Source organism: Klebsiella indica (genome assembly GCF_005860775.1).
GTDB lineage: Bacteria > Pseudomonadota > Gammaproteobacteria > Enterobacterales > Enterobacteriaceae > Klebsiella > Klebsiella indica.
This window is the reverse complement of sequence record NZ_VCHQ01000031.1, coordinates 57,672-115,342: the sequence shown is the minus strand read 5'-3', so window position 1 is coordinate 115,342 and position 57,671 is coordinate 57,672. Positions and strand designations below refer to the sequence as shown.

Genomic DNA, 57,671 nt, shown 5'->3' with positions numbered 1-57,671 from the left:
TGCCGCGTTTCTGCTCATAGCTTTCCGGCAGCTGACCGAAACTCCAGATGTGCAGCCCACTCTGCTCGATGCCGTCATCAGCCACCGCCGAGAGCGTCTCCTGGACTTTCCCTTTCAGCGTATCCTTCAGATCGTGCAGAGAACGCCCTTCCTGCAACTTCTTGTTTTTGTCATCCACCACGCGGAAGGTGATCTTCAGATGATCGGGCACCTGATCCCAGTGCCAGTCTTCGCGATCTACCGTCACGCCGGTCATCCGCCGTAACTCACGCTCCAGCGCATCCAGCAACGGTAGCTCCAGCGGCGTTACGCGACCCAAAAACGCTTCAGCATAGTTTGGCGCCGGAACAAAGTTCCGTCGTACCGGTTTCGGCAGCGATTTAATCAGCGCAATCACCAGCTCACGGCGCAGACCTGGAATTTGCCATTCAAACCCGGACTCTTCCACCTGGTTTAACAACGGAAGCGGGATATGGACGGTGACGCCGTCGGCGTCGGCGCCCGGTTCAAACTGATAGCTCAGCCGCAGCTTAAGATTTCCCTGGTGCCAGAAGTTCGGGTAATCCAGCTTGCTGATTTTTTCCGCGCCCTCTTTGATGAGCATACTCTTTTCAAAGTTGAGCAGATCCGGCGTTTCGCGGCTGACTTTTTTCCACCAGTTGTCGAAGTGACGCGCGGAGATCACGTCATGACTGATGCGCTGGTCGTAGAACTCAAACAGCGTCTCATCATCGACCAGAATGTCGCGACGGCGCGATTTATGCTCCATCTCTTCCACTTCCGCACGCAGCTTCAGGTTGTCGCGGAAGAAGGCGTGGCGCGTCTGCCAGTCGCCCTCTACCAGCGCATGACGAATAAACAACTCGCGACACAGCGCCGGGTCGATCTGGCTGTAATTCACCTTACGCGCGGCCACTATCGGCAGACCGTACACGGTCACTTTCTCCGTCGCCATCACCGCGCCCTGCGCCCGTTCCCAGTGCGGTTCGCTGTAAGAACGCTTAATCAGATGCTGGGCAACCGGTTCCACCCACTCGGGATCGATGCGCGCCGCAATGCGCCCCCACAGGCGGCTGGTTTCCACCAGTTCTGCGACCATCGCCCACTTCGGCGGCTTCTTAAACAAACCGGAACCCGGGAAGATGGAGAAACGGGCATTGCGCGCGCCGGTATACTCCTGCTTGTCGGCATCTTTCATCCCGATATGCGACAGCAGCCCGGTCAGCAGCGCGATATGCACTTCACGGTATTGCGCCGGTTCGCTGTTTATCGGAATACCCAGCTCTTTCACCACCTGGCGCAATTGGGTGTAGATATCCTGCCATTCGCGCACGCGCAGATAGTTCAGGTAATCGGTGCGGCACAGGCGGCGGAACTGGTTCGACGACAGCGCTTTCTGCTGCTCGCCGAGGTAATTCCACAGATTCACAAAGGCGAGGAAGTCAGACTCTTTATCGTGGAAACGACGGTGCTTCTCATCGGACGCCTGCTGTTTATCCATCGGGCGCTCACGCGGGTCCTGAATAGACAGCGCGGAGGTGATGATCATCGCCTCACGCACGCAGCCGTGTTTCTGCGCTTCCAGCACCATCCGCGCCAGACGCGGGTCTACCGGCAGCTGCGACAACTGGCGTCCTGAAGGCGTCAGTTTATAAGCTGTTTGCTGCTCATCGGTCGTAATCGCCCCAAGCTCTTCCAGCAGACGCACGCCGTCCTGAATGTTGCGTTTATCCGGCGCTTCAACAAACGGGAATGCGGCGATATCGCCCAGCCCCAGCGCCGTCATTTGCAAAATAACCGAAGCCAGGTTGGTACGCAGAATCTCCGGGTCGGTAAATTCCGGGCGCGACAGGAAGTCATCTTCCGAATACAGACGGATGCAGATCCCTTCCGACACACGTCCACAGCGGCCTTTACGCTGGTTAGCGGAAGCCTGTGAAACCGGTTCAATCGGCAGTCGCTGCACTTTGGTGCGGTAGCTGTAGCGACTGATGCGCGCAGTGCCGGGATCGATAACGTATTTGATGCCCGGCACGGTGAGCGAGGTTTCTGCCACGTTGGTCGCCAGCACGATACGACGCCCGCTATGGGCCTGGAACACGCGGTTCTGTTCGCTGTTGGACAACCGCGCATACAGCGGCAGCACTTCCGTATGGCGCAAGTTCAGTTTATTGAGCGCATCGGCGGTATCGCGGATTTCACGCTCGCCGCTCATAAAGATCAGGATATCGCCGGGACTTTCACGCCCCAGTTCATCCACCGCGTCAAAAATCGCCTGAAGCTGATCGCGCTCGGTATCGTCCGCTTCTTCGACAATCGGACGATAGCGCACCTCAACCGGGTACGTTCTGCCGGAAACTTCAATGATCGGCGCATGGTTAAAATGACGCGAGAAGCGCTCCGGGTCGATGGTCGCGGAGGTGATGATGATTTTCAGATCCGGGCGACGCGGCAACAGCTCTTTCAGGTAGCCAAGCAGAAAGTCGATATTCAGGCTGCGCTCGTGCGCTTCATCAATGATGATGGTGTCGTACTGCATCAGCAGCCTGTCCTGCTGGATTTCCGCCAGCAGGATACCGTCCGTCATCAGCTTGACCATCGTGTTGTCGCTGACGCGATCGCTGAAACGGACTTTATAACCGATGCAGCCGCCCGGTTCCGTTTGCAACTCTTCGGCAATACGGTTGGCAACGGTTCGCGCCGCCAGACGACGCGGCTGCGTATGGCCGATCAGCCCTTTAATACCGCGCCCCAGCTCCATACAAATTTTCGGCAGCTGCGTGGTTTTACCCGAGCCGGTCTCCCCCGCCACAATCACCACCTGGTGGTCGCGCACGGCTTCGAGAATTTCTTGTTTTTTCTGGCTAACCGGCAGGTTTTGCGGATAGGTGATATCCGGCCGGGCGGCTTCGCGCAGCAGGACTCTCCCTGCCGCATGGTTAATTTCTTGCGCCATCTCCTGAAGAATCGCCTGTTGGGCTTCAGGATTTTTAACCTTCTTCACCCCATGCAGGCGACGAGCAAAGCGTGACTTATCGCGCAACATCAGGCCATCAAGCTGCTTCTGGATCTGTAAGAAGGTGAATTTTTGTTGTTCGGTCATAGCGTTATCGGGCAGTATGCCGCCGGAAAAAATCTCTTTTAAAATAGTGCGCCAGCGTACCATATCCGCGCATTTTGTGCCTTATTCAAAAATATTGAATAGTGAGTTCGATTTATTGCGCTTTCTCTGTGGCATGATTGTGAATACAGTGTCAACAAGCACCAGGGCATCGGCCCGTCTATCACATTAAAAAGGAAACACCCATGAGCAAAGTATTAGTTCTGAAATCCAGTATTCTGGCAGGGTACTCTCAGTCTGGTCAGTTGTCTGACTATTTTGTTGAACAATGGCGTGAAAAGCATGCACAGGACGTTATCACCGTACGTGACCTGGCTGCAAACCCGATTCCGGTACTGGATGGTGAACTGGTGGGTGCTCTGCGTCCGAGCGATGCGCCGCTGACTCCGCGTCAGCAGGAAGCGCTGGCACTTTCTGACGAACTGATCGCTGAACTGCAGGCGAACGATGTGATTGTTATCGCCGCGCCGATGTACAACTTCAACATCCCGACTCAGTTGAAAAACTATTTCGACCTGGTGGCGCGCGCTGGCGTGACCTTCCGCTACACTGAAGCCGGCCCGGAAGGTCTGGTGAAAGGCAAACGCGCGGTGGTGGTCACCAGCCGCGGCGGTATCCATAAAGATACCCCAACCGATCTGGTCACGCCGTATCTGTCCACCTTCCTCGGCTTTATCGGTATCACCGACGTGAACTTCGTATTTGCGGAAGGCATCGCCTACGGCCCGGAAGTGGCGGCTAAAGCCCAGTCTGATGCGAAAGCGGCTATCGATAGCGTGGTTGCAGCATAAGATTTTCACTCCCACCGCCCGGTGGGAGTTACCTCCCCCAGTTCATCACGCCTTTACGTGTCACCTCGTAAAATCAACACTCGCTCCCACACGATAAAATTGCAACTTATACCATAGCGGCACTCCCCAAACCCGCACACATGCCGGTCACGGATGGCAAAATTTACCGTTATTGAAAAACCATGGACAGGTACCATGTACACATACTGGTGTACATGGTACCTTAGCAAGGAGAGTTCTCGTGTGCCATGCCATTGAATTTATCGAAACGTCACTATTTACCCGCCAGATAAAACAGCTTGCCACCGATGATGAGCTGCGGGCACTACAGAGAACGCTCATCGGCGCCCCGGATACTGGCGATATCATCCAGAATACTGGTGGGCTACGAAAAATGAGAATGGCGACAGGTTTACACGGAAAACGCGGCGGCATACGGGTGATTTATTTCCGGGCAACCCGCGAGATTATCTATCTGGTTCTGGCCTACCCGAAAAGCACCAAGGATAGCCTGACCGCAGTTGAAAAAGCCGAACTCAAAAAGTTGACCAGGCGACTAAAAAATGAGGTTTAAAATGGGTTATTTTGACGAGCTTAAAGCGTCTCTTGAAGAGGCCGTCGATATCAAAAACGGAAATAAAACACCTGCCCGGGTCGCTCGCTATGAGGTCGCTGATGTAAAGGCGATCAGAGCGCAGCTTAACATTTCCCAGGCTGAAATGGCGAAAGCGCTGGGAACCAGCGTGGATACCATTAAAAGCTGGGAGTCCAGGCGACGCAATCCGACAGGTCTGGCGGCAAAAGTATTGGCGGTTATTCAGGACAACCCAGCGTTCTTTCACGAACTGGCCGGGCACTAATCGCTGAAGCCGACGCAGAGACCGCAACCGTTCCCCGCGTTTGACAGTATGAACAGTTACAGCGTCGAACGGTATGGAAGCCATCGCTGAGCTCAACGATGAATGCCACAGCGACGCCGGGCTGACAATTTTTCTGTCATAACCTCCCGCAACCGGATTTGAAAACAGCGTTCGGACGTAAGTTCTGTTGGGTCGCCATCGCGAAGCAGCGGCAGTAGCAGGCGGAACAGGCTGATAAATGTTTCATACATTGCATTCTGCTTCGTAAGATGCCAGCCCTCTTCAATGCGGGCGCACAGTACCGGCAGAATATTTTTTGCATTCCGGATTGTCTGTTTTGCCCGGTGACGGCTAACGCCTTACCGGGCCTACTGGACAGACGTCGCGCCACCCGCCAGACTTGTCGCCACTACCGCGGCCAGACCTGCGGAAATTCATCGGCGATCAGCGGCTCGCCGTCGCGTAAAGTCAGCCCCGGAAAGGGCGGCGATGTCACCCCGCCGCGGTCGGCAAAAGTGGCGTCGTCCCCTACCCAGCGCGCGGAAAAGACCCGTCGCGAACGAGCGGTTGAATTGCCGTTTGCACCGTGCAGCGTGCGGAAATGAAACGCCACCGCATCGCCTGGCTCCAGCGCCCAACTGACGATATCGTAATCTTCCTGATGGGCATCGATATCCGGCAGTTCTTTAAAGCGCGTGTGGGAATAGAGCTTTGAACCGTTAAACCGCGTCGGGCTGAACGCCTCATCCCACAGATGCGAACCGCGAATGCAGCGCAGCGAAATCTCCTCCGCCACCGGATCGAGCGGGATCCAGAAACTCACGTTCTGCCGCCCCTCCACGCAGTAATAGGGCTGATCGTGGTGCCATGGCGTCACCGTGCTGCCGCCGGGTTGTTTAACCAGCGTGTGTTCGTGGAAAAACCTCGCCGTCCGGGAACGCATCAGCGCCGCGGCGATTTCCGCCGCCGGAGAGTGAAACACAAAATCAGTAAACTCAGGGATCCGCGCCCAGTTGCAATAGTCCTGAAAAAACGGCGCCGAACCGTCCTTCGGGATTACCGTTCGCGCATGACCATATTCGCTGGGGTTCGCCATCAGTTCGGCGACGCCGTTCGACAGGCTCTCGACCCACGGCGTAAATACGCCTTTCAGTAACACCACGCCATCCGATTGCCAGAGGTCGATAGTCTGTTGATCAATACACGCAGAGTGCTGGTTTTGCATAGTCGCCATCCTGTGTTGATAAATCAGGTGAGAGAATCGTGAGGGTCGGCACGCATCCACGCGCACAGGTTTTTCAGCATAGCCATGCAGCTTTCAGCCTGTGCGATACTGAGATACTCGTCCGCCTTGTGGCCCTGTTCCATACTGCCCGGCCCGCAAATGAGCGTCGCGACGCCCGCCTCATCAAACAGGCCGCCTTCGGTACCGTAGGCCACCGTCGTGAAAGCGTCGTTACCGCACCATTGCGCCAGCCAGCGGGCAAAGTCTGACTGCGGATCGCTCAGCAGTCCCGGATAGTGGCTCAGCGGCTGGAAACGAATATCGCTGTTCAGGGCCACCTTACGCATCGCGGGAAGTAGCTGTTCGCTGGCATAAGCGTGCAACGCGTCGGTCACCCTCTGCGGATGCGTACCGGGTAAATAACGAATTTCAAAATCGAACCAGCAGGAGTGCGGAACGATATTCAGCGCGGAGCCGCCGTGGATGGTTCCCACCTGCAGCGTGCCTGATGGCGGCGAAAAGCGGCTATCCTGCTGCTGTGCCAGACTTTCACCCAGCGCATCCAGCCGGGTAATCAACTTCGCCGCATAGCTAATCGCATTGACCCCTTCCGGCGCGTAAGCCGAGTGACAGGCATGCCCTTCTACGCAGCAGCGCATGGCAAGCTTGCCTTTGTGCCCATAGACCGGGCGCATGTCTGTCGGCTCGCCGATAATGCACAGCGCCGGTTTTTCCGTCGACGCGCGTAAAAAATCCACCAGACTGCGCACGCCCAGACAACCCACTTCTTCATCATAGGAAAACGCCAGGTGCAGCGGCATTCGCAGCGGCGCGGCGAGAAATGCGTCCAGTGACGCCAGTACGCAGGCGATAAACCCTTTCATATCAGCACTGCCCCGGCCATAGTAACGCCCGTCACGCTCGGTGAGCGCAAACGGCGGCACCGTCCATGCCTGGCCGTCCACCGGCACCACGTCAGTATGACCAGAAAGCATCACGCCGCCGGGACCAGACGGGCCGATGCGGGCATACAGATTCGCCTTGCGCCCTTCGTCATCATAAAACAGCTGAGACGTCACGCCGCGCTCGCGCAAAAAATCGGCGATGAAGGTAATCAGCGCCAGATTCGATTCGCGGCTAGTGGTATCAAACGCCAGCAAGCGTCCGAGGATCTCACGCAGGCGACTACTCATCGCCCGGTACGCCATAAGATGGCGCTTCGCGTGGGTCCAGAGCGCGGGTAATATAAGCTTCCATTTGCGGTTCATACGCCACCCACAGCGCCGCCAGTTCCGCCACCGGATTCTCTTCAGCCCAGTCCACGCGTAAATCCACAACCGGCCAGGCGTAATCTTCCACAATCTTCAGCGCTGCGGAGTGTTCCGGCCCGGCTTCGCCCCCCGCATCAATTCCCGCCTGCAAAGCGGCAATCAACCGACTGGCCAGTTCGCCCGTTGCGCTTTCAAATGCTGTCGTCATGGCACGAACGACCTGCTGATTCGCCAGCATATTGCCCGCCGCCACGCAGTTCTCGCCCTGCGCGACCTGCCATGTTCCCAGCGTATGCTCGCCGCTGAAAACGGCGCTTTCGCCGCTGGCGTCGATCACCGTTACCTGGCGATAGTCGCTGAACCGATCTTCGCCGAGCGTCTTTTTCAGGGCCTGCTCCGAAGAGAGCCCCGCTTCCAGCCCGGCGAGGATCTGCGGGCCAAGCGCGGGCAGCGTGATGTTCTGGCTGGATACCGCGCCCACGCCCGCCTGCAGCCACGGGCAGCGGGCGCCGACGGCAATGCTGGATGAGCTAATCGCAATACCCAGTTGTCCTGATTCCGGGCACAGCGCAGAGATAGAAATCGTCATTATGCCTCCTTTTCATTCCAGTCATCGGGGATCACCGCCGTAACATCGATCTCCATCAGCCACTGCGGCTGGGCGAGGGCTGATACCACCACGCCGGTCGATATCGGAAACACGCCTTTAAGCCATTTGCCCACTTCCTGATACACCGGCTCGCGATAGCGCGGATCAATCAGGTAGGTGGTGGTTTTAACGATATGCGTCAGATCGCTTCCGGCCTCTTCCAGCAACTGTTTGACGTTTTTCATCGCCTGTTCCGCCTGGGCGCGAGGGTCGCCGAGTCCGACCAGATTACCGGCAAAATCGGTGCCCACCTGACCGCGAACATAGACGGTATTTCCTGCGCGTACCGCCTGGCACAGATCGTTGTTGAGTGTCTGATTCGGGTAAGTCTCTTTGGTATTGAACATCCGGATACGGGTATGTGTTGGCATATTTTGCCTCCTCAAATCAGGCGTTAGACGAAGGTTGGTAATGTTGATACTGGCGCTGAATAGCGATTTGGTCGGCGATATATTTCGCATCGTGCCAGACGCCCCAGATAAAGGTTGAACCACGACGGGAAAGCCACGGCAGCCCGAGGAAATAGACGCCGGGTTCGCTGGAGACGCCGCGATGGTGCTGCGGACGCTGTTGCTCATTAAAGGCGTTCACTTTCAGCCAGCGATAATCGGTGGTGTAGCCGGTTGCCCAGATGATGCAGCTGATACCCGCTTTTGCCAGGGCGAGTTCGGATAGCGGCCGGGTCAGGCAATCGGGATCGGGCAGGAAGAACCGTGCTTCCGGCTCTTCCGGCAACGACAATCCGTTGCGGGCAATATAGTCATCCGCGGCGTCAAGCAGCGCCAGATAGGAGGCGTCGCCCTGGCGAATGTTGTCCGCCAGATCGTCGCGGAAGACGGCTTTGCCATCCTTAAAGCTCTGTGTTTGCCCGACCAGCGTAATTCCCTGGTGCGCCAGTTGGCGAAAGTCAACGGTATTGCCGCCATGTGCGCCGCTGACCGCAATCGTCACATGCTCCTTGCCGGGCTGATTCGCCGCCGCATCCCACAGCCCTAATACCCCCAACCACCAACAAAAATCGCGCTGACGGTAGCGGCGCGGCGGCCGGTCATGCGCGCCGACGGAGAGCCACACGTCGCGCCCCGCCCGCCGGAGTTCATCGGCGATTTGTACCCCGGAAGAGCCCGCGCCGACCACCAGCACACCGCCTTCCGGGATCTGCTGCGGGTTGAAATAGTGTGCGGAATGAATTTGATGTACCGCGCTATCCTGCGGAGCGATAGCCGGGATCACCGGGCGCTGGAACGGTCCGGTGGCGGCGACAATACGCTGCGCTTCGATTGTTCCCTGCGAGGTTTCCACTCGAAAGCCCGGACGTCCATTTAAGCGTTCTGCGCTAAAGACTTCGACGCCGGTCTGGATCGGGGCGTTAAACGTGTTGGCGTAAGCAACAAAATAGTCGGCGATCTGCTCTTTGGCGACAAAGCTGTCGGCGTCACAGCCGGGAAACGTCATGCCAGGAAATCGATCGTGCCAGGCCGGGCCATTAGCGACCAGCGAATCCCAGCGGCCGCTGCGCCAGGCCTCAGCGATGCGTTTTTTTTCCAGCACCAAATGGGGAATACCGTGATGCGTCAGATGCTCGCTCATGGCGACGCCTGCCTGTCCCGCCCCCACCACCAGGGTATCGATTTCTGTAATCTGCTCTGTCATGTGTGTGTCCTTCAAGCACGGTTGTCCGACTAAGGCGTCGGAATTGACAGAACTCAGGTTAAGTAAGTGTGATGAAATGGTAAAATATTATAAAACGATCGTCTGAATAGAAATTTATGAGGCTAAATAAGACAACAAAAAATAACGTCAGACTCAGATACACTCAATTATCAGGACTGATGCGGCGTTAATTCAATGCTGCGACAATAATCCATAAATAGCTGCGTCGGGCGCGTGGGTTCATTATTCGCAAGATGCGCCATAATTAATGTTGACGCGGGCATATCATCCGCAATATCCACTTGCACCAGTCTTTCGCCATCATAGGTCATATCACACAGCGGACGGGTGACCAGTACCGAAAAGCCCAATCCCTGACCGACCATGCAACGCACCATTTCAATTGACGGTGAACTATAGGCGACTTCCGGGTGATAACCTTTCTCTTTAAATATGGAGACAAAATAGTTTTTACTGGGTACCGCATCGAGCAAAATCATCGGTTCCCGGCTTAATTCCTGTAACGTGACGCTTTTTTTCTGCGCCAGCGGATGAGACGCGGGTAACAAAGCATAGGGCTTATGCGGGGCATTAAGCAGTTCTTTGTGAATAGAGTGGCCTAATTCCAGATCATAAACCAGCGCCAGATCGAACCGGCCCCGATGCAAACCGTGCATCAGCTCATGCTGTTCGCCATCGTACAGTTGCAGGTTGATTCCGGGATACATTTTTTTAAACCCCGCCACCAGTTTCGGCATATACAGCGGTGCGACGGATTCGAAACAGCCGACGGCAATCGTCCCGGAGACCAGATCCTTATCCGCTCGCGAATTCTGTTCAAACTCATAGGACAACCGCAGCAGTTCTTTCGCTTTATCGTAGAAGCGCCGGCCGCTTGAGGTCAGCGAGACCCCCTGCGCATGGTGGCGGATAAATAGCTGTTGATCGAAGGTGCTTTCAAGGTTTTTGATCGCAATTGAGATCGACGGCTGGGCAATATGCAGCTGACGAGAAGCCTCGGCGATACTCTCCGTTTCCACCACGGTAACGAAATATTTAAGCTGTTTGAGCGTAAATCGGTTCATAGCCTCACCATTGATAAAATATGGCCTTAGCCCCAAAGGGCTTAGTTTTTCGATAAGCAACCTGCAAGCATCGTGCCATGCAATTTTCGCGTTAAAAAATGCATGAACAGTCACTAACGCTATTTATTCGCCCGTTGTTCCTCAGATGAAATGTGCCCACTTGCACCACCACAAGCCACGATGCACCTTATTTGTTCACGCCACGCCCCAATATTGCGCAAATCACCATTCCATCGTTAATTATGTTTAAAAATAACAGCAATTGTTTTTAAGTTGTTTTAGTGGTGTTTCGTATTAATTGCGTTAAATTCCCTACAGTTAATATCGCTGTATAGTTTTTTTAAACTTAAAGGCCAAAAATTTACTAATTGCCTACAGGAGAAAACTGCCAGCATAGTGTTATTGCAATATGACCTTCGGCGCTGCCCCCTTTTAGCACATTATTCGCGTAGCGGGAGCGTCGTAATTTCCGTTAATTATGGCGAGTGAAATAGCCCATGACGTTTAACTGGAACTATATGTTTAGCCTGCTCAGCGATGTCGACTTTTGGCAGGCCACCTGGACCGTCATCAAATTAAGTTTGCTGACCTGGGCTTTCAGTATTGTGCTGGGATTTATTCTGGCGCTGGCTAAACAATCTCCGCGCAAGCTGCTTAATGCCCCTGCCCGCCTCTATATCTGGCTGTTCCGCAGCATGCCGCTACTGGTGCTGTTGATTTTTGTCTACAACATGCCGCAGGCGTTGCCGTCATTCGCCCCGGTGCTGAACGACCCGTTCTGGGCCGGGCTGCTGGCGATGGTGCTGAGCGAAGCCGCCTATATTGCGGAAATTCATCGCGGCGGACTGCTGTCAATTCCAAAGGGACAGAGCGAAGCCGCCCGGGCGCTCGGACTGCGCTATGCCGGCATCCAGTGGCGAGTGGTGATCCCGCAGGCGCTGCGCGTCGCGCTGCCTGCTCTGGCTAATGAGTATATCGCCATCGTCAAGCTCAGTTCGCTGGTATCGGTTATCTCCCTGACGGAGATCTTAATGGTCGGCCAGCGTCTCTATTCGCAGAACTTCCTGGTGATGGAGACCATGGCGGCGGTGGCGTTTTACTACATCCTGATCGTTACCGTCTTCGATTTCCTGCTTAAGCGCCTGGAAAGCTGGCTTGATGTTACCCAGCGTAAAACCACGCGCCCGGTGGATGCGGAAATGCTGCAACTGGCGACGGCCCGACGTCCGGCAATGGCGCGCAGCGTTAGCATCCCGCAGGCACCGGCGCTACAGGCCTCCAGGCTGCACAAAGCCTATAACAATGTCGAAGTGCTGGGCGCGGTCAGTCTGCAAATTCAGGCGGGCGAAGTGGTCTCCGTTATCGGCCCTTCCGGTTCCGGAAAAACAACGTTAATTCGCCTGCTGAATGGCCTTGAGCAGATAGATAACGGTGAGATCAACATTAACGGTCAACCGTTTATTCATCTGGATCGCCACGGGCAGCAGAAACCGCGCTTTATGGAGAACGCCGAACATCGCCAGAACATCGGTATGGTATTCCAGAGCTTCAACCTGTTCCCGCATCTGACGGTGTTCGGCAACCTGTTGCTGGCGCCTCGCTATCACCATCTGGCCAGCGAAGCGGAGCTCAAACAGCACGCCTGCGAGCTGCTGCATAAAGTCGGTATGCTGGAGCATGCGTGGAAGTATCCGCATCAGCTTTCCGGCGGCCAGCAGCAGCGGGTAGCAATTGCCCGCGCCTTAATGATGCGTCCGCAAATTATGCTGTTTGATGAACCCACTTCGGCGCTGGACCCGGAAAAAGTTAACGAGGTTCTGCAGGTTATCGAATCGCTCGCCCATGAAGGCATCACCATGGTTATCGTCACCCATGAGATGAATTTCGCCTTCAAAGTTTCCGACCGGATTGTATTTATGGAAAAAGGACGCGTGGTCTGCGACGACACGCCCCAGGCATTGCGCGACGGTCAGCATCCGCGCGTGGATGCTTTCCTGAAAGATGTCTCTTTGGCTTAACGCCTCTGTTACCGAAAGGAGAAAATAATGATCGCCCAGTGGCAAATCGAACAGTTTCATCAGCAAGGTTTTCTGGTTGTCGAAGATGTGTTTTCCGCGGAAGACATCGCGCTGTTACAGGCCGATTTCGACGCCTGGGTCGAAGAGAGTCGGCAACATAGCGAAGCCTGGGGCGAGACCCTGGACGGTCGCCCGCGTTTCGATATTGAAAGCGACCATGCGGCAGATCATCCCTCTCTGCGTCGGGTCAGTTCGCCCACAGAGATTTCTGCCGCCTACCGCCACGCCGCTCTGGAATCAAAAATGGCGGCGATTGCCGGTCAGCTTATCGGCGGCAGCGGCACCCGGTTCCACCACAGCAAGATTAACTCCAAGCTGCCGCACACCGCCACGCAGGTGAAATGGCATCAGGATTTCCTGTTTACCCCGCACAGCAACGACGACATCATCACCGCCCTGCTGATGGTCAGCGACGTGACGCCGGAAAACGGTCCGCTCAATGTGGTGCCCGGTAGTCATCACGGGCCGCTGTGGTCCCACTGGCAAAATGATCGTTTTACCGGCTCCGTGGACGAGACGGTTGAAGCGGCCCACTGTCAGCAGCCTCAGGCCTGTTTCGGTCCATCGGGCTCGGTGTGTTTTATGCACACCCGCCTGCTCCACGCCTCCAGTCCCAATGCAACCGACCTGCCGCGTACGCTGTTTATCAGCGTTTATGCGGCAGAAGATGCTCTGCCGTATGGCGAAAATCCGTTGCCCAGCATTCATACCGGACTGTTGGTTGCGGGTACAGAGAGCGGCCTGGTGCGCAGTACCGTTAATCATTTACGCCTGCCGCAAAAACCACGCGGCGCATCCTTTTTCGTCCAGCAGGCCGGTATCGATCGCGCCAGCATGTAATTTGCCCACTCTTTGGAGGTTGTATGAAACGTTTTAATGCTTTGCGTCCTGCCGCCCTGTTCCTGTGCGCCGCCGGCGCCCTGACGTCTTTTAGCGCGCTGGCCTTCCAGCAGCCGGGGAAAATCACCGCCGGTTCAGATATGACCTTTTTCCCGTATGAATATATGGAAAATAACAAGCCTGCCGGGTTCGATATCGAATTTCTGGCCGGGCTGGCGAAAACCATGGGTCGCGAGGCGGTGAATATTGATACCCGTTTTCCGAATTTAATTCCGGGATTACAAGGCGGACGTTTCGATATCACCAACTCGTCGATGTATATCACCGCCGCACGTCTGAAAGTTATCGACATGGTGCCCTATCTGAAGAGCGGCGAAGCGATCCTCGCCCTGAAAGGCAGCGCCTATCAGCCGAAAACGCCGGAAGAATTTTGCGGCCACAAAATTGGTTCAATGGGCGCCACCTCATGGCTGGCGCAGTTACAAAAGCTGTCGGCGGATTATTGCGTGAAAAAGGGCCTGAAGCCGATTGCGCTCAGCGAATATACCACCGATCCGCAAACGACCCAGGCGCTGCTGTCGCGAGCGGTGGAAGCGCAAATTACCGATGCGGCGGTGGCGCGCGGCGTCATTGATAAACTCGGCGATCGGGTGGTTATCTCCTCTAAGACGCTGATTTATCCGGTGCTTAATGGCTTTGGCGTGAAAAAAGGCAATAGTGAAGTGAAAACGGCGCTGGAGGAAGGGCTGAAAAAATTCAGCGCTACGCCGGAATACGCCGCGCTGCTGAAGAAATATAACTTCCAGGCGCCGACGGCAGAGGATCTGAAAACTCTGATGCCAACAGCGGAGTAATCATATGGCCTGGTCTCATGAAGAACAGATGCGTATCGACCTGGCGGCGACCTTTCGCATTATCGCTCACCTCGGGATGCACGAGGCGGTAGCCAACCACTTTAGCGCGGCGGTGTCGGCGGACGGTAAAAAGTTCCTGCTGAACCCAAAGTGGAAGCATTTTTCACGCATCCGCGCCAGCGATCTGCTGCTGCTGGATGCCGATGATGAAACCTGCGCCCAACGTGCGGATGTCGACGCCACCGCGTGGGCGATTCACGGGCAAATCCATCAGCGGCTGCCGGAAGTACGGGTAGTGTTGCATCTGCATCCGGTTTATACCACCAGCATCGCATGCCTGGCGACGCCGCATATCCCGCCTGTCGATCAGAATACGGCGCGCTATTTCAACCGTATCGCCGTCGATACCTTATATGGTGGCATGGCCGATACCACGGCGGAAGGGGCGCGACTGGCCGCGCTGCTGGCCGATAAGCGCCGCCTGCTGATGGGCAATCACGGCGTGCTGGTCACCGCGTCATCTATTGGCGAAGCTTTCGACGATATCTGGACGCTGGAGCGCGCCTGTCAGATTCTGGTGACCGCATGGTCAACGGGACAGCCGCTGAAGATATTGTCTGACGCGGTGGCGGAGAAGACCGCCCGTGACTGGGAAGGCATTGCGGATTTCTCCCGCCAGCACTTCGAGGAGATGAAGCAGATAATGATCGACGCCGATCCGTCATTGCTGGATTAGCATCAGGCAATACCCGCAGTTAAGCCAGTAACTGCGGTTTTTATGCGGGTTCGTCGTTTACCTGAGCACCCAAAATGATGAAGAACCAAGAGAGGCGACATGATTTGACTGAAACACATCAGCCAATGAGCAAAGAACCTCAGGCTTTCACCACAAGATCACTCTTTCCGTAGCCATTTGCCGTTGATGCCCTGCACATATTCCCCTGGCTGCGCCCTGGCGACCAGCTTCTGCCCGGCCATTTTCGCTACCTGATCCACCGACAGACTGTTGTCATCCGCCAGTTGCTGATAGCTGTCGCGGCGGGCGGCGTTGATCTGCTTAACCAGCGTCAGGGTTTCTTGATCCTGACGCAGCGGCGCAAGATAGCCGTCGAATGTTTCACCCACCCGCCCCTGTTGCCGCGCTTCGCTCAGGGTCAGCGCCAGCGCCTGAGTGCTGAACAGCGCACACGCCAGTATTGCGATTATCAGTCCTGTTCTCATCATCGCCTCAGAATAGATCGCTCCGCGATTTGAGCAGATTCTCAACGTCCTTATCCACCTTAATATGAATTTCATGCTCAATTTTAACATTCATGTTAATGGTGATTGGCTCCTTCGATGCCGCGATTTCAATGCGCGGCGTACAGCCCGCCAGCAGCATGATTGCCAGAAAAGCGGTGAGTAGTTTGATCATTACTGGTGTTCCTTACAGGTGTGACTGTCCTGACAGCGCGGTACGGGCAGCCTGGCGTTCTGTTCAAGCCACGCCTGCAGATTGTCGCCAAAACGCAGGCTGCGCCACAGGTCAAACATATTCTCTTCATGGGAATAGTTTAAGCGCACCGTATTGCTTTTGCCCTCTGCCCGGCTGGTGCCGCTAATCGTCGCCGTCAGCGTCAACATACCGAGATTATCAAGATTAATGCGCGTCCACGAGTTGGCCACTTCCATATAACGCAGCCAGTTAATCGCCGCCCCGGCGGAAACATTGTCAGCCACCAGCGCATCGGCGGTGTCTTTATCCAGGCGGATGGTCATCGGGCCGGGATTATGGAACCAGCCATCTTTAATAATCCATTTATCATTATCCAGCCACAGCGGCAGCGCACCGTTAAACGGCCCGGAGATGGCGAGCTGCTTCACTTTAAGCGCGCTGATTAACTCGCTGCTGGAGATATTTTGCAGACGCAGCAGCGCCGGATCGTGCTGCGGCATCCGCAATTGCTGCATCGTCAGCTTGCCGCCGAGAATATCAACGCTGACATTGCTTAATTGCAGGGGAGCGTCCTCGCGCCAGGGATAGGCGCCCTGAAGGTCCGCGGTCAGATTGCGGGCGGTAAACTGGTTGATGATATCGCCAATACGCAACGATACCGGACGGCGGGTGCCAAGTTGCCAGGTACCGTCGCTAAAGCGGAACGGCAGCACAAAATCGACGCCATTAATCTGGCTATCCGGCATCCAGGCGCTACCGCCTTTGAGCACCCCGTGGCCACCTGCTTCAAACCCCTGATCGGCGGCGGCGGAAAACGCCACCTGAGCATAAAGGGTGCCTTCCCGCAGGTTCATTTTCCACTCCGGCGGCACCAGCGGCTGGAAGACGGTTAATGACTGTCTCGGCCACCACGCCTCGCCGCGCAGGCGTTCGCCGTCCCAGCGTCCGGCGACGCGCACGGGACCAATGTTTTGCGCCTGCAGAGAACCGCGAAACTGAAACCCGGTGGGATCGCGACCATTGATTTGAAATTTAAGCGTCGAGGGCGGTAGCTCGCTGCCGCCGCTGAAGGTGGTTTTTCCGGCATCCAGCGATAGCACGCCAGTCAGTTTTGGATGCCGCGCATCACGCAGCCACTGAATCGGCTCATCCAGCGTCAGACGCGGGGAACTCACCAGCATGGTGCCATATTGTAGCTTATCAAAGCCGGTCGACAGACTATTGAGTACGATAGCGCTGTCGGCCCATTCACCTGCCCCTTTGACATCCCAGCGCGCCTGCATTGGCGTAAAATACCCTTCCCCCCAGTAACGCCACTGCCAGCGGCCACGATCGAGCATAAAATTGTCCGCCTGACCGTCAAGATGCAGCGTAAAGCCGCCCATTTTCTGTTCATGGGCGCGCAGGATGGCCTGCAAACGGCCATCCACGCCCTCGCGGGTAACGTTGACGCCCGCCAGCGGCCAGCGGATTTCATCAATATTGAGCGAATCAATGACGCTTCCCCGTGAGCGCAGCAGCGCGCCAGGGTGGAAAGCAAGCTCTGGCGCCGTCAGCGGGCCGCTCAGATGCGCGGGCAGCCTGGCATAAAAAATCAGATCGCCGAATTTAGCGTCCCCGGTTATCTGTAGCGGCATGTCGCTACCGTCCATACTGAGTTTACCGGGGCCAATATTGAGCACCACATTGCCTTTACCCGCTTTCCCCTGCGTGAGCACGTTAAGCCGCCCGCTCACCTGCATCTGCTCGGTTCCCTGCTGCCAGTTGCCAACAGAAAACGCGACACGCCCGCTCAGAGTGTTACCCGCATAGTCGGTATGCCAGCGCCCATCGCTGATAGCGATACGATCCGGGGTAATTTCCCACGGCAGGTCGAGCATGGGCTCCACCTCACCGCGCCGCGTCACCAGCAACTGCCCACGATTCGCCTGCCACATCAGTTCGGCATCCACCAGACCAGGGTTTTGCGGAAACGCGAACGTACTGAATAACTGACCATCGACCGGAAAACCGTTCGGTATCAGCGGCATATGGAACTCACCCACCAGCTTTACCGGCGCCTGATCGTCCACCAGCCGCGCGGAGAAATCGCTGACGGTGAGTGTCTGACCGCGCAGTCGCGCCTGGAGAGAAAGCGCTTTTCCGCTATAACCGATATCCTGTTGATGTGGTGTGAGCGACATCACCAGCCGCCCCTGCCATTTCTCCCACGGCGACAAGCGCAAATTTTCAATCGTCAGCCAGCTGTAGGGCAGCATCGATTGCCATTCGGCGAGGGTTTTCGGCGCGTCGGACGTCACTTCGCTTTCCGGCAGTTTATTCAGACAAGCGCTATTAATATCCAGTTCAGCGATATGTAAACGCCAGCGGCTGGGACGGGAAAGTTCGGCATTAGCAACGTGAGCAATTTCGCAGTCGCCAACCAGATAACGCAAATCAGGAATACGCAGCGAGGAGCGCGTCAGGCGCGGGCTTTCGTCAAAAGCGATCCGGGTTCCCGCGGGCAACCAGATGCCCGCCAGGGTGGGCACCCAATGGGTGAGCGTCAACAGCAAAGCCAGTGGCAGCAATACAAGTGCGAGTAACAGCGCGATGGCGGCTTTATATTTACCCTTCATGGGCAGCTAATATCCTGATTAGAAATAAGTAAAAGCCGAGAGGCCGTCATTGTGGCACGTTCGACCTGTGAGTTAAAGTTTCCATCCCATTTAAGCGTAGTCTCCCCCATATGATTCTCCAGCAGCTTATTGAGCCGGGGTTTAGTGTTCTCCTGCGACACTCGTTAATCCTGCGGTCATAAACGGATTGTGCTGTGGCGTTGATTATTTCACTGATGGCGTACGCTCAGGATCATTATTCACTGGTCTTACTGATGGTTTTCCTGCTGACCTTGAGCAAATCCTGTGCCGCCATTTCGCTGCTGATTCCTGGCACCTCCGGTCTGCTGTTGCTCGGCACGCTGGCCTCCGCCAGCGTAGGGCATTTCGTATTAATGTGGCTTAGCGCCAGCCTCGGCGCAATCGGTGGATTCTGGCTCTCATGGTTGCTGAGGCGCCGCTATCGGCACCATGTGTATCGTATCCGCTGGCTCAGCGCCGGGCGTCTCGCGCGCGCGCAGTTCTTTCTATGTCGCCACGGTGCCTGGGCGGTTTTTTTTAGCCGTTTTCTCTCCCCGCTGCGGGCAACTGTCCCGCTGGTGACCGGCGCCAGCGGAACGCCACTGCGACACTTTCAGATCGCTAACGTCAGTTCCGGATTGCTCTGGCCGCTAATCCTGCTGGCGCCGGGAGCATTGAGCCTCGGCTTTTACTGAACATCTTGTCTTTTAACGCGATTTCTTAACCCCTCGTTATGCTCTAGAATTATCACTATAAGCGGATGATTAAACTTATTTTTAATATTTGTACGTATATTTTAATTATGCTACCGTGACGGTATTATCACTGGAGAAAAATATTATGAAAATTGCGGTATACAGTACGAAGCAATACGATAAGAAATACCTGCAGCAGGTTAATGAAGCATACGGCTTTGAACTCGATTTTTTTGACTTTCTGCTAACCGAAAAGACCGCTAAGACCGCCAACGGCTGCGAAGCCGTGTGCATCTTCGTTAACGATGACGGTAGCCGCCCGGTACTTGAAGAACTGAAGGCGCACGGCGTGAAGTTCATTGCGCTGCGTTGCGCTGGCTTCAACAACGTCGATCTTGATGCCGCTAAAGAACTCGGCTTCCGCGTGGTACGTGTACCGGCCTATTCACCGGAAGCGGTCGCGGAACACGCCATCGGCATGATGATGTCGCTGAATCGCCGCATCCACCGCGCCTACCAGCGTACCCGTGACGCCAACTTCTCCCTTGAAGGGTTAACCGGTTTCACCATGCACGGTAAAACCGCGGGCGTTATCGGTACCGGTAAAATCGGCGTTGCCACGCTGCGTATTCTTAAAGGTTTTGGCATGCGGCTGCTGGCTTTTGACCCGTACCCAAGCGCCGCGGCGCTGGATTTGGGGGTCGAGTACGTCGATCTTGACACGCTCTACAAAGCGTCCGATGTTATCTCCCTGCACTGCCCGCTGACCGATGAAAACTATCATCTGCTGAATAAAGCCGCCTTCGAGCGAATGAAAGACGGGGTGATGATCATCAACACCAGCCGTGGCGCGCTGATCGATTCGCAGGCGGCGATTGATGCCCTGAAGCACCAGAAAATTGGCGCACTGGGAATGGATGTGTATGAGAACGAACGCGATCTGTTCTTTGAAGATAAGTCCAACGACGTGATTCAGGACGATGTGTTCCGCCGCCTCTCCGCCTGCCACAACGTGCTGTTTACCGGCCACCAGGCGTTCCTGACTGCTGAGGCGTTGATCAGTATTTCACAAACGACGCTTGATAACCTGCGCCAGGTGGAGGCCGGTGAAACCTGCCCTAACGCGCTGGTTTAATTTTCCTTTTCTTTTTGTGCTCCCGCTTCACAGGGGGCACATTCAGATATTCCCCACAGAAATGGTCTGCAGTACAGTTACAATCCCTTTATCTTATTGATGCTATAAATATTTCTGGAGAATAAATGAACAAGTTTGCTGCACTGCTGGCGACGGGAGTGTTACTGTCGGGCTGCGTTTATAACAATAAAGTGTCAACCCACGCAGAACAGCTTCAGCACCATCGTTTTGTGCTGACCAGCATCAACGGTCAGCCGCTGAAAGCCGCCGATAAGCCTCTGGAGCTGAGCTTTGGCGAAAAGATGCCAATAACAGGCAAAATGTACGTTTCAGGCAATATGTGCAACCGCTTTAGCGGCACGGGTAAAGTCTCTGACGGCGAGCTGAAGGTGGAAGAGCTGGCGATGACCCGCATGCTCTGCACGGACCCGCAGTTGAATACGCTGGATGCGACGCTGAGCAAAATGCTGCGCGAAGGCGCACAGGTCGACCTGACGGAAACGCAGCTGACGCTGGCGACCGCTGACCAGACGCTGGTGTATAAACTCGCCGACCTGGTGAATTAATAGCTTCCGCAGTTGCCGCCTGCCAGCGCTTGTTCGCTGCAACGCTTGCCATTAGGCAATGCGCACATGCCAATAAGCGAACCATCAAGCTGGCGGGCCACCGATACTGCCCCCCCGATCATCGCGCAGTTTGCCTGACCAGTGCTGCTCATCGCGGCACGCATCCCTGGCGACACGTGCGCCGCCGTCGCCTGCTGTACAGGCTCGCTGCTACAGGCCGACAGTAATAACGCGGCACATCCCACTAAAAACGCTGCTCGCATCTTCCCCCCTCAGAGACATCTGAAAATGAACAAACCCAAGAATAATAGGCAGCTCAGCGCGCCGCGTCGAGAGGCGAATCGGGTATTTATGCGCCTCATTAACATTTTCTGGCAATTTTTTTGCGCAGGATTGATCTGACGAACTGTGGCGAAGGTTTAGGTTTGCCTTATTCGCGCCCCCCGGCCAGCGGCGAAGGGAAAGAGTCACGACGCCCTGATATATTTCCACGACCGATCGCGTTTATCCCGTTTCCCGATGAATAGATTGAAGCATCTGACACCCTCTGGTTAGCTGATTTCGCCACTAACCGGGCAAAAATTGATCTCATCATTGATGGAGCGCAGATGAAGGACACAAATGCGAAAATGGTTAGCGGGTCAGTTTGCTAAAATAACCCTTATATAATTACAGGACTTGCGGCGTTTTGCCGGGTCGCTTCTTTATTTTGCGCAATGTAAGGGTGTCTTCTTATGATCACTATCGACGGTAATGGCGCGGTCGCGTCAGTTGCGTTTCGCACCAGTGAAGTTATCGCCATCTACCCGATTACGCCCAGTTCGACGATGGCGGAACAGGCGGACGCCTGGGCTGGCGATGGGCTGAAAAATGTCTGGGGCGATGTCCCCCGCGTCGTCGAAATGCAGTCCGAAGCCGGAGCAATCGGCGCGGTTCACGGCGCGCTGCAAACCGGCGCCCTGTCGACTTCCTTTACGTCATCCCAGGGGTTATTGCTGATGATCCCGACGCTGTACAAACTGGCGGGCCAGCTGATGCCGTTTGTGCTGCACGTCGCTGCCCGAACCGTAGCCACCCACGCGCTCTCTATCTTCGGCGATCACTCCGACGTGATGGCCGTACGTCAGACCGGCTGCGCGATGCTCTGCGCCAGCAGCGTGCAGGAAGCGCAGGATTTTGCGCTGATTTCGCATATCGCCACGCTACAAAGCCGGGTGCCATTCATTCATTTCTTTGATGGCTTCCGCACCTCGCACGAAATCAACAAAATCGCTCCGCTGGCAGACGATACCATTCGTAGCCTGCTGCCGCAGGATAAGATCGATGAACATCGCCAGCGCGCCCTGAACCCGGAACATCCGGTGATCCGCGGCACCTCGGCCAACCCGGATACCTATTTCCAGTCCCGCGAAGCGACGAATCCGTGGTACAACGCGGTCTATGAGTGTGTCGAAACCGCAATGGACGATTTTGCCGCCGCCACCGGACGCCAGTACAAACCCTTTGAGTTTTACGGTCATCCGCAGGCGGAACGCGTTATCGTGATTATGGGCTCCGCGATCGGCACCTGCGAGGAAGTGGTGGATGAACTGCTGCACCGCGGGGAAAAAGTCGGCGTGCTGAAAGTTCGCCTCTATCGCCCCTTCTCTGCGGCCCATCTGCTGCAGGCCCTGCCGGAAACCGCCCGCGCGGTGGCGGTGCTGGACCGCACCAAGGAACCTGGCGCTCAGGCCGAACCGCTCTATCTCGACGTGATGACCGCGCTGGCGGAAGCCTTCAACCGCGGCGAACGCGAAACCCTGCCGCGCACTATTGGTGGCCGCTACGGTCTCTCTTCAAAAGAGTTCGGTCCGGCGTGCGTACTGGCGATTTTCAACGAACTGAGCGCCGCTAAACCCAAACCGCGCTTTACCGTCGGTATCTACGACGACGTTACCAACCTTTCCCTGCCGTTGCTGGAAAATACCCTGCCATCAGAAGCGAAGCTGGAAGCCCTGTTCTACGGTCTTGGCAGCGATGGTAGCGTCTCGGCGACCAAAAACAATATCAAGATTATCGGCAACTCGACACCGTGGTTCTCACAGGGCTATTTCGTCTATGATTCAAAAAAGGCCGGCGGGCTGACGGTTTCACACCTGCGCGTCAGCGAAAAACCCATTCGCTCTTCTTATCTGATTTCCCAGGCTGATTTCGTCGGCTGTCATCAGTTGCAGTTTATCGACAAATATCAGATGGTCGAACGACTGAAGCCAGGCGGTATTTTCCTGCTCAACACGCCTTACAGCACCAATGAAGTCTGGTCGCGTCTGCCGCGGGACGTGCAGGCGATACTAAACCAGAAAAAAGCGCGGTTCTATATCGTCAATGCGGCGAAGATCGCCCGCGACTGCAGTCTTGGCGCGCGCATCAACACCGTCATGCAAATGGCATTCTTCCATCTGACGCAAATTTTGCCGGGTGATAGCGCCCTCGCGGCGCTGCAGGGGGCGATTGCCAAAAGTTACAGCAATAAAGGTCAGGAACTGGTGGAGCGTAACTGGCAGGCGCTGGCGCTGGCCCGCGAGTCTCTGGCGGAAGTGCCGCTCCAGCCGATCAATGCCAGCAGCCCAGACCGTCCGCCGGTGGTGTCCGACGCGGCGCCGGATTTCGTCAAAACCGTGACCGCGGCAATGCTGGCGGGGCTTGGCGATACGCTGCCGGTTTCCGCGCTGCCGCCGGACGGCACCTGGCCGATGGGGACCACGCGTTGGGAAAAACGCAATATCGCCGAAGCGATCCCGATCTGGAAGGAAGAACTTTGCACCCAGTGCAACCACTGCGTCGCCGCCTGCCCGCATTCGGCAATTCGCGCGAAAGTGGTCTCGCCGGAGGCAATGGAACATGCGCCGACCAGCCTGCACTCACTGGATGTCAAATCCCGCGATATGCGCGGGCAAAAATACGTTTTGCAGGTCGCGCCGGAAGATTGCACCGGCTGTAACCTGTGCGTTGAAGTTTGCCCGGCGAAAGACAGGCAAAACCCGGAAATCAAGGCCATTAATATGATGTCGCGCCTTGAACACGTTGAAGAAGAGAAAGTGAATTATGACTACTTCCTCCATCTGCCGGAAATGGATCGCAGCAAGCTGGAACGTATCGATATCCGCACCTCGCAGCTGATCACTCCGCTCTTTGAATATTCAGGGGCCTGTTCCGGCTGTGGCGAAACGCCGTATATCAAGCTGCTGACTCAGCTTTATGGCGACCGGATGCTGATTGCCAACGCCACAGGCTGTTCATCGATTTACGGCGGCAACCTGCCCTCCACGCCATACGCCACCGATGCCAATGGCCGTGGCCCGGCATGGGCAAACTCGTTGTTCGAGGATAACGCCGAATTCGGCCTTGGTTTCCGTCTCACCGTCGATCAACACCGTCAGCGCGTCATGCGTCTGCTGTCGCAGTTCGCTAATAAACTTCCGGCTGAGCTGAATGACGCATTGCATGCCGAAGCAACGCCTGAAATGCGCCGCGAGCAGGTGGCCGAGTTGCGCAAGGTACTGGCAAATGAAGAAGGTGCGAAGGAGCTGTTAACCGACGCCGACGCGCTGGTGGAAAAATCCATCTGGCTGATTGGCGGCGACGGCTGGGCCTATGATATTGGCTTTGGCGGTCTCGACCATGTGCTGAGCCTCAACGAAAACGTCAATATCCTGGTGCTCGATACCCAGTGCTACTCCAACACCGGCGGCCAGGCGTCAAAAGCCACGCCGCTGGGCGCGGTGACTAAGTTTGGCGAACACGGCAAGCGCAAAGCGCGCAAAGATCTGGGCGTCAGCATGATGATGTACGGTCACGTTTACGTGGCACAAATTTCGCTGGGCGCGCAGCTGAATCAGACGGTGAAAGCGATTCAGGAAGCGGAAGCTTATCCGGGACCATCGCTGATTATCGCCTACAGTCCTTGCGAAGAGCATGGTTACGACCTGGCCCTGAGCCACGATCAGATGCGTCAGTTAACCGCTACCGGATTCTGGCCGCTGTACCGCTTCGACCCACGTCGTGCCGATGAAGGTAAGCTCCCGCTGGCGCTGGATTCCCGTCCGCCGTCAGATGCGCTGGCTGAGACGCTACTGCATGAGCAGCGTTTCCGTCGTCTGAACGCCCAGCAGCCGGAAGTGGCCGAGCAACTGTGGAAAGATGCGACGCTGGATCTGCAAAAACGCTATGACTTCCTCGCCCAACTGGCCGGTAAGGCGGAAAAATCAGCGGCTGAAAGTTAATACGCTGGTGTTTCGCTGTCCATAATAAGCGCCCGGCCCGTTCAAAGCGCAAGGTGTTTGATGGGCTAAGGCAGCAAGTGAAATCCCCCTGATGAATCAGGTTCTGGGTCTCCTCCGTGTATGCCGGAGGAGACTTATTTTTCATGCCCTTAAGCACCATATTCAAAACAAAACAATATATCTGTTACCTTAAAATAATCGTCCGATGAATGATATATTGCTTCCAGGAACTGACGTAGCCGTAGAGGACGCCTGCCATGCACCATCATCCCGTAAAATCATCCCGAATCACCTCCATCGCTTATGACGACACATCAGGTACGCTTGAAATCCGTTTTCGCGATAACAAAACGCTACAGTATATCGGCGTGCCACCGCGTATTTACCGCGATTTTCTGCAGGTTGTTTCTAAGGGTCGTTTTTACGATGGCGTGATTAAAGGTAAATATACCGAGCGCCGCCGCGCCTGATGGCAAAAGTGTGAGTATGCTCAATGTACAATAATTGCCTGGATGGCCTACACTTTTAGTGGTTACATTAACAGGAGGTTTTATGAACAGAATGATTCTTGTGCCCATCGATGTTTCCGATACAGAATTAACTGACCGCGTTATCAAGCACGTTGAGTCTGAAGCCAGAATCGATGATGCCGAGGTCCATTTCCTGACCGTCATTCCCTCCCTTCCCTATTACGCTTCGCTGGGAATGGCCTATACCGCAGAGCTACCGGCGATGGATGATCTGAGAGCCGAGTCGGAAGCGCGGCTGAAAGAGATCGTGTCAAAGTTTAATATCCCTGAAGATCGCGTTCACTTTCACGTTTCAGAGGGCTCGCCGAAAGATAAAATCCTCGCGCTGGCGAAATCACTTCCGGCAGACCTGGTCATTATCTCTTCGCATCGTCCGGATATTACGACCTATCTGCTCGGTTCTAATGCCGCCGCCGTGGTACGCCACGCCGAATGCTCAGTGCTGGTTGTGCGCTGATCGCCATTAGCCCACAGGACTGCCCCCTAAAAGTTGCACATCCAACTGAGTCAGGAGCAGTCTTTATGGCACTATCAAAATACGCCCTGACGAGAACGCTGGAAGTTGTCAGCGACTATCAAGCCAACGTGTTACTTTTTCGGGTAAGTCTGGTGAAATCTCAAACCGGGTTTGCGCTGCCCACGGGGGCGAGTTCCGCCCGCAGATCAAGACTGGAGTGAATCGGATCTCGCAGCAGAAAGTTTCAGCGCAATGCCTGGAGGCATGGGGCGCGCGGGAAACGGCCCATGCCATTCGCAGCCAAGAGAGAGCATGTCTCTTCATAATGACGGTGAACCACACCGGCCACTGAATCAAACGGGCGAAAACAAGAAATACGCTATTTTTGCCAAAATCATCGATTAACGGAACCGATCGCTGCGTCAAAAAACCGGGTAAATGGCCTGTAACCATGAACCGACCAGCATCGACCGTCTCTGCCGCCATCCGCGAACTGGAAGCCCGGCTTGATGCCCGCCTGTTTCACCGGACCACTCGTCAGGTGTCGCTGACCTCTGACGGGGAAACATTTTATACACGCTGTCAGGTTGTCGTTCAGGACGTCGAGGAGGCAGAGAACCTGTTCAGGCGAACCCGTGCTCAGGTTACGGGGAAAATTCGAGTTGATGTTCCCGGTCGGGTCGGGAGAGGTATCATTATTCCCGCGCTGCCCGATTTTTTTTCCCGCTACCCGGCCATTCAGGTAGAGCCAGGCGTGACAGACCGTAGCGTCAATCTCGCCGAAGAGGGCACGGACTGCGCCGTACGTGTCGGTGTGCTAAATGATTCGGGTATGGTGGCCAGGAGGGTTGGATATCTCAGCATAATCAACGTGGCGTCACCGGCCTATATCACCCGCTACGGTATGCCGTTATCTCCGCAGGAACTGACCAGGCATATTGCGGTTGGGTATTCTTCTCCCACAACAGGTCGCCGGGAACGTTGGGAGTGGGAGTGCGATGGTGAGATACTCAGCACCGAGGTTGATTCGCTGTTGACGGTAAATAATGCCGAAGCGTACATCGCGGCCTGCGTGGCTGGCATGGGGCTGATCCAGATCCCCGAGTACGACGTACACGAAATGCTGACCGCCGGTACATTGCACACGGTGATGCCGGATTTTCTGCCGCGCCCGCTGCCGGTTAATATTCTGTACTCACACAGAAGGCATCTTTCGCGCCCGCTGCGATTATTTATCGAATGGCTGATGCCGCTGCTGCAGGAAAAAATGCACTTAATCCCGTTTAATAACTAAAGAGCAGGTTTATCGATGCGTTCCTGATTCGCCCACACCAATACTGGTTATTTATACGGAATCAGCGCAATCATTTTCTCCTGCGCTGATTTATAACACGCAGAATTTCGTGGGGCTGGCGGGTAGCGAAGCGCTCATCCTCAACGAATTGACCAGACGAGCGCACCGGGTTGCCTATGGCAGACCTGCCGGTAAAGTCGATGGTGGCGCTGTCCATGCTATTCATGTCATGGCACAGAGCAACTCAGCGTGTCACTCAATCGATAAACAAATCACCAGGGCATTTATCAGGACAACTCTGAAAGATGACCGGAAAACCACGAACGTCTGGTTTATCAACCAAGCCACCAATACAATCATTCATGGTGTCTGTTCTGCCCGAATGGCACCAGCCTGCCCGGCAGCTCTTGCATACGGCTGTCGGGCGGGACGCTAAATTAATGTGTTCTGAATCACATTTCCGGTGTAGTTTAGTGGAATATTCTTACTCACTGGGCCGTCAGATAATGAAAATCCTCATAACGATCCCAATCATACTGATCTTATTGGTTTTTATTACCAACATCTTTTTAAAGAGTCCGTCACCCAATAACGTCAGAAATAAATGTATGTGGTTTGATGGCGTCATACTGACGTGTATAAAACACCGCGTGATGAGTGATGACATGTAGATGTCTCCGTCACATCTGCGACGCCCCCTGCCGAATATTGATCGCATAAGCGTTTATCGGGAAATAGTTGTAAACCGTTTTATCTCTGTACCAATCATGTCTGTAACCTGTATCCGTTATCGCGCCGCTCCCCGGTCGCGGAACGGAAAAAGGCAAAATCTCATCGCATATCGGCAATAGAGGGGAAGACGCCGCAAAACGCGCTGGCATTCACCGCAGGAATCCGTACCATACGCGGCATACTTTTGCCTGCTGGCTCCTGACGGCTGGCGCAAACCCGTCTTTTATAGACAATCAGATGGGGCATGAAAACGCGCAAATGGTGTACGACGTTTATAGTACATGGATAGAAAAGATGAACGGCGACCAGGTTTCTATGCTGAATTCCCGGCCTGGGCTCTAACACATTTTGCCCCCTATATGCCCTTTTTCGATTTTGAGAATGTTAATAATGCAAGAAAATCATAACTTTACAAAGAAAGAGAAATACAATATCGATAAGTTGCAGAAGCGCCTGCGCCGCAATGTAGGCGAAGCGATCGCCGATTTTAATATGATTGAAGAAGGCGACCGCATTATGGTTTGCCTCTCCGGCGGTAAAGACAGCTACACCATGCTGGAGATTTTGCGCAGTTTGCAAAAAAGCGCGCCGGTCTCTTTTTCGCTGGTAGCGGTCAACCTCGATCAAAAGCAGCCGGGCTTCCCGGCGCATATCCTGCCAGCATATCTTGAGCAACTGGGCGTTGAATATAAGATTGTTGAAGAGAACACCTACGGCATTGTTAAAGAAAAAATCCCGGAAGGTAAAACCACCTGTTCACTCTGTTCTCGTCTGCGTCGCGGTATTCTTTATCGCACGGCAACGGAGCTGGGAGCGACGAAAATCGCCCTGGGGCATCACCGCGACGACATTCTGCAGACCCTGTTTCTGAATATGTTCTACGGCGGGAAGATGAAAGGTATGCCGCCGAAGCTAATGAGCGACGATGGTAAACATATCGTTATTCGTCCGCTGGCCTACTGCCGCGAAAAAGATATTGAGCGTTTCTCTCAGGCCAAAGCGTTCCCAATCATTCCATGCAACCTGTGCGGCTCACAGCCTAACCTCCAGCGTCAGGTGATTGCCGATATGCTGCGCGACTGGGATAAACGCTATCCGGGCCGCATCGAAACCATGTTCAGCGCAATGCAGAACGTGGTGCCGTCGCATCTGAGCGACGTCAATCTGTTCGACTTTAAAGGTATTCACCACGGATCCGCAGTAGTCAACGGCGGCGACCTGGCGTTCGATCGCGAAGAGATCCCGCTGCAGCCTGCAGGCTGGCAGCCGGATGAAGATGAAGCGCAACTGAATGAACTACGCCTGAACGTTGTCGAAGTGAAATAACCGCCCCGCGTCTCAGATCGTCACCTGAGACGCGCTTTCTTCGCTTATTTCAGTAAGCGAACCCGGCAGGCTTTACCTTTAATTTTCCCGTTTTGCAGCAGCTTAAACGCCTTATGCGCCACCGGCTGACGCACGGCGACATAGACATGCGCCGGATGGACGTTGATCTTACCGATGTCTGCGCCATCAAGGCCGATATCGCCGGTTAACGCGCCCAGCACATCGCCCGCGCGCATTTTAGCCTTCTTACCGCCATCAATACACAGCGTAGCCATCTCTGCCTGCAGCGGCACAATGTTGCTGCTCGTCGGGCCGTTTATCCAGTTCAGCTTCAGTTGCAACATTTCCGCAAGAATATTCGCCCGCTGCGCCTCTTCCGGCGCGCAAAGGCTGATAGCCAGCCCACTTTCGCCGGCGCGAGCGGTACGGCCAATGCGGTGTACGTGAACTTCCGGGTCCCAGGCCAGCTCATAATTCACCACCAGCTCCAGCGACTTGATATCCAGCCCGCGAGCGGCGACGTCTGTCGCCACCAGCACCCGCGAACTGCCGTTGGCGAAACGCACCAGCGTCTGATCGCGATCGCGTTGTTCAAGATCGCCATGCAGCGATAACGCACTCTGCCCGGCAGCGTTCAGCGCATCGCAGACGGCCTGACAATCTTTTTTGGTGTTACAGAACACCACGCTCGAGGTGGGCTGATGCTGGCTCAGTAACTTTTGCAGCAGCGCGATTTTACCGTATTGCGTGGTTTCGAAGAACTGCTGTTCGATAGCCGGCAGCGCATCAACAGCATCAATTTCAATGGATTGCGGGTTATTCTGCACCCGGCCGCTAATAGCCGCGATAGCCTCCGGCCAGGTCGCGGAAAACAACAGCGTCTGACGTGAAACCGGCGCAAAACGGATCACTTCATCAATGGCGTCGCTAAATCCCATATCCAGCATCCGGTCCGCTTCATCCATCACCAGCGTTTGTAAGGCATCCAGCGATACGGTGCCCTTTTGCAGGTGATCGAGTAAGCGCCCCGGCGTAGCGACAATAATATGCGGCGCATGCTGGAGCGAATCGCGCTGAGCGCCAAAAGGCTGACCGCCGCACAACGTCAAAATTTTAATGTTTGCCAGGAAGCGAGCCAGACGACGAAGTTCTCCGGCCACCTGATCCGCCAGTTCACGGGTCGGACACAGTACCAGCGCCTGGGTTCGAAACAACGATGGGTCAACGTGCTGGAGTAATCCGAGGCCAAATGCCGCCGTTTTACCGCTGCCGGTTTTCGCCTGCACGCGCACATCTTTACCCGCGAGGATAGCCGGTAAGGCCGCCGCCTGGACCGGGGTCATCGACAGATATCCCAGTTCATTCAGGTTAGCTAGCTGGGCGGCGGGCAAAACATTCAGAGTTGAAAAAGCGGTCACAATAATTTCTCGCATTACATTAAAGGGCGGACAATTCGCAGGCGCGTATCCTCGCAGATCTCCGCCGCCGATGCGACAACTTAATCGGTTCATCGTCAGGCGGCGGATCCGGTAGCGGATGCGGGCGCGGCCGGGGATCTGGTACAGGAATCGGCTCATTCGGTTCAGGGGGGACAGGTATTGAGTTTAGCGACTGATAGCACATATTGACTCCGGTGATGGGCGGGTACACCCATTAAGCGTAGAAGCTGACAAAGAGGGCGCAAAAAAAAGCCGACTTAATAAAGTCGGCGTCGTACGAATCAATTGTGCTATGCAGTAATTCAAAAAAGGAAGTAAGACAATATGGAGCGCAACGCCCATCGCTTGACGTTGCATTCACCTGCGTTAAGGATATTGCCCTGAACAGGGGGAGAGTTTATTGATTTCGCTCAAACATTACCGGGTTTTCAGCATCATCATTATGATAAAAGGCGATTCTTTACAACCATTTACTACGATGCAACCACCATGTAACACCCCCAATGAGAACAACTAACATTACGCAGAAAACCAGGAACCCCATATGCCAGCTGTTACCCGGGATCCCGCCGAGGTTAACGCCAAACAGTCCGGTTAAAAAAGTGCTCGGCAGAAAGACCATTGCCATCAGCGACATCGTATACGTTCTGCGTGATAGCGATTCTTGCATAATTTGCGCGATCTCATCGCTCATCACCGCCGTGCGGGAAATACAGCTATCAATTTCATCCAGCCCACGCCCCAGACGCTCGGCAATATCCTGCATCCGCCGCCGATGGTCGTCTGTCATCCACGGCAAACGTTCACTGGCCAGACGGGCATAAACATCGCGCTGCGGCGCCATATAGCGGCGCATAACGATAAGCTGCTTGCGCAACAGCGCCAGAAAGCCGCGGGGCGGTATCTGCTGGTCCAGTAAATCATCTTCCAGATCGATAATCCGGTCATGAAGTTGCTCAATAAACTCGCTGGCGTGATCGGTCAGCGCATCACAGACTTCCACCAGCCATCTACCGCCGTCTACCGGACCATTCCCCTCACGCAAGTCACCAAGTACATCGTCCAGCGCCAGAACTTTACGCTGCCGGGTTGTGACGATTAAACGCTCGTCCATATACAGGCGCATCGCCACCAGTTGGTCCGGGCGCTCATCAGTGCTGCCGTTGATACAGCGCAGCGTAATTAGTGCCCCATCGCCAATCCGCGTCACGCGGGGGCGCGTGCTTTCTCCGGCCAGCGCACCGCGCACATTATTGGGCAGCAGCGACGTCGACGCCAGCCATTGCGCGCTGTCAACATGGGTATAGTTAAGATGCAGCCAGCAAGGATGTTCCTTATCAATAATGTCGCTGTCCGCCAGCGGCTTCACGCCGCCCTGCCCGTCCAGCACCCAGGCAAAAATGGCATCCGGCACCTGGAGTTGCGAGCCCTTAATTGCGTCCACTGAACCTCCGTTAACTTATGCTGATTTCCGTAGTCTAGCCCTACACAACGGTTACGCAAGAGTTAGTCGCGACATGCCACTGAATTCACTGATGAAAAAGCACAGAGAATGGGGAAAAAACCTATTGGCGGGCTAACGTCCACAGGAAACCGAATCACTGCGGCCCTGCGGGTGACAACCCGACGAGCGTGATCAGCGCTTCGACGATAGCATGAATCGTAGATAGCAACGCTTTACAGCTTCACCCGCAACAAATCACTCAACCGGGTGGTGTAGGCTGGCGACAGCCTGTGCCGCTTCATCTCCCAGCGACGCGCGATTCCTTGCCCAGCAAACCAAAGCTGACCTTTCTCTCGTTGATTGACGGAATCCAGCACCGTCATAAGTGCTTCACTATTAGCATGTGGTTGATAGTCATCAAACAATCCGAACTGCGCCACGCCCTGGCTAAAGAAGTCCCCCAGCATCACCCCGCACTTTTGATACCGGTATCCCTCCCGCCAGATTGTATCCAGGCATTTTATCGCCGCCTTGATAATATCCCGACTATCCCGGGTCGGGATCGGGATGTGGGTACCGGCGTTTTGGCCGTAGCAGGCTTCATTACCCGCAAACGGACTGGTTTTCACAAAGGCGGAAACATAGCGACAATATTGATGCTCGGCGCGCAGCTTCTCGGCGGCGCGCGCCGCGTGGCTGCATATGGCTTCCCGCATCAGTTCGTATTCAGTCACCTTATGACTAAATGAACGCGAGCAGATAATTTGCTGTTTACTCGGGATAAATTCTTCCAGTGCAAGGCAGGGTTCGCCGCACAGTTCTCGTACAGTACGCTCCAGCACGACGCTGAAATGCTTTCTGATCAGTGCAGTTGGCGTTCCGGCAAGCTCAAGCGCGGTGTTAATCCCCATCGCATTGAGTTTTTTCGCGGTGCGGCGGCCAACGCCCCAGATGTCACCGACGTCAACCCGCGCCAGCAGTTTCCGCTGCCTGACCGGCAAAGAGAGATCGACAACACCCGAGAATGTTGACCATCTTTTTGCCGCATAATTGGCCAGTTTGGCCAGCGTCTTCGTCGGCCCGATCCCCACGCCCACCGTCAGGCCGGTGCACTGGAGCAATGTACTTCGCACATGGCGACCGAATGCTTCAAGCTCCTCAGAACGGTGCATTCCGCTAAGATTCACAAAGGCTTCATCAATGGAATATTGATAAACCGCAGGAGCCAGCTCTTCAAGCAGCGTCATCACCCGTTGGGACATATCACCGTACAGCGCATAATTGCTGCTGAATACCGCCACCTGATGGCGTTCAAACTGCGATTTCACCTTGAAATATGGCGCGCCCATCGGGATCTCCAGCAATTTAGCCTCATCATTTCTGGCGATCACGCAGCCGTCATTGTTGCTTAACACCACCACCGGACGCCCGCGTAAATCCGGGCGAAAAACCATCTCGCAGCTGGCATAGAATGAATTGACATCCACCAGGGCAAACATTAACGAAACCTGTTGATACTGAAAGTGACAACACCAAAAATCTCCAGATCTTCGCCGTCATTGTGTAGCACAATCGGCGGAAAATCGGGATTCATCGGCAGCAGTTGCATGATGGGATGAGTGCACAAACGCTTAACCGTATATTCACCGGCCAGTGAAGCAATGATGATATCGCCATGCTTCGCTTTCAGACTGCGATCTACCACCAGCAGCGAGCCTTCATAAATACCGGCGTCAACCATCGACATGCCTGTCGCCATGACAAAATAGGTTGCCGCAGGATGACGGACACACAGCTCGTTGAGGTCAATCCCCTTCTCAATGTAATCCTGCGCCGGACTGGGAAATCCACACTGAACAAGGTCGCTAAACAGCGGAATCGACATGACCTGGCGCAATTCAACCGGTTTGTAGAACATCATAATAAACTCACTTGCAATGATACTGTGTTTTTATACAGTATCGATATTTACCAGGAATTTATCAACCCACCTGTCGCCCCCTGGCGTGAAGGCATTGAAGTTGTGGGGAATTTAGTCTGTCGTGAGCGCCGCTGGCGGCCCAATGGCTCCAGACAGAAGGTTCGTGCTCCCGGCACTTACCGATGGTCGGCCATTGTACGCTGGAAATTTCCGCTCATTGAGAGGAGGATAGAATCCGTTAGTCCGCTCTGTGATCACAACCTGTGGGTGCCCACCAGGCATACCGCGAAGACCCCATAGCAATAACGGAGATTGCCTACGGCGGAAAAGCCAATAAGAACTCGCTGTCGCACGGCTGTAATACAAACGTTGTAAGATAGGGTTCGGAGGCCATCAGTGCAAAAGCAAAAACGAGGTGAAGAGATGGAAACAGTAAAAGCCAGCAATCTGGAACAGGCAAAGCAGCTTCTGCAGTCCGGCGAGGCCATAAAAATCGAACTGGATTTCGAACTTGATTCGGATACGTTTTTTAAGTTTGCCGTCGAATACTGTGTCAATGGGGCGAAGCTCACGCGCGTTGGCGATCGCTTCGTTATTTCACGTAAAAAAAAGTAATCGGCGAATCATCCCCAACCATTCACAGCATCACGCACGTTTGCGTTTTTTAGCTTCTGTGATGGCGACGGTCAGAATAAAATGGACGCAAGAAATTAACCTGTAAAATTGACATGTCGCGCATTTTCGTTAACGGTAGAGGAATAATGTAGCCTCGGTATCTCACCGAGGGTTAAATCGTGAAAAAATTATTAATATGTTGCTTGTTCGGCGCAACAGCAGGAATTATTGCCAGAAAAATGCAAAAAATCGCCGATAACCAGGCATTAGACCTCTTAATCAGCGCCGTTGGTGTTGAAAACTTCTTTAGCGTCGCGCCTGCCTATGATGGTGTTCTGGTCGCTCCGCATATTCAGTATAAGATTGAAGAGTTTATTAACGCGTTGAGATCCGGGCAAGAAATCGCTGTTATTGAAAGTTTGCCTTATGCTTCATTTGACGGCGAAAAGATTCTCAACTTTGCGATGAATACGATGCCTCAATCTCTGGCGTAGTCAGACTGCTGCCCTAAAGAACCCGCGAAATCACGGGTTCTTTCATGACGGCTTATCTGAACGGCGCGTCCAGGGGCACTTCAGCGTCAGGCTCGTGAGTGATGCGGTTGCGAAGATCGCGACGAATCATCTCAATTGCCCAGAACCAAAAGATATGTCCCACCAGTTCCGAAATATACTCATCCGCCGGAATATTCAATAATGAAGGCGTCAGGCCCAGTAACGGAAAAGAGATCCAGTGAACGGCGATAGTGGCGACAATACCTGCCCATACCCCCTGCCATAATTTAACCTTCGGGAAAACTTCGGCAACAACGCAATAGCCGACGGCAAATACCAGAGAGAATATAATATGCGTGACCATCACCGGATTGATAATGTGCTCGGAAAAAGTATACACCGTATGGGTGGGGTCTATTCCCAGGTAGTCGCGCAGGAAAAGATAAGGGGGATTAAATTCATCCCTGCCGCCGGAGAAAGTACGCGGCGGCAAAGGAACTTCTGCCCCCCATTTCACAAACGCCGACATAATCCCTGCAATCACCCCGACAAATAGCGCTACGCCATAACGACGCCGACCGGGTTTTGTTTGTACAAAAAAATCTTTAATCGCCATAAAATTCACCACCAATACATTACATTTATTTTCCGTATGTAATATTTAATGCATTGATGATTATCGATGTTGATCAAGATCACAGTTTTATGGAACTAGCGTGACTTTTGCTCTCTATTTTATTGATGAAAATCACTTGATTTCCTGCGACATTGACAGATAACCGTACCTGGTCTTTTGTTTCTGCATATCAACAGCATTGATATGCGCAGATATCACACCTTCGTCGTCAAACAGGCGTGATATTCCCGGATCAATCCATTGCGCTTGTCATCAGTTCTTTTGCCGAATGCAGCCGGATATAAGCCACCCACGCCGCCAGCAACGTGAATGCCCCGGCAAACAGGAAGCAGGCCGCATAGCCAAAATGTTGAGCAACAACGCCGCCGATAACGCCAGCCAGAATGGCGATTGCCGCGTCAGTACATTGAAAGAGGGTGAAGTCGACACCGGCCTGCAAAGGCGATGAAAGCGACATCAGCGTGGCATAAAGACAGACCAGCGCGCAGGCCAGCGAAATGGACTGGACAATGACCAGACACTGGAGAACCGGCAGCAGCAGATGACCCGGCGCCATCATGAGCGTCATCACCACCGCCAGCAGCGCGATCCCCTGGACGCCATAAGCCGTCAACAGCGCTCTGCCGGGTGAGGTGTATTTCATCAGCAATCCGCCGGCCAGCGTTCCTGCTATGCCCGCTGCAATATTGCCGCCGCTGAACAGCGCGCCCAACGCGGACATGCTCAACCCATGATCCAACAACAGCGGCGCCAGAAGAGGCAGCACAAACCGCATGCCTGAATTCAGCATCAATACCAGCAGTAAGCCCAGGCGTGCCTGTTTCCTCCTTAGCGCATAACCTAACGCCGGAACATGCGGGATAGTCGCTGTTCGCGTCGGCTCCGTAATGCGCCACAGCGGGAATGACAGCGCCATAATCAACATCGCCATCATCAGCATGGCGACAGGCCAGCCGGATGCTGCCGACAGCATCAGGAACACCCCGCCGCCGCACATCATTCCCAGATAGCTACCGCCGACCTGCACGCTGTTTCCCCAGCCGTAACCCGCGCGGGTCAGTTGATCGACGCAAAAGCCGTCGCTGGCGATATCAATGGTGGAGGCGACCGTACCTGCCACCATAAACAGAACAAATAACGCGACGATTTGCGTATCGGGGAATCCCCCTTCTCGCCCAAACCAGCCAATCGCTGCGGCAATCATCAGTATCGCCGCTAACGCGACCTGACCACGCAGGATTAACATGCGGGAACGGCGTTCCTGGCTACCGGGCGGAAGCCGCCAGCGCTCGATCCACGGCGCCCAAATAAACTTCAGCGCCCAGGGCAGCATGAACAGGGTTGTCGCACCGGCAAGCGCCAGCGAGCCGCCAGCAGCGCGCACCAGCGCGGGTAAGGACTGCATAGACAGCGCCGATACCAGGCTCTGCGTCACATAGACGCCGGCAATAGCAAAAATCACCCGCCCGGTCGTCAACGTCAGCGGTTTCACATTCGACTGAACATCACTCATGCACCCACTCTCCAGACGCGGAAACCCCGTCGTCGCGCCACACGCGCGCGGCCATTTGCGCCTGCCACAGCGCCTGATAACGTCCATGATGAGAGAGCAATTGCGCATGGGTACCCTGCTCAACCACCTGTCCCTCTTCCATCACCAGAATGTTTCCGGCCCCGGCGATGGTGGATAAACGGTGGGCGATGATAATCACCGTCCGGTTGTGAACCAGGTTATCGATCGCTTTTTGCACCGCCAGCTCGCTTTCAATATCCAGCGCGGCGGTCGGTTCATCGAGAATGACGACCGGCGCGTTTTTCAATAACGCTCTGGCAATGGAAATCCGCTGGCGCTCGCCGCCCGATAGCTGGCCACCCATCTCTCCCATTGGCGTCAGCCAGCCTTGCGGAAGGCGGGAAATAAACTCAAGGCACTGCGCAGCGCGGGCGGCCTCTTCCACCTCCTGTCGCGTCGCCTGTGGGCGCGCGATACGGATATTCGCCAGCAGCGTGTCATCAAACAGCCAGACATCCTGGAAAACAACAGAAATCAGGCTATTGAGCTGTTCCGGCGTCAGGCGGCGAATATCGACGCCGCCAATAGAAATCTGCCCTTGCTGCGGATCGGCATAGCGCATTAACAGTTTGGTGACCGTGGTTTTGCCTGCGCCGGAGGCCCCCACCAGCGCGCTCATACTGGCTGCCGGGAACGTCAAAGAAACATGATTAAGCGCGTGGCCGTCGCCTTCTTCGTAGCGATAGCTGACGTTGTCAAAGCGGATATCATAACGTTCCGGCATCTCGCTTTGCGCTGCGACGGGAAGCGGCGCTACCGCCATAAACTGCTCAATCCGTTGCAGGGCGCTGGCGATCAGTTCCACAACCGAGGTGTAGCTGATAAACATCGCCATCGGTTCTGCGAAGCGCATAATCATCGCGACGGCGGCAATCAGAAAGGCGAGGTTCAGAGTGCCCGTCACCACCCAGACGATCCCGGATAACACCACCACCTGTAGGCCCAACTCCACGACGCTGGCGATCAGCATCGTCGCGCCAGCGCCCTGGCGGTGAGTGCGGGTCTGTAAGTTTTCCAGCGCATTGAAATGCGCCAGCAGCGCCCGGCTTTTATCGGCATCGCTGCCGCAGGTGCGCAATACCATCATCCCCTGAGCAAATTCAACGATATCGCCGCTCAGCCGCTGGTGCGCTTCCCCCAGCGTCTGCATTTGTCGCCGCATCGCCGGGCGGCGCCAGTAATAAAACGGCACCAGCAGAGGGAAGATCAGCAACATCACCAGCCCCAGCCGCCAGTCTATCCACAATGTCGCCAGCGACGCCGTCAGCGGCGTGACAATGGTGAGCAGCAAAATATTGGCTATCGCGATAACATAATTGAGGTTTTCATCCACGCTGCCCAGCAGCAAGGCGTTCATTTCGCCCGCCCTGCCACGCTGGAGCTTCTCCAGCGGCACGCGGCGTAACTGCTCGCCAAGTCGCAGGCGCAACTCATGGGTGGCCTGCGCCAGATGACCACGGTATTCAAAGCCCAGGCCATACCAGCGTAGCGCCAGCGTCACAATCGCGGCGACGCTGAAGGCCACAGCCCAGTTGAGAAGTTGCGGCGCGTCTCCCCGTAACAGCGCATCAATGATCGGATAAAGACAAGCAAAGGCGATCCCCTGCATGAATGCCGCCAGCAACAGCGCCAGCATACTGCGCCGCAGCATCCTGGCCTGGCTGCCAACGCTGGAGATAAGCTGGCGCCAGATGACGCGCCAGGCCAGGTTATCCGCAGGATTATTGTCTTTCATTTTCCACCACCTCTTCCTGTGTTCCACCCGGCACCCAATGCTGCGCCTGCTGATAGTGTTGCCAGAGCCGTTGATACAGGCCGCCCTGCGCCAACAGTTGCGTATGGTTCCCCATTTCCCTGAGCTGTCCGTCGGAAAACAGCAATATCACATCGGCCTGAGTCACCATTGAAAGACGATGCGCGACCATGATGACCGTCCGGCCGCGCATGGCCGCCGCGAGCGCCTTGATAAGCGCCGCTTCGTTTTCCGGGTCAGCAAACGCCGTCGCCTCATCGAGCACCAGGATGGGGCGATCCTGCAAAAGTGCCCGGGCGATAGTGATGCGCTGCCGCTGGCCGCCGGAGAGAAATACCCCGCGTTCCCCGACTCGCGTGTTGTAACCTTCTGGCAGCGCGCTAATAAAATCATGGGCCTGCGCCACTCTGGCCGCCGCTATTACCGCCTCCAGCGGCGTATCCGGCGCGCCCAGACGAATGTTATTGGCTATCGTGTCGGCAAAAAGGAAGTTGTCCTGAAACACAAATGAGAGTTGCTTCATCAGGGTGTCCGTCTGCATATCGCGCAGATCCACGCCGCCAATACGGATATGGCCTTTGTCCGGGTCGGCGTAACGCAGCAGCAAGCGCGCTACGGTGCTTTTTCCGGCGCCGCTTGGCCCGACCAGCGCCACAATTTGCCCGGCAGGCACATGAAAGCTCACCTCCTGCAACGCGGCGCCAGTACGCGCTTGCGGATAATGAAAGCTCACCTGCTCAAAGGTAATGCTCGCCTCTTTCGGCTGCTGGTCAGACAGCGGCAGCGATAACGCCGGCATCGCGAGAACCTGATAAATACGTTGAATGCTTAAACGCGTTTGCGCGACCAGGTTATTGAGCATCATCATTGGCATTACGGCTTCGGCCATTCCGCTGCCCAGCAGTAAAACGGCCACCCACGCGATAAAATCGAGACTGCCATAGTGCAACAGGCCGTATCCCGACCAGATCAGGACAAACAGGGTCGGGAGAGGATTCAGAATCGAGAAGGAAAAACGCGCTGAAAAACCGGCTTTGCGATACCAGGTTTTGAGCACATCGACCCACTCTTCAAGGGCGCGTTGATAGCGCAAAAAACTGGTGCTGCCGCTATCAAACGTTCTCACCACGGGCATGGCCTGCACGAACTCAATAACCGCCGCACTGACCTGCTCGCGCGCCTTATGATAACGCTGAGCCATATCTTCCGAACGCTGGCGGGCGAGCACGAGAACAACCGATCCAAACGCCAGTACCCCCAGCGTCGCGATTGCCAGCCGCCAGTCCAGCCAGAACAAGATAACGATTGTCGCCAGCGGCATGATGATCGCGCGGGCATAGAGCGGCGTGCTGTCGGCCACAAAGATATGTAACGACTTCACGTCATCCAGCATCACTTTCGCCACTGACCCGCTACCCATTTGCTGTAACACACCAGGCGGAAGCTGCAATGCTTTACGGGCTAACCTGCTGCGCAGAATGTTCTCCAGATGAAAAGCCGCGTAATGAGAGGTATTGAACGCCTGCAAGCGCAGAACAAAAGTTAAGACCACGCAGCCGATCACGCCGCCCAGCGGCCAGGCCGGAATAGCGTCAGGCGTCGCGCGAATGTCACGCAGGCTCCACGCCAGAAAAAGGAGCGCCCCCAGGCTGGTTAATGCCGCCAGCCCCGCCAGCGCCATCGCTAAAATAACCTTCCTGCGAACCGGTGTAATCACCTGCCAGAGAGGAAATCGGGACAGCGATTCAGTATTGGATGATTGAGATGACATGGGAGTAACTGAATTTCCTGATGAATTTTTACGGACGCCAAAAACGACAATTCAGGGTGGCGTTCTGAGAATTAATGTGAATAATAACCATTATCAATAACTCATCTACCCCATTCGGTTCTATTTATACCCGCATTGGTCTAAGCCACAGGGAGATAACCAGGTCATGACGGAGTCACCGCAAACGCAATCTGAAATCTCTGTTCACCAGTTGGTGGTCGGGAAACCTGCAAACGATGGCAATATTCCTGCTCAGTGTGAACTGCTGCGCTGTTCGTTGCAGGAAGGTATGGATATTTTGCTCTGGAGGGGCCATTTTGCGCAGCCTGAGACGTTGCAGCTACACGACGATCTGGGCAGGATTAACTTCTCGTGCATCCTGGAAGGCACATCGCGCTTTGCGATTCAGGGACTCAGGCGCCATACCGACTGGGAGCTTGCGCGCAATCGCCATTACATTACCCATACGCCAGACTGCCGCGGCAGCGCCTCCTATTGTGACCGATTCGAGAGCATTACCCTCTCCTTTAGCCCTGAAACCCTCGCGCTGTGGGTGCCGGATATGAGTCCGGTTATTAAAAATAAGATCGACTCCCGCTGCTGTTGCCAGCAGCAGCGTTGTAATGCTGAAACCCACTTAACGGCTCAGGCCTTGCGTCACGCGCTGATGCGCATGCACGGCGGCTTCAGCCATGAACAAAAGCCATCGACGCTATGGTTGCAGGGGCAAAGTCTGGTCATGCTCAGTCTGGTGCTGGATGAACATCGTGAAGACGCCGGTTGCCTCTCCTGCCACGTCAACCCGATGGAACGCCAGAAACTGCTGCGGGCGAAGGATCTGCTGCTGGCCGATCTGACACAAGCGCCGGGCGTCGCGGAGCTGGCCAGAGAGTCCGGTCTGAGCGTTCTCAAAATTAAGCGAGGCTTCCACGTTCTGTTCAACAACAGCGTCTATGGCCTGTTTCAGGCTGAACGCATGCAGGAAGCCAGAAGACGCCTGGCCAACGGCAATACCACCGTCATGACGGTGGCGGCCGATCTGGGCTATGCCAACGCCAGCCATTTCTCTGCCGCTTTTCAGAAACAGTTTGGCGTAACCCCTTCGGCCTTTAAACGCATGATCTAACAAGGTCATGCCTCATATGATTTCCACATCCGGGCAACTGTCGTTATTCCCGCCCCTGACCCGAAACGGGCATAAATAATCCCGTTTCGGGTAGCCGCTCAATTAGAAATAGTTATCATTTTCAATTCACCATTATCGCTATTTTTGGCGTTTCGCCGTTTTACAGGGACTCACAGCAATGAAAATGACACGGCTTTCACCTCTGGTGCTGGGGGGATTATTGCTCCCCGCCATGGCTAATGCCCAGACTTCACAGCAAGACGAAAGCACGCTGGTGGTCACCGCCAGTAAACAATCTTCCCGCTCGGCATCCGCCAACAATGTCTCCTCTACCGTGGTCAGCGCGCCGGAATTAAGCGATGCAGGCGTCACTGCCAGCGGCAAACTCCCCAAAGTCCTGCCTGGTCTGAATATTGAAAATAGCGGTAACATGCTTTTTTCGGCCATCTCGCTACGCGGCGTCTCTTCGGCGCAGGAGTTCTATAACCCGGCGGTCACCCTGTATGTCGATGGCGTTCCCCAGCTTGCCACCAACACTCTCCAGACGCTTGCCGATGTGCAACGCGTGGAGCTACTGCGCGGCCCGCAGGGAACCTTATATGGCAAAAGCGCACAGGGCGGGATCATCAATATCGTCACCCGGCAGCCGGACAGCACGCCGCGCGGCTATATTGAAGGCGGCGTCAGCAGCCGGGATAGCTATCGGGGTAAGTTCAATCTCAGCGGCCCCCTTCAGGATGGCCTGCTGTACGGCGGCGTCACCCTGTTACGCCAGGTTGATGACGGCGACATGATTAACCCCGCGACGGGAAGCGATGATTTAGGCGGCACCCGCGCCAGCGCAGGAAATGTGAAACTGCGTCTCGCCCCGGACGATCGGCCCTGGGAAATGGGCTTTTCCGCCTCACGCGAATGTACTCGCGCCACCCAGGATGCTTATGTGGCATGGAGTGATATTAAAAGTCGTAAATTATTGATCAGCGATGGTTCACCGGATCCGTATATGCGGCGCTGCACTGACAGCCAGACCCTGAGTGGCAAATACACTACCGATGACTGGGTTTTCAACCTGATCGGCGCCTGGCAGCAGCAGCACTATTCGCGCACCTTCCCTTCCGGTTCGCTAATTGTTCATATTCCTCAGCGCTGGAATCAGGATGTGCAGGAGTTACGCGCCGCAACCCTGGGCGATGCGCGTACCGTTGATATGGTATTTGGGCTGTACCGGCAGAACACCCGCGAGAAGTTAAATTCCGCCTATGATATGCCGACAGGACCTTATTTAAGCAGTACCGGTTATACCACCGCTGAAACGCTGGCCGCATACAGTGACCTGACCTGGCATGTAACCGATCGTTTTGATATCGGCGGCGGCGCGCGCTTCTCACACGATAAGGCCAGTACGCAATACCACGGCAACATGGCCGGTAGCCCGTTTGGCGATAGCGGAAAAAGCGACGACGATCGGCTACTCGGGCAGCTATCCGCCGGCTATATGCTGACCGACGACTGGCGGGTCTATACCCGCGTCGCCCAGGGATATAAACCTTCCGGATACAATATTGTGCCGACGCCAGGCCTTGCCGCCAGACCTTTTGTCGCGGAAAAGTCCATCAACTATGAGCTTGGCACCCGCTACGAAACCGCGGATGTCACGCTACAGGCCGCGACGTTTTATACCCGTACCAAAGACATGCAGCTCTACTCTGGCCCGGTCGGGATGCAGACATTAAGCAATGCGGGTAAAGCCGACGCCACCGGCGTGGAGCTGGAAGTGAAATGGCGGTTTGCGCCAGGCTGGTCATGGGATATTAATGGCAACGCGATCCGTTCCGAGTTCACCAATGACAGTGAGTTGTATCGCGGCAAGCGGGTGCCGTTTGTCCCCCGTTATGGTGCGGGAAGCCGTGTGAGCGGCTTAATTGATACCCGCTATGGCGCACTGCTGCCGCGACTGGCAATCAATCTCGTCGGGCCGCATTATTTCGATGGCGCCAACCAGTTGCGGCAAGGCACTTACGCAACACTGGACGGTAGCCTCGGCTGGCAGGCGACTGAGCGGATGAATATTTCCGTCTATGTCGATAATCTGTTCGATCGTCGTTACCGTACCTATGGCTACATGAACGGCAGCAGCGCGGTCGCGCAGGTCAATATGGGCCGTACCGTGGGGATTAATACGCGAATTGATCTTTTCTGAGGACGCAGAACCGGCGGTTCTGGCGAACATGGCGATTTTTCGTTTTCGCCCATTTGATTCCGTGGCCTGTTCCGTTCGCTGTAAGTACGAGGATATTCTTCATATTCATTGCATGTGAACGTCCTGGGAGGCGTTTTGCTCGCCCCCCAGGACGCCGGAATTCCCCTGAGAAGTCTTACATCAGAGGCGCAACCAAACCGGGAAAGCCTTAGAATGTCACGTTAATTTTGCCCCAGAATGTTCTGCCCGGCTCATTAACGGAAGTATTTGCGGAATAACCAAAACTACTGTTACCCGCCAGGTTCAGATGTTCACTGTAGGTCTTATCAAACAGGTTATCGACACCGGCGCTGACCTTAACGTATTTATTCACACGATAGGCGGCGTTAGCGGAAAAGACGGCAAAACCGGGACTGCTGTCAAAATCCTTTCCAACGACGTTCCCTTCATTGATCGCAACGCGATGCTGACTGCTGACCAGCCTTAACAGACCGGTACTACTCCAGTCGCCTTTCTCCCATGTCAGGCCAAAGCGTGCTTCCAGTGGCGGAATTTGCGGCAGCGGTTGATGATCATCGGTATTTTGCGCCCATGAATAAGCGAGGCTGGCATCGGTTTTCCATGTATCGGTAAGCTGATAACTGAAACCCGCCTCGCCCCCCATGATAGTGGCGTTGACATTATCAACCTGACTGACTCGCGCGTTATTGCGATCGTAACGGAAGAGAATGAAATCGTTAACCCGTCCGACATAGGCGGAAATCCAGCTATTAACACGCTGACCTTTGTATTGTGCGCCAATATCAATCTGCGTTGTTTTTTCTGTTTTCACCTTGTCAAAAACGTCGGTGGAGCCATCCGGCCCATAGGTTGGCGAGAATAGCTCCCAGTAATCGGGAAAACGTTCGGTATATCCAAGACCGGCGTAAAACATAATGGGTAAGTCTGCAAGATTATGCTCCAGGCGAACAAATCCTGCGGGCAGAGTATCTGTACGCTCAGATGCGCCCTCATCGGTAAAGTTGTCGACAATCACCCTGTCCAGGCGAGCACCGCTGACTACTTTGCTTTGTGCGGTCGCGTTCCAGGTCAGTTCACCGAACACACCGTAATCATGAAAACGCGCATCTTTGGACCAGACCTCATCAGATTTACGACGATGGGTATTAAATTGAGAATCTGCGCCGCTCCGCAGCTCAAAATCAGACCATAGCCAAGTTCCCATCATGCGGCCACCCACGGTACGTCGATCCAGCTCCATCGCCATCGGCATGCTCATTGACGCGCCGGAATTCATTGAAGAGCCCATGGAGTTCGCCATGCCGCCCATGCCCCCGGACATACTGTTGCCTGGCGAACGCAGGGAGTAATTATCCATAACATGATCGGCATAGTTATAGTAAACATTGGCTTCGAACTTATCAAAAACGTCACCAATGTTGGATTTTTCAAAACGCATCCCAAGACTTTCTCTTTTGAACCGGGAACCGTCCATACTGCGTCCAGCATAGCGAGCTTCTCCGTCGCCTTTTCCTGCCGTCAGCTCCAGCAAGGTATCTTTGTCAGGCGTCCAGCCGAGCGCTATATCAGCATTCCATTTATCCCATTTTGACGGAACACGATCGCCATTACCGTCCTTGTAGTCGTTTGAACGGGACTTATTCCCCATAAGCCTCAGGTACCCCTCCTCGCTGCCAACGCTGATATCCGCATTTTCATCCCAGCGATTATTCGAGCCGGTAAGCAAACTGGCCGTTCCCTGAATACCCGGTTTATCAAAACGGGGCGGCTCCCGGTCAAAGCGAATCGTTCCCGCTGAGTTACCCGGCCCCCAAAGCACCGTTTCCGGCCCTTTAATCAGTGTCAGAAGATCAAAACTTTCCGGAGAAATATATGAACTGGGCGCATCCATTCTGGCCGGACATGCCCCCAACATTTCGCCATTATTCGTCAGGATACGCAGACGAGAGCCAAACATACCGCGAAATACGGGATCGCCATTGGTGCCGCCATTACGAATCTGGGAAAAACCGGGAATGGTTTTCAGATAATCGGAACCATCGCTCGCCGGTACTGGCTGACGCGGGGTTTTGGGAGAGGTGACGATTTCAAGAGGTGAGGAAACGGGGGCGGTCACAACCATGACAGCATCATCCTGCACCGTCGAGTGATTGTGTTGTTCATCGGCAGATGCACTGCTTGTCATAAATGTCAGCAGTACCAGTGAAGCGAGCGTCGTGTGCGCAAAATTATATGATTTCATTTTTTGCCTTACTGTTTTTCGGGCGTAACTCATCCTGCCAGCGCTGAAACGGGCAGACAGAGACGCAAATTTTTGTGATTTATTACATCGCAGACAGAAAAACAGAAGGCGGCGCACGCGCGCATTGTGGCGCCCAGGCGCGGAAGACCGGCGTAAAAACGATTTGTAAAACCGGAGCCCGGCGTGGGCAAAACAACATCAGCCAGAGCAGTACGGTCAGTAAAAACGCGACAAAAGGCAAATGAATCAGGAGCAGACAATATCCACAGGCAATCTCTTCCATCGGAGACATCACCTGACCCGAACTCATGAGATGATCCATTGCGGCGCTTTTATCGCAGGTCGCTGACGGGACCACGCCGTGATGCATTTCTGGCATATTCATTGCCATGCCGCGCTCTACCTCAGGCACGCCGCGCATCCCGGCAACGAGCGTTTGCTGACAGACATTACGGTGTACTAACGCTTTGGAAATCACAGGCGCAACAAACAACATGGCTACTGAAAACAGAGCCAACCACGCTGCAATGGAGAGAAAATGAGTGCGCCCGAGCAAAATGTTACCGGATAATGATTTCGTTAATGCAAGTGTATCTCATTTAGTTTTCAGATGTTACAAAAAAAGCAGGCCAGGCGGCACCATGAAAAACCATGCGCCTGGCGGGGGCTCTCGTACCGAACTATAGAATGACACCATAACGATGTGATAATTATATACTCGTCATACTTCAAGTTGCATGTGTGTTGGCTGTGCTCGCTCACCCCAGTCACATAGCTATCTATGTTCCTGGGGATTTGCTCTCTTGCCGCCTTCCTGCAACTCGAATTATTTAGAGTATAGATATTTATAATATCACATTAACTTACCGTTATTTTTACCGTCACTGGCATTGACTGCCCTGCTTAAATCCATGATATGAAGTCAGCGCAACGTCATATTGTAGTGATAGGCAGATAGCAGTCTGTAAAGTTATTCTACCGTCTTTTTAATCAAACGAAGGCGAGCAACACATTCTGGTTGCTTATCCCGAATTAACGTTTCGTCATTCTTCACGGTGAGAAATAGATATTTTTTCTCCGTGTCGAACGCCAGACTATTAGGATGAGGGGGAATTTGTAGTGTCTGCACTCTCGTATAATTGCGAGTATTAAAGACAGTAAGCGTTCCTTCCCCCTTATCGACGCGTATCCCTCGCCGGTTCGCAACATAAAGTCGTTCTTGCTCATCATCCCATACCAGACCGATAGGTATTTCATCCGTCGCCATCCGGGCGATAATTTCAGCCGTATCCGCATTGAGCACAAAAACTTCATGCCCCTGACTGCGCGAAATGTAGTCCCGTTCAAGATGGTTGTTCCGCCAGTCTCGGCGATCGATTCCCTGATCCACACCAAACAGTCTGTTCTGACGGCGGTCATAAATCATATTCAGTAACTGATCGGCCGCCACCTCATGGCAATGAACGATGCTCAGCGTGTCCGGATCGACAACGAAAAGCTGTCCCTGCATATTCGACACAAACACTCTCCTCCCCTGGCGATCCAGCGTGATGCCTACGACGTTATAGCGAAAGCCCGGCAGCACTTTTTCCAGCCTGCGCTCGCGGGTATCGATAACAAATAAAACGCTGTCGATCCCGAGCCCCAGTCCCGGCAAAAACAGCCGCTCCGTGACCGGATCAAACACCAGTTCGCGAAGCTTCCAGGGATAGCCCTCACTGACGCCAAAGCGCGCCAGTTCGCGCATCAAAAACGCCAGCCGCGCGCCGGAAATGCCCTCCTGCTGGTAACGTTGCTCAAAAACGACCTCTTCCATCAGCGGGATGGTGGCGATAAGCCGGTTCTTGCAGATATCCACCACCGCCACCGAGCCATTAAAACCCTGCGTGAGATAAAGCAAGCCGCGCTTATCGTCCAGCGCCACGCCGAATCCTTTTACCGGCAATGCGATCTCCGCTTCCACGCTGAGCGTCTGCGGATTAATGCGCAGCACCCGCGACTGCGTTTCATCTTCCCAGTCCGGCGCGCTGACAAACAACGCCTGTTGCGCGTCGCTGAAGACCAGCTCAACCACCGTCGTCGCAGGATAGATACGTTGAATATCGCTAAGCTGAATGTGGTCCATTGGGTTCATAAATGTTGTAGTCCTTCCTGTTGGGCGATGTCCATCTTCTCGCGCAGGGATGCCATCGTTACGTCCGGGCCGCCCACCGAGTCGGCCATAAGAGCGCATTCACTAAACGCCCGGTATCGACGCGGCTATCGAGCGTCCAGGCAAAGCAATGCTGGCTTTCACCATGCTGCTGCTGTTGATGCTCAAACCAGATCTGTTCTTCAGCCTCGCTGGCCTTTTCAGTACGCTGCGTGCCGGACTGATAAAAAATCGTACTCATGAGCCCCTCTCAGGCGAACTGCCCACCTCGCCAGATCGTGTTGATATTTGGGGGAGCCGAACCTCCCCCACGCTTTTCGCCTCAGAAATCCAGTTGCACGGCAACGCCGACAAGACGTGGGCGCTGCAACACCGCCGTCGAAACATCGTTGTCGATCACCATAATTCGCTTGTCAGAATCAAACAGGTTTTGCGCAAAGACGCTGACGCGGCCATGGGTGAAGGTATAAGCCACCTGCATATTCGCTATCCATGACGAGGGAATTTCGCCCCGGGTATCGTTGTCATACTGGGAATAATAGGTATCGGTAAAGCGAACGTCTCCGCTCAATTCCAGTCCGGGCATCAGCATATATTTCGCGCCGAGGTTTGCCGTTAATGACGGTGCTCGCGGTAATTCATGTCCGTCTATTCCGCTGCTGGAGAATTTTTTAATCCTGGTTTTTAAAACCCCAACGGAACTGTTCAGTTCAAAATCCAGCGTTGGTTTCCAGATAGCGCCCAGTTCCGCGCCGTACGTTTCGACTTTATCCGCATTTCTGATCACCATCGAACTGCTGTTGGAATTAAGATAATACGGTAACTGCATATCTTTATAATCGTTGTAAAACAGGTTGCTGGTTAATTCCAGATTCCAGTCACTGATCCCGTGACGGCTGTATAATTCATAGCTCCAGACATATTCAGGATCGTAGGTATAGTTAATTAACGGCGCGACAAAGGTCATTCCCGCCCCGCCGGCGTTATATCCTCGCGACACCTTCATGCCTAACGTCTGTTGCGGTAACGGTTTCCAGGCAATATCAAGTTTCGGCAGGAACACGTCCCAGGTTTCATCAAAATCCACCTTCCGGGTCGCACCGCCTTTGCGCTGACGATGCTCGCGCTCGACGCGGCTTGCGGCGGTGATATCCACCTCTGAGGTCACGGCCCAGGTCAGTTCACCAAACGCCGAGTAGGTTTCCGTTTTATCCTTGAACTTGCTGCCGCCAAACAGGTTCACAAACTCATCCTGCGAGGCGTGGAAATAACGCGCACCCACCAGTCCGCGCAGGGTATCGCCTTTGACGCCAAAGCGGGCCAGCGGCTCGGTCTGAAACTCTTTCCCGTCAATATTGGCCCACGGCAGGCTTTCTACGGTGCGGCGGTGGTTGTCAAAATCGGTGTAGATCAGCTTGTTCTCCAGGCTGAGGCTTTCCGAGGCTTCCCAGGCCAGATCCCAGATACCGCTGGTCGAGGTGGTCTCAAACACCGGACGCCGCGGGTCGAAACGAGCGCTGACATGATTTTTCGGACTCAGCGTCTCATTCTGCGGCGCCCGACTGTCAAAGTGGTTAACGGTCAGTTTAGTGGTGAGTTCGCGAAGCCCGGCCGGGTTGAATAATAACTTGCCGCGCAGATTGGTGGCTTCAATTTCCCGCGGATCGCCCACCGGATCGTAGGAGATTAAATTGACGAAGCTGTCGCGCCGCTGCCTATCGGCGCTGAGACGAAACGCCAGTTGATCTTCAATAATCGGCCCGGATAACATCGCGGAAGCCACGGTAGAGCTTTGATTCCCGCCGCCCGCCTTCACTGAGGATTCCCAGTCGAAGGTCGGATCTTTACTGGTCATCACCACGGCGCCTGCAATCGCGTTGCGCCCCTGGATATAGCTTTGCGGTCCGCGCCAGACCTCAACCCGCTCCATATCCCACAAGGATTGCGGCCCAAACGCCAGCTCGTTGTAGGTCAGGGAACGCCCGTCCAGCGAAAGATTCAACCGCGGCCGGGTGCCATTCAGGAAAGCATTCGCCCCGTTTGCCGGGCCTGAGCCGTCGATACCGCGAATCGTCGGCAGATCGTTGCCGATACCGGTATCGACAACGTTGGCGGTCATTTTTAAGAGATCCGAGACCTGGGACGCGCCCGGCATCGCATTAATACGTGCGTCATCAAATACCTCGACGCTGCCGCTGGTATCGTAGAGCGTCCGGGTCACTTTCTCTCCGGTGACCACAATCGTATCCGTTTGAGAATTATCGTCACGCCGAGATACTTCTTCTGCGGCCATGACGTCTCCGGCGGCAAATACATATAAGCCAAATATTGCGTAAGGAACAGGGTATTTCTGCGCCGTACTACGGCGTCGGTATTTTAAAAATATCTGTTGTGCTTTATCACTCTCTGGTTCGCTCATTGTTTTCTCCTTTCCCAAAAGGCGCACTAAATTTGCTTATTGTTAGATTGAGCGACAAAGAACACATTGCTTTATATTGGCAGCCTGACGGCCTTATTATGAGTGACTTACTTTCTCATCAGACGCACCGAACCCGCCTGAAAAAATGCCTCCTAAAAGGAAGGCATTCGCAACAGCAGAATAAGTAAATAAACGCCGCCGATAATCCCGGTCATTAGGCCAACGGGAAGGGTTAATGCCAGCGGCTGAATTTGCGTAAGCATATCGGCACCCAGAAGCAGGCAACTGCCAGCCAGCCCGGCGCTGAAAACCGGCAATCCCGGCGTTCTGGTTAAGCGTAACGCCAGCTGCGGCGCAATCAGGGCAATAAACGCGATTGGCCCTGTCGCGCTGGTGGCCACCGCGGCCAGCGTGACGGCGCAGAACATTGCCGTTCTTCGCGTCCGCTCAACGCGCACCCCAAGCTGGCTGGCAATATCATCGCCCATCGCCATGATATTTATCGCTCTGGCGTGCAGAACAATGGCCGGAAGCAGCACCAGAAGGCTTAACCCCACCGGCGCCACGTGATACCAGTTGCGTCCCTGCGTGGTACCGGCCAGCCAGAGCGTGGCGGCCACGGCATTGTCGATATCACCTTTCACCAGCAGCAACGCATTAAGCGCGCTGAGTACCGCTCCGACGCCGATCCCCATCAGCACCAGTCGCTGGCCCTTCACCACGCCATAATGGCGCGCCAGATAATAGACCAGCAGCGCGGTGGCGAACCCGCCGGCCATGGCAGAAAGCACAATGGCGACCGGGTTTCCGTCAAACAAAATGATCTGGATAATCGCCCCTGTCGCTGCGCCGGTGGTAAAACCGATCACGTCCGGGGAACCCAGCACATTTTTCGATACCGACTGAAAGAGCGCGCCGGAAACGCCTAACGCAAAGCCAACCAGAATGGCGGTCAGGACGCGGGGCAAACGGATCATCCTGACAATATGCTGCGCCGTCGGATCGCCTTCTCCCCGCAGCGCCTGGAAGGCCGACTCCACGGGAAGCATAAAACGCCCGACCAGCAAGGCATACAGGCCCGTCACCCCAAGCAACAGCGCCATGGCGGCGCACACCCATCCGGCCCTCTGTCTCATACGCGCGCCCCCTGCCAGCGTTTAACCAGCAGCACGAAGAACGGTCCGCCGATTAACGCTGCCATAATGCCGACGCCAATCTCGCCGGGATGACCAATCATCCGCCCGAGAATATCCGCGCTGAGTACCAGTATTGCAGAGAACATCATCGCCCACGGCAGCAGCAGACGGTGTCCCGAGCCGACAAAAGCCCGTGCAAAATGGGGCGCGGTGAGACCGACAAAGCCGATCGGCCCGGCCGTTGCCGTGGCCGCCCCCGCCAGAATGACGATGATCGCGGCAGAGATCCCAGCGAGCACATGAGGATTAATGCCAAGCGCGCGTCCAGTGTCCAGCCCCAGTGCCGCCACGTCCAGCATTCGCCCTCCCGCCAGCGCCAGAATAATGCCAACACACGCAAGTATCGAGACCGGCAGCAGCACGTCATACCCCCGTCCCTGCAACGCGCCCGTCACCCAGTGACGAAACCTGTCGAAGGCATCGGCGTCGCTGTTCAGAATAACCAGTTGCGTCAGACTCAGCAGAACGATAGTCAGAGCCGCGCCGGCCAGCACGATACGAATCGGATTGGCATGGTTCAGGCCGCCCATCATAAATACCAGAATACTGATAACCCCGGCGCCAGCCACACCGAATACCATATAACTGCTGACGCTGGTGACATTTAAAAAGGCAATCGACAGCACAATCGCCAGCGTGGCGCCCGCGTTAACGCCTAACAGACCGGGGTCCGCCAGTGGATTGCGGGTCAGCGTCTGCATTATCACCCCGGCTCCGCCAAGCGCCGCGCCAACCACCATCGCCAGCAGCGTGCGCGGCAGGCGTAAATGCCAGACCAGCAGATGCGCGCTGTTTTGCGGATCGAACTGCGTCAACGCCTGCCAGATCACCGCAGGCTGGATCGTCCGCGAACCAAACCAGAGACTGGAGAAACCCAGCATCAACAGAATAAGAAAACCACCGCCCAGCCCTGCACTTCGCATCCCACGTCCCGGACGCTGCGCAAACATCTCAGCGCGCCTCCGGCGTGGCCGCAGCGGACGGCGTTTCAACGACAAAACGATCGGCGATCGCCTTAACCATTTCACTGGCGCTGTAGAAATCGACGCGAAAAGCGTGAGGCCCCAGGCTGTAGACCTGGCGGGCGCGAGAAGAAGGCAAACGCTGTAACAGAGGATCGTTGATAAATTCGTCTATGCGCACATCGCTGGCGCTCAGCAAAAAGGTTGTTTCGGCTTTCAGCTGGGTCAGGTTTTCATATTCAACCCAGATAAAATCGCCCGAGCGGGTGAGATGACTTTGCCATGCGGGGTCGGGCGCTTCGAGGGTGAATCCCAGTGATTGCAACAGCCGCGCGTGAACGCTTTCCGGTGTCGCCACGGGATTGACAGTGCCCGGCCCATTGAAATTGATAATATTGGCTTGCCCTTCCGGCAGGCGAATCCGCGTTCTGGTGCTGGCGATCAGCGCATCGAAACCGGCAATACGTGCGGCGGCCTGTTGCTCCAGCCCCAGCGCGTCACCCAACTGGCGCGCCAGATCCTGCCAGGTCTGATTGCCGTAATTGACCACGATAACCGGCGCAATGGCCTGTAAATCCGCCAGCTGTGCCCGCGCGGAATCCGCGCCATTGATTGATACCACAATTAAATCCGGCGCTGCGGCCCACGCCTGTTCCAGATCGACGCTGCCCGCCGGCCACACCTTCGCGACCTTTTTGGCTTTTGCGACGTCCTGCCACTGGCCGAAGAACTGACCGTTCACCGCTGTGGCGCTGGCGACAACCGGCGCATCAATCGCCAGCAGGGTTCCGGTGACGCTGACGGCGGTCGATAATATGCGTTTGGGCTGCTGAGGAATCGACGTGACCGTGTCATCGGCATTATGAAACGTTCTCGGCCATCCCTGTGCGACGCATTGCCCCGCGAACATGACCAGTCCGAGCGCCCACATGACGCTCTTAAACCAGTGGCGTTGTTTTTCCCTACAAACGTTCATTTTTTGCCTGCTCCCTCTGCCACTCTTCCGATCGGCGCGTTCAGCCCTTTGGTCAGCAATTAACCCATCGTAAACCATCGCATCATAGCCTTTCTTTTGAATAAACATCAATATTAAGAATAATAATTATCATTTTCATTCGTATTTCTGTGCGATATATTCAGGGCGTTTCCGTTGGCTTAATCAGGAAAGATATCCAATGAAATCATTGACTCCAATGCAGGCGGCTTCCTGGGTCGGCAGGCAATCGCCCCAGGCGCTGGGCGGCGTTGCCGCTCACTTATACGCCGAATTTGACGGATTTATTCATGACAGCGCGCGCTTCCGGCAGGCCATAAACGCGCTGTATGCCCGCCACCCCATGCTGCGATTGCGCATCAGCGATGAGGGGCAGCAGTACGTAGTGGCGGAGCATCCTCCGACGGGTCTTGATGATTACCGCCACTGCACCGGCGAAGACATCCAGACCCGGCTGGCGGAGAAACGTCAGCGCATGGAGAACCAGCAGCTGCTGCGCGACCGGGGCGTGCCGTGTGAAATCAGCCTCTCATTGCTGCCGGAAGGGAAAAGCCGGCTGCATATCGATCTGGACATGATCGCCGCTGATGCCGGGTCATTTCGCATCGTTATGGAGGATCTGGCGCGTTTTTATGCCTCGCCGCCCGACGATATTATTCCGCGACATGAGGTGGCATGGTTTCACTATCTGGACCAGCGTCTTCACGATCCGCAGTTGCAGACGCTCAGAACGCGCGACCGTCTCTGGTGGCAGGCGCAATTACCGACGCTTCCCCCTGCTCCGCGTCTTTTTTCAACGGAACATCGCTGTAAAAGCCGCCGATTAGCTCTGTCTCTTGACCGCGAAACCAGCCTCGCCCTTAACGCCTGCGCACGTCGGCATCATCTGACGCTCAGCGCGCTGGGATATCACTCACCACGGGAATATATATGCAGAAAGTTATCGCAGCCATAAGAGAGAAAACGCGTCTGGATATATAGGGGAAAATCCAGCTACCGGGTGGGTAAATCCAGCGCCCTACGGGACCTGTGTCATGGAAGACCGCATCTACGGTTTGAAATGAAGATAGAGATTTGTGAATGACGAAAACGGGTAAACAGGTAAAAGGCCCCGACCCAAAACGCAATATTTAAAATAGCTTTGAGAGAAATGAAAGTCTGAGGTTGCCTTTATAGGATAATATTAATAATGGCTATTTTGATGTTGAAAAGTCATGGACAGCGATATTACAACCATAGTTTGAAAATGGAATCGACATGAGTCAATTCAACTACTTTATCTCTTTTGATTACCGGGACGATAATTGGTAATTGGTAATTGGTAATTGAGTTTTATCAAGGATGAATTAAAATATAAACACCCGACATTCAGCAATGAAGAGCCTGTACATCAATTTGTATAATTGCCTGATTTTGATATGTTCAATCCAACATCAAAAGCAGGTTGCTTTATGAACGAAAAACAGTTGCAGGCTTGGGCTAACGAACCGGCCAAAAATCTCAAAATCCCTGGCGTTCTCAGCCAGTTCGATCGTCTGCTGAAGAAAATCAGCGTTGAGGCAACTCTCACCGTCCGGGCTACGATAAAAATTAGCCCAAATCGGGAGCCAACTCCCGCAACGGCTATTCTACAAAGACCGTTTTTCGGCGGGAATGGTGAGGATTTTATCTGCAAAACGATGGTTAAATAGAGATAAAAGCGCGATAAATCGCGCTCTTAAGTGCTCTGGCTATGGTTATCAAAGGTTATATTGAGCTAGTCAATTGTCAGTGCCGCACAATATACATCGTGCGGCTATAAGCCACATCTTCCGGGTTGGTTATCGGATACCCTTTCAGCCACGGTTTAATCAGGCGCCCGTTGGTGTACTGATAAATTGGCGCGATAGGTGCTTTCGCCATAATGATTTTTTCCGCCGCATTGTACGCATCATTACGCGCTTTTTCCGAGGTTTCCTGCGCCGCCTGGGCAAGGATTTTGTCATAGGCCGGATCGTTGAAACGAGAAATATTGCCGCTGTGCGTCGAGGTCAGCAGCGACAGGAAAGTGGACGGCTCGTTATAGTCCCCTACCCACGATGCACGAATCACATCGAAGTTGCCGGTATTACGGCTGTCAATATAGGTTTTCCACTCCTGATTTTGCAACGCCACTTCGACGCCCAGATTTTTCTTCCACATTGACGCCACCGCGATAGCGATTTTCTGGTGGTTTTCCGAAGTGTTATACAACAGCGTCAGCTTCAGCGGACGGTTCGGACCATATCCCGCCGCCTGCAGCAGCGCTTTCGCCTGAGCGTTCAGCTCCGCCTGACTCATGCTCTCAAATTGCATCGGCTGCGGCGTAAAGCCCGCTGTAACATCCGGCGTAAAGCGCCATGCCGGTTTCTCACCGGTACCCAGAATTTTCTCCGCCATCAAACGACGGTCAATGGTCATACTCAGCGCCAGCCGCACACGTTCATCGGCGGTTGGCCCCTTCCGGGTATTAAACGCGTAATAATAGGTGCCCAGTTGCGGCGGGGTATAGACCTGGCCCGGGATATCCTTCAGCAATTTGTGATACAGGTTTTTCGGGAACGATTCGGTAATATCAATATCGCCAGCCAGATAGCGTTTGGTAGCCGCCGACTCCTGATTGATCGGCACAAAAGTGACCTGCTGAATCACCGTCTTGCCGTTATCCCAGTAGTGCCTATTGGGAACCACCACCAGCTTTTCATTGACTACGCGATCTTTTAATACATACGCGCCGTTACCAATCAGATTTCCCGGACGCGTCCAGTTGTCGCCGCTCTCCACGTTGGCTTTCTGCACCGGGTAAAAAGCAAAACTGGCCGTCAGCTTGCTGAACCAGGGCAGCGGTTTGTCCAGCTGAACGCGCAAAGTCCGCGCATCCACGGCCGTGACGCCGAGACTCTCTGGCGCGGCCTTACCGTCAATAATATTTTGCGCATTGATAATACCGGCCAGCGCAGCAAACCACGCAAACGGTGAGGTCGTTTTAGGGTCCACCAGACGTCGCCAGCTATAGACAAAATCTTCCGCCGTCACCGGCGTCCCGTCGGACCAGCGGGCGTTATCGCGCAGGGTAAAGGTCCAGACACGGTTATCATTGCTCTGCCAGCGCGACGCCACGCCAGGGATAAGGTTGCCGCGCGCATCCTGATTGACTAATCCTTCAAAAAGATCGCGGATCACCTGAATTTCTGGCAGACCGACGGCTTTGGCGGGA

At 54.8% G+C, this 57,671-nt stretch carries 50 protein-coding genes and 4 pseudogenes (2 of these 54 cut by a window edge); 23 read left to right on the top strand and 31 right to left on the bottom strand.

What is annotated here, in order from left to right; genetic code table 11:
- Positions 1-3,103: the 5' portion of an ATP-dependent RNA helicase HrpA gene (gene hrpA, locus FE839_RS21220; RefSeq protein ID WP_138362803.1), read on the bottom strand. 800 nt of this gene lie to the left of the window's left edge; the window shows 3,103 of its 3,903 coding nt (coding positions 1-3,103); it begins with the start codon at positions 3,101-3,103; the stop codon falls past the left edge of the window.
- A gap of 203 nt (positions 3,104-3,306) precedes the next feature.
- Here hrpA and azoR point away from each other — a divergent pair, with 203 nt between their 5' ends.
- From azoR to nadS, 3 genes are all read left to right on the top strand, one after another.
- Positions 3,307-3,912, top strand: coding sequence for an FMN-dependent NADH-azoreductase (gene azoR, locus FE839_RS21215; RefSeq protein ID WP_138362741.1), 606 nt, complete (start codon positions 3,307-3,309; stop codon positions 3,910-3,912).
- A gap of 241 nt (positions 3,913-4,153) precedes the next feature.
- Complete coding sequence (locus tag FE839_RS21210; protein WP_138362740.1) at positions 4,154-4,486, top strand: type II toxin-antitoxin system RelE/ParE family toxin; 333 nt, start codon at positions 4,154-4,156, stop codon at positions 4,484-4,486.
- Between the two features lies 1 nt (position 4,487).
- A complete protein-coding gene (nadS, locus tag FE839_RS21205) occupies positions 4,488-4,772 on the top strand; it encodes a NadS family protein (protein WP_138362802.1) in 285 nt (94 codons plus the stop codon).
- Here nadS and FE839_RS24950 read toward each other — a convergent pair.
- From FE839_RS24950 to FE839_RS21165, 8 genes and pseudogenes are all read right to left on the bottom strand, one after another.
- Positions 4,771-4,881: pseudogene (locus FE839_RS24950) on the bottom strand (GFA family protein); the annotation flags it as partial. The gene nadS and the pseudogene FE839_RS24950 overlap by 2 nt on opposite strands.
- 40 nt (positions 4,882-4,921) lie before the next feature.
- Positions 4,922-5,071, bottom strand: a pseudogene (locus tag FE839_RS24945) (phenylacetic acid degradation operon negative regulatory protein PaaX); the annotation flags it as partial.
- 110 nt (positions 5,072-5,181) lie between these two features.
- The gene (locus FE839_RS21190) at positions 5,182-5,997 is read right to left on the bottom strand and encodes a phytanoyl-CoA dioxygenase family protein (RefSeq protein ID WP_138362739.1); all 816 of its coding nucleotides are present in this window, start codon (positions 5,995-5,997) and stop codon (positions 5,182-5,184) included.
- A 23-nt stretch (positions 5,998-6,020) separates the two neighbouring features.
- Positions 6,021-7,190, bottom strand: coding sequence for an acetylornithine deacetylase (argE, locus tag FE839_RS21185; RefSeq protein WP_138362738.1), 1,170 nt, complete (start codon positions 7,188-7,190; stop codon positions 6,021-6,023).
- The gene (locus tag FE839_RS21180) at positions 7,183-7,857 is read right to left on the bottom strand and encodes a DUF1028 domain-containing protein (RefSeq protein WP_138362737.1); all 675 of its coding nucleotides are present in this window, start codon (positions 7,855-7,857) and stop codon (positions 7,183-7,185) included. The genes argE and FE839_RS21180 overlap by 8 nt, the downstream gene beginning before the upstream one ends.
- On the bottom strand, positions 7,857-8,288 hold the full coding sequence (locus FE839_RS21175) for a RidA family protein (RefSeq protein WP_138362736.1): 432 nt from the start codon (positions 8,286-8,288) through the stop codon (positions 7,857-7,859). Before FE839_RS21175 ends, FE839_RS21180 begins: the two co-directional genes overlap by 1 nt.
- Before the next feature lie 16 nt (positions 8,289-8,304).
- Positions 8,305-9,570 carry a flavin-containing monooxygenase gene (locus tag FE839_RS21170; RefSeq protein WP_138362735.1) on the bottom strand — a complete coding sequence of 422 codons (1,266 nt, stop codon included), beginning with the start codon at positions 9,568-9,570 and terminating at the stop codon, positions 8,305-8,307.
- A 170-nt stretch (positions 9,571-9,740) separates the two neighbouring features.
- On the bottom strand, positions 9,741-10,655 hold the full coding sequence (locus tag FE839_RS21165) for a LysR family transcriptional regulator (RefSeq protein WP_138362734.1): 915 nt from the start codon (positions 10,653-10,655) through the stop codon (positions 9,741-9,743).
- Between the two features lie 497 nt (positions 10,656-11,152).
- On the opposite strand from FE839_RS21165, the gene FE839_RS21160 reads away from it, so the two are divergent.
- From FE839_RS21160 to FE839_RS21145, 4 genes are read left to right on the top strand one after another with little or no spacing between them, the layout of a single operon-like run.
- Entirely contained in the window at positions 11,153-12,673 is a 1,521-nt protein-coding gene (locus FE839_RS21160) for an amino acid ABC transporter permease/ATP-binding protein (RefSeq protein ID WP_138362733.1), read from the top strand.
- Positions 12,674-12,700: 27 nt separating this feature from the next.
- Positions 12,701-13,573, top strand: coding sequence for a phytanoyl-CoA dioxygenase family protein (locus tag FE839_RS21155; RefSeq protein ID WP_138362732.1), 873 nt, complete (start codon positions 12,701-12,703; stop codon positions 13,571-13,573).
- A 23-nt stretch (positions 13,574-13,596) separates the two neighbouring features.
- Positions 13,597-14,427, top strand: coding sequence for a transporter substrate-binding domain-containing protein (locus FE839_RS21150; RefSeq protein ID WP_138362731.1), 831 nt, complete (start codon positions 13,597-13,599; stop codon positions 14,425-14,427).
- A 4-nt stretch (positions 14,428-14,431) separates the two neighbouring features.
- Positions 14,432-15,163 carry a class II aldolase and adducin N-terminal domain-containing protein gene (locus tag FE839_RS21145; RefSeq protein WP_138362730.1) on the top strand — a complete coding sequence of 244 codons (732 nt, stop codon included), beginning with the start codon at positions 14,432-14,434 and terminating at the stop codon, positions 15,161-15,163.
- A 158-nt stretch (positions 15,164-15,321) separates the two neighbouring features.
- Here FE839_RS21145 and FE839_RS21140 read toward each other — a convergent pair whose 3' ends face one another.
- The 3 genes from FE839_RS21140 to FE839_RS21130 are packed head-to-tail and all read right to left on the bottom strand — an operon-like array spanning position 15,322 to position 18,480.
- A complete protein-coding gene (locus FE839_RS21140) occupies positions 15,322-15,648 on the bottom strand; it encodes a YdbL family probable chaperone protein (protein WP_138362801.1) in 327 nt (108 codons plus the stop codon).
- Between the two features lie 7 nt (positions 15,649-15,655).
- On the bottom strand, positions 15,656-15,841 hold the full coding sequence (locus FE839_RS21135) for a YnbE family lipoprotein (RefSeq protein WP_138362729.1): 186 nt from the start codon (positions 15,839-15,841) through the stop codon (positions 15,656-15,658).
- A complete protein-coding gene (locus tag FE839_RS21130; protein WP_138362728.1) occupies positions 15,841-18,480 on the bottom strand; it encodes a YdbH family protein in 2,640 nt (879 codons plus the stop codon). Before FE839_RS21130 ends, FE839_RS21135 begins: the two co-directional genes overlap by 1 nt.
- 194 nt (positions 18,481-18,674) lie before the next feature.
- Between FE839_RS21130 and FE839_RS21125 the strand changes: the two genes are divergently transcribed.
- From FE839_RS21125 to hslJ, 3 genes are all read left to right on the top strand, one after another.
- Positions 18,675-19,175, top strand: a complete 501-nt coding sequence (locus FE839_RS21125; protein WP_138362727.1) for a DedA family protein — start codon at positions 18,675-18,677, stop codon at positions 19,173-19,175.
- Positions 19,176-19,320: 145 nt separating this feature from the next.
- Positions 19,321-20,310, top strand: coding sequence for a 2-hydroxyacid dehydrogenase (locus FE839_RS21120; protein ID WP_138362726.1), 990 nt, complete (start codon positions 19,321-19,323; stop codon positions 20,308-20,310).
- Positions 20,311-20,435: 125 nt separating this feature from the next.
- Entirely contained in the window at positions 20,436-20,876 is a 441-nt protein-coding gene (gene hslJ / locus FE839_RS21115; RefSeq protein WP_138362725.1) for a heat shock protein HslJ, read from the top strand.
- Here the strand turns inward: hslJ and FE839_RS21110 are convergent.
- Complete coding sequence (locus FE839_RS21110; protein WP_138362724.1) at positions 20,873-21,139, bottom strand: putative hemolysin; 267 nt, start codon at positions 21,137-21,139, stop codon at positions 20,873-20,875. The two genes, hslJ and FE839_RS21110, sit on opposite strands and share 4 nt — an antisense overlap.
- Before the next feature lie 471 nt (positions 21,140-21,610).
- On the opposite strand from FE839_RS21110, the gene nifJ reads away from it, so the two are divergent.
- The 6 genes and pseudogenes from nifJ (at position 21,611) to ttcA (ending at position 29,477) form a co-directional block, all read left to right on the top strand.
- Positions 21,611-25,138: a pyruvate:ferredoxin (flavodoxin) oxidoreductase gene (nifJ, locus tag FE839_RS21105; protein WP_138362723.1), complete on the top strand. Its 3,528-nt coding sequence runs from the start codon at positions 21,611-21,613 to the stop codon at positions 25,136-25,138.
- A 257-nt stretch (positions 25,139-25,395) separates the two neighbouring features.
- Entirely contained in the window at positions 25,396-25,608 is a 213-nt protein-coding gene (locus FE839_RS21100) for a KTSC domain-containing protein (protein ID WP_138362722.1), read from the top strand.
- An 82-nt stretch (positions 25,609-25,690) separates the two neighbouring features.
- Positions 25,691-26,125: a universal stress protein UspF gene (gene uspF / locus FE839_RS21095; protein WP_138362721.1), complete on the top strand. Its 435-nt coding sequence runs from the start codon at positions 25,691-25,693 to the stop codon at positions 26,123-26,125.
- A 451-nt stretch (positions 26,126-26,576) separates the two neighbouring features.
- On the top strand, positions 26,577-27,419 hold the full coding sequence (locus tag FE839_RS21090; RefSeq protein ID WP_138362720.1) for a LysR family transcriptional regulator: 843 nt from the start codon (positions 26,577-26,579) through the stop codon (positions 27,417-27,419).
- A 786-nt stretch (positions 27,420-28,205) separates the two neighbouring features.
- Positions 28,206-28,493, top strand: a pseudogene (locus FE839_RS21085) (tyrosine-type recombinase/integrase); the annotation flags it as partial.
- Positions 28,494-28,541: 48 nt separating this feature from the next.
- A complete protein-coding gene (gene ttcA / locus FE839_RS21080; protein WP_138362719.1) occupies positions 28,542-29,477 on the top strand; it encodes a tRNA 2-thiocytidine(32) synthetase TtcA in 936 nt (311 codons plus the stop codon).
- A 44-nt stretch (positions 29,478-29,521) separates the two neighbouring features.
- On the opposite strand, the gene dbpA is transcribed toward ttcA, so the two are convergent.
- From dbpA to umuD, 5 genes are all read right to left on the bottom strand, one after another.
- Complete coding sequence (gene dbpA / locus FE839_RS21075) at positions 29,522-30,895, bottom strand: ATP-dependent RNA helicase DbpA (RefSeq protein ID WP_138362718.1); 1,374 nt, start codon at positions 30,893-30,895, stop codon at positions 29,522-29,524.
- A 19-nt stretch (positions 30,896-30,914) separates the two neighbouring features.
- A complete protein-coding gene (ynaL, locus tag FE839_RS25025) occupies positions 30,915-31,100 on the bottom strand; it encodes a proline-rich small protein YnaL (protein ID WP_277753126.1) in 186 nt (61 codons plus the stop codon).
- 276 nt (positions 31,101-31,376) lie between these two features.
- Positions 31,377-32,360, bottom strand: a complete 984-nt coding sequence (zntB, locus tag FE839_RS21070; RefSeq protein WP_138362717.1) for a zinc transporter ZntB — start codon at positions 32,358-32,360, stop codon at positions 31,377-31,379.
- A 233-nt stretch (positions 32,361-32,593) separates the two neighbouring features.
- Positions 32,594-33,859 (bottom strand): translesion error-prone DNA polymerase V subunit UmuC, encoded by a 1,266-nt coding sequence (umuC, locus tag FE839_RS21065; protein ID WP_138362716.1) that lies wholly within the window; start codon positions 33,857-33,859, stop codon positions 32,594-32,596.
- Entirely contained in the window at positions 33,859-34,281 is a 423-nt protein-coding gene (gene umuD / locus FE839_RS21060; protein ID WP_138362715.1) for a translesion error-prone DNA polymerase V autoproteolytic subunit, read from the bottom strand. Before umuD ends, umuC begins: the two co-directional genes overlap by 1 nt.
- A gap of 423 nt (positions 34,282-34,704) precedes the next feature.
- On the opposite strand from umuD, the gene FE839_RS21055 reads away from it, so the two are divergent.
- On the top strand, positions 34,705-34,896 hold the full coding sequence (locus FE839_RS21055) for a hypothetical protein (RefSeq protein WP_138362714.1): 192 nt from the start codon (positions 34,705-34,707) through the stop codon (positions 34,894-34,896).
- Between the two features lie 179 nt (positions 34,897-35,075).
- On the top strand, positions 35,076-35,390 hold the full coding sequence (locus FE839_RS21050; protein ID WP_138362713.1) for a PTS sugar transporter subunit IIB: 315 nt from the start codon (positions 35,076-35,078) through the stop codon (positions 35,388-35,390).
- Between the two features lie 52 nt (positions 35,391-35,442).
- Here the strand turns inward: FE839_RS21050 and FE839_RS21045 are convergent, their stop codons facing one another.
- The 4 genes from FE839_RS21045 to ybtP all read right to left on the bottom strand — a co-directional run bounded on the left by FE839_RS21045 (position 35,443) and on the right by ybtP (position 41,034).
- The gene (locus FE839_RS21045; protein WP_138362712.1) at positions 35,443-36,006 is read right to left on the bottom strand and encodes a YagU family protein; all 564 of its coding nucleotides are present in this window, start codon (positions 36,004-36,006) and stop codon (positions 35,443-35,445) included.
- Positions 36,007-36,259: 253 nt separating this feature from the next.
- A complete protein-coding gene (gene ybtX, locus FE839_RS21040) occupies positions 36,260-37,540 on the bottom strand; it encodes a yersiniabactin-associated zinc MFS transporter YbtX (protein ID WP_138362711.1) in 1,281 nt (426 codons plus the stop codon).
- Positions 37,533-39,335 carry a yersiniabactin ABC transporter ATP-binding/permease protein YbtQ gene (gene ybtQ, locus FE839_RS21035; protein WP_138362710.1) on the bottom strand — a complete coding sequence of 601 codons (1,803 nt, stop codon included), beginning with the start codon at positions 39,333-39,335 and terminating at the stop codon, positions 37,533-37,535. Before ybtQ ends, ybtX begins: the two co-directional genes overlap by 8 nt.
- Positions 39,322-41,034 (bottom strand): yersiniabactin ABC transporter ATP-binding/permease protein YbtP, encoded by a 1,713-nt coding sequence (ybtP, locus tag FE839_RS21030; RefSeq protein WP_171034943.1) that lies wholly within the window; start codon positions 41,032-41,034, stop codon positions 39,322-39,324. The genes ybtQ and ybtP overlap by 14 nt, the downstream gene beginning before the upstream one ends.
- A 256-nt stretch (positions 41,035-41,290) precedes the next feature.
- On the opposite strand from ybtP, the gene ybtA reads away from it, so the two are divergent.
- Positions 41,291-42,250, top strand: a complete 960-nt coding sequence (gene ybtA / locus FE839_RS21025) for a yersiniabactin transcriptional regulator YbtA (RefSeq protein ID WP_138362708.1) — start codon at positions 41,291-41,293, stop codon at positions 42,248-42,250.
- A gap of 178 nt (positions 42,251-42,428) precedes the next feature.
- Positions 42,429-44,450, top strand: a complete 2,022-nt coding sequence (locus FE839_RS21020) for a TonB-dependent receptor (RefSeq protein WP_138362707.1) — start codon at positions 42,429-42,431, stop codon at positions 44,448-44,450.
- A gap of 208 nt (positions 44,451-44,658) precedes the next feature.
- On the opposite strand, the gene FE839_RS21015 is transcribed toward FE839_RS21020, so the two are convergent.
- The 8 genes from FE839_RS21015 to fepB all read right to left on the bottom strand — a co-directional run bounded on the left by FE839_RS21015 (position 44,659) and on the right by fepB (position 54,418).
- Complete coding sequence (locus FE839_RS21015) at positions 44,659-46,656, bottom strand: TonB-dependent copper receptor (RefSeq protein WP_395033867.1); 1,998 nt, start codon at positions 46,654-46,656, stop codon at positions 44,659-44,661.
- 139 nt (positions 46,657-46,795) lie between these two features.
- Positions 46,796-47,269 (bottom strand): DUF2946 domain-containing protein, encoded by a 474-nt coding sequence (locus FE839_RS21010; protein ID WP_241675660.1) that lies wholly within the window; start codon positions 47,267-47,269, stop codon positions 46,796-46,798.
- 414 nt (positions 47,270-47,683) lie between these two features.
- Positions 47,684-48,847, bottom strand: a complete 1,164-nt coding sequence (locus FE839_RS21005) for a YncE family protein (protein WP_138362705.1) — start codon at positions 48,845-48,847, stop codon at positions 47,684-47,686.
- Between the two features lie 58 nt (positions 48,848-48,905).
- On the bottom strand, positions 48,906-49,106 hold the full coding sequence (locus tag FE839_RS21000) for a hypothetical protein (protein WP_138362704.1): 201 nt from the start codon (positions 49,104-49,106) through the stop codon (positions 48,906-48,908).
- 81 nt (positions 49,107-49,187) lie between these two features.
- Positions 49,188-51,284, bottom strand: coding sequence for a TonB-dependent receptor (locus FE839_RS20995; protein ID WP_138362703.1), 2,097 nt, complete (start codon positions 51,282-51,284; stop codon positions 49,188-49,190).
- A gap of 152 nt (positions 51,285-51,436) precedes the next feature.
- Positions 51,437-52,420, bottom strand: coding sequence for a FecCD family ABC transporter permease (locus FE839_RS20990; RefSeq protein ID WP_138362702.1), 984 nt, complete (start codon positions 52,418-52,420; stop codon positions 51,437-51,439).
- Positions 52,417-53,403 carry a FecCD family ABC transporter permease gene (locus FE839_RS20985; RefSeq protein ID WP_241675659.1) on the bottom strand — a complete coding sequence of 329 codons (987 nt, stop codon included), beginning with the start codon at positions 53,401-53,403 and terminating at the stop codon, positions 52,417-52,419. Before FE839_RS20985 ends, FE839_RS20990 begins: the two co-directional genes overlap by 4 nt.
- 28 nt (positions 53,404-53,431) lie before the next feature.
- Complete coding sequence (fepB, locus tag FE839_RS20980; RefSeq protein ID WP_102602497.1) at positions 53,432-54,418, bottom strand: Fe2+-enterobactin ABC transporter substrate-binding protein; 987 nt, start codon at positions 54,416-54,418, stop codon at positions 53,432-53,434.
- Positions 54,419-54,617: 199 nt separating this feature from the next.
- Between fepB and FE839_RS20975 the strand changes: the two genes are divergently transcribed.
- From FE839_RS20975 to FE839_RS24715, 3 genes and pseudogenes are all read left to right on the top strand, one after another.
- Positions 54,618-55,391 carry a condensation domain-containing protein gene (locus tag FE839_RS20975; protein ID WP_241675658.1) on the top strand — a complete coding sequence of 258 codons (774 nt, stop codon included), beginning with the start codon at positions 54,618-54,620 and terminating at the stop codon, positions 55,389-55,391.
- A gap of 224 nt (positions 55,392-55,615) precedes the next feature.
- A pseudogene (locus tag FE839_RS25050) lies at positions 55,616-55,675 on the top strand (colicin E3-like toxin immunity protein); the annotation flags it as partial.
- Positions 55,676-55,887: 212 nt separating this feature from the next.
- Positions 55,888-56,127, top strand: a complete 240-nt coding sequence (locus tag FE839_RS24715; protein WP_171034934.1) for a hypothetical protein — start codon at positions 55,888-55,890, stop codon at positions 56,125-56,127.
- A 76-nt stretch (positions 56,128-56,203) separates the two neighbouring features.
- Here the strand turns inward: FE839_RS24715 and FE839_RS20970 are convergent, their stop codons facing one another.
- Positions 56,204-57,671, bottom strand: the 3' portion of a protein-coding gene (locus FE839_RS20970; RefSeq protein WP_138362700.1) for a peptide ABC transporter substrate-binding protein. The gene runs 149 nt beyond the window's last position; only the last 1,468 of its 1,617 coding nucleotides appear in the window; its start codon lies off the right edge, out of view; the stop codon is at positions 56,204-56,206.

Excerpts from the sequence above, each read along its gene's own strand:
- nifJ (WP_138362723.1), top strand. The coding sequence starts at position 21,611 with ATGATCACTATCGACGGTAATGGCGCGGTCGCGTCAGTTGCGTTTCGC.
- FE839_RS21160 (WP_138362733.1), top strand. The coding sequence starts at position 11,153 with ATGACGTTTAACTGGAACTATATGTTTAGCCTGCTCAGCGATGTCGAC.
- FE839_RS21135 (WP_138362729.1), bottom strand. The coding sequence starts at position 15,841 with ATGATCAAACTACTCACCGCTTTTCTGGCAATCATGCTGCTGGCGGGC.
- FE839_RS21005 (WP_138362705.1), bottom strand. The coding sequence starts at position 48,847 with ATGAACCCAATGGACCACATTCAGCTTAGCGATATTCAACGTATCTAT.
- hslJ (WP_138362725.1), top strand. The coding sequence starts at position 20,436 with ATGAACAAGTTTGCTGCACTGCTGGCGACGGGAGTGTTACTGTCGGGC.
- FE839_RS21055 (WP_138362714.1), top strand. The coding sequence starts at position 34,705 with ATGGAAACAGTAAAAGCCAGCAATCTGGAACAGGCAAAGCAGCTTCTG.
- fepB (WP_102602497.1), bottom strand. The coding sequence starts at position 54,418 with ATGAACGTTTGTAGGGAAAAACAACGCCACTGGTTTAAGAGCGTCATG.
- nadS (WP_138362802.1), top strand. The coding sequence starts at position 4,488 with ATGGGTTATTTTGACGAGCTTAAAGCGTCTCTTGAAGAGGCCGTCGAT.
- FE839_RS21015 (WP_395033867.1), bottom strand. The coding sequence starts at position 46,656 with ATGACAAGCAGTGCATCTGCCGATGAACAACACAATCACTCGACGGTG.
- ybtP (WP_171034943.1), bottom strand. The coding sequence starts at position 41,034 with ATGGCGCTGGCGGGGCTGGCGGCATTAACCAGCCTGGGGGCGCTCCTT.
- ybtX (WP_138362711.1), bottom strand. The coding sequence starts at position 37,540 with ATGAGTGATGTTCAGTCGAATGTGAAACCGCTGACGTTGACGACCGGG.
- FE839_RS21155 (WP_138362732.1), top strand. The coding sequence starts at position 12,701 with ATGATCGCCCAGTGGCAAATCGAACAGTTTCATCAGCAAGGTTTTCTG.
- FE839_RS21000 (WP_138362704.1), bottom strand. The coding sequence starts at position 49,106 with ATGAGTACGATTTTTTATCAGTCCGGCACGCAGCGTACTGAAAAGGCC.
- umuD (WP_138362715.1), bottom strand. The coding sequence starts at position 34,281 with ATGATGTTCTACAAACCGGTTGAATTGCGCCAGGTCATGTCGATTCCG.
- FE839_RS21110 (WP_138362724.1), bottom strand. The coding sequence starts at position 21,139 with ATGCGAGCAGCGTTTTTAGTGGGATGTGCCGCGTTATTACTGTCGGCC.
- FE839_RS21175 (WP_138362736.1), bottom strand. The coding sequence starts at position 8,288 with ATGCCAACACATACCCGTATCCGGATGTTCAATACCAAAGAGACTTAC.
- FE839_RS21130 (WP_138362728.1), bottom strand. The coding sequence starts at position 18,480 with ATGAAGGGTAAATATAAAGCCGCCATCGCGCTGTTACTCGCACTTGTA.
- ttcA (WP_138362719.1), top strand. The coding sequence starts at position 28,542 with ATGCAAGAAAATCATAACTTTACAAAGAAAGAGAAATACAATATCGAT.
- FE839_RS20990 (WP_138362702.1), bottom strand. The coding sequence starts at position 52,420 with ATGAGACAGAGGGCCGGATGGGTGTGCGCCGCCATGGCGCTGTTGCTT.
- FE839_RS21045 (WP_138362712.1), bottom strand. The coding sequence starts at position 36,006 with ATGGCGATTAAAGATTTTTTTGTACAAACAAAACCCGGTCGGCGTCGT.
- FE839_RS21170 (WP_138362735.1), bottom strand. The coding sequence starts at position 9,570 with ATGACAGAGCAGATTACAGAAATCGATACCCTGGTGGTGGGGGCGGGA.
- ynaL (WP_277753126.1), bottom strand. The coding sequence starts at position 31,100 with ATGTGCTATCAGTCGCTAAACTCAATACCTGTCCCCCCTGAACCGAAT.
- ybtA (WP_138362708.1), top strand. The coding sequence starts at position 41,291 with ATGACGGAGTCACCGCAAACGCAATCTGAAATCTCTGTTCACCAGTTG.
- FE839_RS21100 (WP_138362722.1), top strand. The coding sequence starts at position 25,396 with ATGCACCATCATCCCGTAAAATCATCCCGAATCACCTCCATCGCTTAT.
- FE839_RS20975 (WP_241675658.1), top strand. The coding sequence starts at position 54,618 with ATGAAATCATTGACTCCAATGCAGGCGGCTTCCTGGGTCGGCAGGCAA.
- FE839_RS20985 (WP_241675659.1), bottom strand. The coding sequence starts at position 53,403 with ATGCGAAGTGCAGGGCTGGGCGGTGGTTTTCTTATTCTGTTGATGCTG.
- umuC (WP_138362716.1), bottom strand. The coding sequence starts at position 33,859 with ATGTTTGCCCTGGTGGATGTCAATTCATTCTATGCCAGCTGCGAGATG.
- uspF (WP_138362721.1), top strand. The coding sequence starts at position 25,691 with ATGAACAGAATGATTCTTGTGCCCATCGATGTTTCCGATACAGAATTA.
- FE839_RS21120 (WP_138362726.1), top strand. The coding sequence starts at position 19,321 with ATGAAAATTGCGGTATACAGTACGAAGCAATACGATAAGAAATACCTG.
- FE839_RS21165 (WP_138362734.1), bottom strand. The coding sequence starts at position 10,655 with ATGAACCGATTTACGCTCAAACAGCTTAAATATTTCGTTACCGTGGTG.
- FE839_RS21180 (WP_138362737.1), bottom strand. The coding sequence starts at position 7,857 with ATGACGATTTCTATCTCTGCGCTGTGCCCGGAATCAGGACAACTGGGT.
- FE839_RS21020 (WP_138362707.1), top strand. The coding sequence starts at position 42,429 with ATGAAAATGACACGGCTTTCACCTCTGGTGCTGGGGGGATTATTGCTC.
- FE839_RS21145 (WP_138362730.1), top strand. The coding sequence starts at position 14,432 with ATGGCCTGGTCTCATGAAGAACAGATGCGTATCGACCTGGCGGCGACC.
- ybtQ (WP_138362710.1), bottom strand. The coding sequence starts at position 39,335 with ATGAAAGACAATAATCCTGCGGATAACCTGGCCTGGCGCGTCATCTGG.
- FE839_RS20995 (WP_138362703.1), bottom strand. The coding sequence starts at position 51,284 with ATGAGCGAACCAGAGAGTGATAAAGCACAACAGATATTTTTAAAATAC.
- FE839_RS21150 (WP_138362731.1), top strand. The coding sequence starts at position 13,597 with ATGAAACGTTTTAATGCTTTGCGTCCTGCCGCCCTGTTCCTGTGCGCC.
- FE839_RS24715 (WP_171034934.1), top strand. The coding sequence starts at position 55,888 with ATGAACGAAAAACAGTTGCAGGCTTGGGCTAACGAACCGGCCAAAAAT.
- FE839_RS21090 (WP_138362720.1), top strand. The coding sequence starts at position 26,577 with ATGAACCGACCAGCATCGACCGTCTCTGCCGCCATCCGCGAACTGGAA.
- FE839_RS21140 (WP_138362801.1), bottom strand. The coding sequence starts at position 15,648 with ATGAGAACAGGACTGATAATCGCAATACTGGCGTGTGCGCTGTTCAGC.
- FE839_RS21190 (WP_138362739.1), bottom strand. The coding sequence starts at position 5,997 with ATGCAAAACCAGCACTCTGCGTGTATTGATCAACAGACTATCGACCTC.
- azoR (WP_138362741.1), top strand. The coding sequence starts at position 3,307 with ATGAGCAAAGTATTAGTTCTGAAATCCAGTATTCTGGCAGGGTACTCT.
- argE (WP_138362738.1), bottom strand. The coding sequence starts at position 7,190 with ATGAGTAGTCGCCTGCGTGAGATCCTCGGACGCTTGCTGGCGTTTGAT.